Below are 57,671 nucleotides of genomic sequence, written 5' to 3' on the forward strand. Positions count from 1 at the left end.
ATAAAAGTGACCCAGTTAAGGGCTTACAGTACCTTACAGGTTTAAATTCCCCATTTATTACAATTGGTTATGACTAATTGAGGTGCGGGATTATGAGATTGAAATATACAAAAACAAACCTGTGCATGTTGGCTTTGTTAGCCACCAATGCTTCAGCAAGCGAACTCCATGTTGATTTGAATCGACTAAGCAATTTTTCGGAAGTTGGTACGAATAGATTGTCTATTTCCAGTGAATTTATCGGCTATGAGCTTGATGAGGGAAAGTATCGTTACGCAAGAGAGGTGGATCTAAATGGTTTGGATTGGGCCTTTTTGTATGGTGATCATCAAAGAGTTGAGAAAGAAAATATTGATCTGATAAGCGATGTAACCGTGAGTGGTGAATTAAATCAGATCATTAATTCAGATAGTAAAAACGCCTTTGGCAATCGTTACTACTGGCAAGACGGCGACTCTACGGATTATAACCAAGAGCTGGCTTTTTCAGGTTTGCTTGTTGGTTCTAGTGGTTTTTCTTTTGACGTTCAGCCGAGTAAAGAAGGGCGATTTTCTGTAGAGCTTTATACACATAATTGGCTGTCTTCTGCTGATGTGACGGCATGTATTAACAAGCAATGCATCACAATTAAAAATGACATTTCATTTCACATGACCAGTGTCAAAAATACGATTGTTTTCGAATCTCAATCGCCAGATGACATCGTAGAAATCTCATATTCACGCCAATATAGGCAGTTTGATTTTGAATTGAGACAAGGCTATCACGCTATTGAGGCTATCCAGTTGAGAGAGGTTGAGTAACATGAAAAGAATCATTCTAGCATCAGCAATTGTAGCGACTTTTTCTGCTCACTCTGGTCTCGGGAAAATGGATCGTTCGGTCACTCAACACAAAACGTTCGCTCTACAAACTCAGTTCGATTTTGCATGTCATATGAATGCAGGCTCGGCAACGTTGATTGACCCTTACTGGGTGATAACGGCAAATCACGTATCAGGCTCTAAAAGTGAAGGGTATGAAAATGCAGTAACTTGTTCTTCTTATGAAAAAGATGAGAACGGTAAGTACAACGTTATTCATACATCACGTGCGATTACTGACCCTGATGGTGAGTGGGGGGAGTATGAATTTACCGATGGCATTTATGATTTCGCTCTGGTGCGCTTAGACACGCCAATAACCGGTATTAAACCTGCGAAGTTACCAGAGAAAGGGATGTTCGATCATTCAGAGGTTTATGAAGTAAATAGCGTTGGCTTTGGCAACTACAACGGCCGTAATGGCGGAAAGAAATTTGTTAAGTACAATGACACAGATAAGAAATGGTTAGCTGAATATAAATATAACCCGGTGATCATGCCTCAAAGTGATTTGCAGTGGCTGATCATCCATGGCGACTCAGGTTCAGGCATTACGATTGAACGAGACGACGAGTTTTACATTATTGGAGAAATTGGCCTTCAATATTATGGCGAGCTTGGTTGGCAAGATACCTTTGATGATGTTTTGGGGAGATTAGATTCCTTAAACAAGGATATGAGAACGCATGGGTTTAGTTACTCGAAGCCAGTAAATCTTGGTGACGTAAGATGGACGCCAACGACCCAGAACAGTATCGAAGATCTTCATGCCTTTTACAGCTACTGGAAAGCTGGAAGTATGGACTTTAATGGTACTTATTGGACGAAGGATGGCGGCATTTACAACACCGCTTATGCGCAAGAAGGTGAAACGTACACTTTTGAAACTGTCATTCCTGCAAACCCAAAAGCGCCCGCTTTTGATGTGTTTGTAAATGGTCGTCAGGTTGCTCATAACATTAGGGCGGATAAGGAGAGCTTATTCTTTAAAGTGAATGCTTTTGAGCAAAAGGGTGATCAGATGGTGATTGAATTTAAGCCGCTAGAACAGACGGGCGAGAAGATACTTTTAGATCACTTTTTGGTTCGTACTGTCGAGTAGATTGAGCTGTTAAGCTTTTATCAGTAGGCGCTTATGAACATGCCCTTATAAATGAGCGCGTATAAAAAAACCTCCGTATATACGGAGGTTTTTATCTATTTAATTATCTATCTATACTGACTTTTCTGAAAGAAGAAAGCTGAGATTAGAAGTTAGCAGAGCGTGGCGTACGTGGGAATGGAATCACGTCACGAACGTTGCCCATACCTGTTACGTAAGATACTAGACGCTCAAAGCCAAGACCGAAGCCTGCGTGTGGCACGGTGCCGTATTTACGTAGGTCGCGGTACCAGCTCATGTGCTCAGGGTCGATACCCATACCAATCATGCGCTCGTCTAGAATGTCTAGACGTTCTTCACGTTGTGCACCACCGATGATTTCACCGATGCCTGGTGCAAGTACGTCCATTGCTGCAACTGTTTTACCGTCGTCGTTTAAGCGCATGTAGAAAGCTTTGATGTCTTTCGGGTAGTTCTTAACGATAACAGGCGCTTTAAAGTGCTCTTCAGCTAGGTAACGCTCATGCTCTGAAGACATGTCGATGCCCCACTCAACGTCGAATTCAAATTTCTTACCAGAATCTAGTAGGATTTGGATTGCGTCAGTGTAGTCAACTTGTGCGAAATCAGCGTCTACGAATTGCTCTAGACGAGTGATTGCTTCTTTGTCGATGCGAGAAGCGAAGAACTCAAGGTCGTCGCGGCGCTCTTCAAGAACAGCAGCAAAAACGTACTTAAGCATGTCTTCAGCCAGTTTCGCTACATCGTCAAGGTCTGCAAACGCAACTTCAGGCTCAACCATCCAGAACTCAGCTAGGTGGCGGCTTGTGTTTGAGTTTTCAGCACGGAACGTAGGACCGAACGTGTAAACCTTGCTTAGTGCACAAGCGTAAGCTTCAGCATTAAGTTGGCCAGATACTGTTAGGAAAGTCTCTTTACCGAAGAAATCTTCGTTGAAATCAACTTTGCCTTCGTCAGTGCGAGGTAGGTTTTCCATGTCTAGCGTAGATACGCGGAACATTTCACCAGCGCCTTCTGCATCAGATGCAGTGATAAGCGGAGCTGAAGTCCAGAAGAAACCTTGCTCGTGGTAGAAACGGTGAATCGCTTGCGATAAACAGTTACGTACACGTGCTACTGCGCCGATCACGTTAGTACGTGGGCGTAGGTGAGCAACTTCACGAAGGTATTCGATAGAGTGACGTGTCTTAGCCATTGGGTAAGTGTCAGCGTCTTCAACCCAGCCTACAACTTTAACGTCAGTTGCTGCTAGTTCGAAGTCTTGACCTTTCGCAGGAGACTCAACAATCTTACCAGTTACTTCAACAGAGCAGCCAGTTGTTAGCTTTAATACTTCGTCTTCGTAATTATTAAGATTATTAGGAACCACGGCCTGAATCGGGTCGAAACAAGAGCCGTCATAAATGGCAAGGAAAGAGATTCCAGCTTTGGAATCACGACGTGAACGGATCCAGCCGCGAACAGTTACTTCACTGTCTACCGCTAGCTTGCCGCCAAGTACGTCTGTTACAGGCGCGTAAGTCATGTTGATTTCATTCTCCATTGAGGGACAAATTCAACTCAAAGGTACTGGCATTAATACAAACAAATAGACATTTGCATAATAATTAGCCGAAACATTGAGTTGTATAAACTTTTTAAATCGATTGAACATATTACCTGTCATACAGACAGCTTCAACCTTTATTCTTGCTCGACGAAAGAAATATTGTGTCTACAGACAAGAAAAACCACTAAGGGTTGTTTTTTTGTTCGATTTCATGCGGTGCAATTGCCGTTAGACGTTTATAAACGTTATGTCGGAGTTAGGCTGTTAAACTAGGTTAGTAACCGTTTTGGTCAATAGCCGTAACCGTTTTGGTCAATAGCCGTAACCGTTTTAATGAATAGCAGTAACCGTTGACGAGCTGGTATAGGTTTGGAATCTTTGTTTGCAATAATGAATGTGTGATTGCATCAAGACTCACTTTATATTGGCGCGGCTCAAGCTAGCTCAATGCTTACGATCCAATTTAATACTTACGATCTAGTCTAATGCTTACTCGCTAGCTTAATTTGTACTGTTTACCTTAGTACCTATAATCAATCGGCTTGAGCTTACTTATTCAATAGCAAATCAATCACAAACCAGAGGAGTTTAATATTCACGTGTTAATTACGCCGCCTTAGCCCCTGCATTCTCTCTACACCCGCACTTTTCGAGCGCTCGCTCATTCAAGAAAAACAGTCGATCAAATTATGTCTGAACAAGGCAGGACTGGCTGTACAAGTAAAAGAGAATTACATGCTTAATTATTTAAAAAAACACTGGTTATCAAACGTTAAAGGAGATTCATTATCTGGGATTGTGGTTGCACTCGCATTAATCCCTGAAGCTATCGCATTTTCAATTATCGCAGGCGTCGACCCTAAAGTAGGACTTTATGCTTCTTTCTGTATCTGTGTTGTAACCGCTTTGGTTGGCAGTCGTCCGGGGATGATCTCTGGGGCAACGGGCGCAATGGCGCTGTTAATGGTTACTTTAGTTAAAGACCACGGGCTAGAATATCTACTCGCCGCTTCATTTCTTGCTGGCGTGATTCAAATTGCCGCGGGTTATCTCAAGCTGGGTAACTTAATGAACTTTGTTTCAAAATCAGTCATAACGGGTTTTGTTAACGCACTCGCGATTCTTATCTTCATGGCGCAACTCCCCGAACTCATCAATGTGCCATCAAGCGTTTACCTGTTAGTCGCTCTTGGTTTAGCTATTATCTATCTGCTTCCTTATTTCCCTAAATTAGGCAGTGCGATACCGTCTCCATTGATTGCCATCGTAGTACTTACTATCGTCAGTCTGCTCTTTGGTTTGGATGTCAGAACAATTGGCGATATGGGTAAGCTTCCCGATTCACTGCCTGTGTTCTTGATTCCTAATATTCCATTCACGTTTGATACGCTCGCAACCATCCTTCCATATTCTATTGCTCTGTCCCTCGTAGGTTTATTAGAGTCCTTAATGACAGCGACGATCGTCGATGATCTGACTGATACAGAAAGTAATAAAAACAATGAATGCAAAGGGCAGGGCGTAGCGAACATCGTGGCTTCACTATTTGGTGGTATGGCGGGGTGTGCGATGATTGGCCAGTCGATCATTAACATCAAATCTGGCGGCTTAACCCGATTATCCAGTCTGATCGCCGGGGTTGTTTTACTGCTAATGGTGGTGTTTGTTTCTGATTGGTTGAAGCTGATACCGATGGCCGCTTTAGTGTCTGTGATGATCATGGTTTCAATCGGCACGTTTTCATGGCGTTCTGTTGTTGAGCTTAAAGACCACACACTCCCAACCAATGTAACCATGCTAGCAACCGTGGCGGTGGTGGTGTTTACTCACAATCTCGCAATAGGTGTTGCGGTTGGCGTGGTGCTATCGGCTCTGTTTTATGCACATGCTAGCAAGTCGATGGTCTTTATATCCGATGAAGTGGTGACTAACGAAATGCACACTACCCACCGAGTAAAAGGCCATGTCTTCTTTGCTTCTTCAGATGCGTTTGTCGATCTATTTGATTATGACAATGCGACCTCTTTAGTGACCATCGATATTTCGGATGCGTCTTTCCTAGATAACACGTCGGTTGAGGCGCTTGATAAGGTCGTATTTAAGTTCCGTAAAAAGGGCGCTTATGTAGAAGTCGCAGGAATGGATACCGTGAGTGCGAATCTGATATTCAAACACGCGATGTACCACAAGCATAAAGATTTAACTGCGGTTTCCATTACGCACTAATCGTGGTTTAAGGTACTTTGAAAGCCTGAACTAGACATTGTTATGAAGATAAAGCGCTCATCTTTGAGCGCTTTTTTTGTTGATGTCGGTCTGGGAGTTCTAACGACCTATGACTGACCTTTATCGTTGGTGTTTGAGTTCGATAAGGTGAATTGGTTGATAAGAGATTCAAGGTGATCAGACAGCTCTTCTAAATCATTACTGATTCCACGAGTCTCAGCCGCAGACTGCGATGTGTTGTCGGCGTGAGAAGTGATGGTTTCAACTTTTTGTTGAACATCTTCAGTTGCGTGTGTAGTGGATTGCGTCTGTTGTTGAATATTTTTCGCATGAGCCAGCACTTGTTTCATTTCTTCAACGACACCATTCATTTCAACGGACAGAGCGTCGATATCTGTTGAGCTTTGATGTGCTTGTTCGCAAACACGGTCGGCCGAAGTTAACGACTCTTCGCTACCTTGTTGGAACTGATGGATAATCGATTCAATACTGCCTGTCGCTTCAGCCGTTCGTGATGCAAGATTACGAACTTCATCAGCAACCACAGCGAAACCACGGCCTTGTTCGCCTGCGCGAGCAGCTTCAATCGCTGCATTCAAGGCGAGCAGGTTAGTTTGATCGGCAATGCCTCGAATAACGCTCAATATTGAAGAGACCTCTCCGGTTTGCTCATTGAGTGTCAGTATCTTGTGTTTCACTTCTTCTATGCTGCTGACTAGGTTCTTTATCTCACTGCTTGCATCATGTGCTTGGTTAGCACTTTTACAGGCCACATCAGCGGTATGATTGATGAGTTCTGAGGCGGTTAAAGTGGCTTGTTCTACATTGACTTGCTGCGCCTGTATCCCTTCGATATTGTTTTGTACTTCAGCGGTTTCGTTTTGTTGATCGCTGGCGGCTTGCTCGGTAATTTGTGCAACACTGGTCAGTTGGTTGGCTGAAGCATTCAGTTTGTGTGAGGTGTCTTGTACCCTCTCTAAGCTGTTGGAAACAGTGCCCATGAACGAGTTGATGGAGTTAGCAAGCGTACCAATTTCATCTTTGCTTTGCTCTGGAAGCCGAGTGGATAGGTTCTTATCGCTGCTGACTTGGGTCATAAAGCGAGAGGTTTGTTGAAGCGGGCGAACGATTATCTTACGAATCAATCCCATAGTAAGAACGAATCCGGCAAAGGAGATCACCGCCATGATACCGATCGCTGTCATCGTTTGAGTATTGATCAGCGAGTTGACATGGCTAAGGTTATATTCAAGTCGAATTGCACCTAATACTTCCCCTTCTGGCGCCATATGACATGCCACACAATTGGTGCCGCGATAGTTCTCGCTCGACTTCATTGGCAGAGCAATAACCAAGCCTTTTCCCCAATCGGCAGAAAAGGGTTCGATAACGGTTTCACCCGCTAGCGCTCGTTTATCAATATCATCTACAGGTGTTTGGTTGTCATTGCCAGGCCCGTATAACTTACTCACCGCATCAGCACGCAATACACGAACATTTTCAATGCCTTCTTGAGCTAACGCTTTCTGACGAAGGGTCTCTTTTTGTGCCATAGTGCCAGTGAGCATCATCATATTGAGGCTATCGAAATAGTTGCTCGCTTTATCGTGAAGCTGTTCACTTAACACTGAGTTTACAAGTTGCTTTTGCTGCGAATATTGAAAGTAGGTCGATATTGCTAATAGAAAAGTGAACACAATGGCGAGGGCCACTAGGATTTTAAAGGTGATTGTTGAGCGCATAAGGTGTTTGTTTTTATTAATTATAATGACGCGCATACTTTACGTGTAAGAGACTCTACCACCTATGAGGTATAACCGATTGTGTGACCACACTCCGGTTGTGGTTATGTTTCTGTGATGTAGCGAGTTTGTGATGATGTTCTTTGGGCGAATGAAAGGGAGTTTATCGTTAAATTTGAAGAGTATGAAAAGCCTAATAAACGTACATGACTTAAATAAACATGTTCAGCGGGCTGTATTTATACTGGCCAAGCGTCATTATTAAAATCCACCTGCCAAAACAGGTGGATTTTTACTTTTACTTTTACTTTTACGTTTACTTTTGATTGCCGATTGCCGATTGCCAGTTAGCTGACGGTTGAAAGGGGAATGGCGTCAGAGATTGATTTCTCTAATCTGATGGCAATAAATTTAGAGGTAGGGGTAAAGGTTCGCTCACCATAGCTGTCTAGAGGAACCAAAGGGTTGGTTTCAGGATAGTAAGCCGCCGCCTGACCCTGTGGAACGTCATAAGCTACTAGGGTAAACCCTTTCACTTTTCTCGTTACACCATCTTCCCAAAGCGACACCATATCGACCTTGTCACCTGGTTCAAAACCGAGCTTCAATATATCAGCTTCATTGATAAACAAAACTTCGCGCATACCAAAGACACCGCGGTACCGATCATTCAAGCCATATAGCGTGGTGTTGTATTGGTCATGGGAACGCATGGTTTGCAAGATCAAATCGGGTTTATTAGCACCCTGCAACACCGCTTCATTAATCAGATGTTTTGGCAGTTCACTGGAGCCAAACTGCGCTTTGCCGCTGAGGGTGTTCCATTGACGATTTGCGGCGGGATTGACTAAATGAAATCCACCCGGATTTTCCAGTTTCTGATTGAAGTCAGTAAAGCCCGGAATCGTATCTGCAATGAGGTCTCGAATATGCCCATAATCTTGAATGACCCAATTCCAATCTATTGGATGGCTGCCCAATGTGGCATTGGCAATACCCGCGACAATGGCTGGTTCAGAACGTAAATGCTCTGATCGAGGCTCGAGCTGTCCGTAAGAGATGTGAACCATGCTGAAGGTATCTTCGACGGTGATGCCTTGTGGCCCATTAGCTTGTGTATCGATTTCCGTACGTCCCAAACATGGCAGAATCAGAGCATCTTGACCGGTAACAAGATGAGAGCGATTGAGCTTGGTTGAGATATGAACGGTTAGGTCACAATTTTTCATCGCCAGATGCGTGCGAGGAGTATCGGGTGTGGCTTGCGCAAAATTACCACCTAAACCAATAAAGACTTTCGAGCGTTTTTCCTCCATCGCTTTAATCGCTTGTATGGTGTTGTGGCCTACATCTCGCGGGGCATTGAAGTTAAAGCGGCGTTCTATGCTATCAAGAAATTGGTTTGACGGTTTTTCATCGATGCCCATCGTACGATCGCCTTGGACATTACTATGCCCCCTAACTGGTGATAGCCCAGCACCTGACTTACCGACGTTGCCGCGCAACAATTGCACATTGGCTACTTCTTTGATGGTTTGTACTGAATGACGATGTTGTGTTAGCCCCATAGCCCAACACATGATCACCTTTTCTGAACGGCGGTACATGTCTGCGACCATTTCTATTTCGCTTAAAGCTAACCCTGATTGTTCAGCGATATGCTCCCATGTTGTCGCATCAACTTCTGCTAAGTATTCATGAATACCTGTGGTGTGTTCGCTGATGAATTTACGATCAAATATGGCTTTTCCTTCGGTTGCGAGCGCATCACGTTCCCATTGCAGCAAATATTTAGCCATCCCACGAAAGACCGCCATATCGCCACCTAATGCTGGTCTTAAATAAGCGGTATTGGTTGGTTTTGAACCATTGCTTAACATTTCAACTGGAACTTGAGGATTTTGGAAACGTTCAAGTCCACGTTCTTTCAATGGATTGAAACAGATCACTTGAGCGCCGCGTTTTACCGCTTCACGCAAGGGTTCAAGCATGCGAGGGTGATTAGTACCTGGGTTTTGCCCGAGCACAAAGATCGCGTCTGCTTGTTCAAAGTCGTCAAAAATTACGGTTCCTTTGCCCACGCCGACCGTATCTTTCATGCCAATTGCACTGGCTTCGTGGCACATGTTTGAACAGTCAGGGAAGTTGTTTGTTCCAAACGCACGGACGAAGAGTTGGTACAAAAACGCCGCTTCATTACTGGCTCGACCCGAAGTGTAAAATTCGGCTTGATGTGGCGAGCCGAGTTGCTTCAAATGCTTGGCTACGAGCGAAAAGGCTTCATCCCACGCGATAGGAATATAGTGGTCGGATGCAGCGTCGTACTTCATCGGATGGGTTATTCGGCCTTGGTATTCCAGCCAGTAATCTGTTTGTGATGATAAGGATGTTACGCTGTGTTCAGCGAAAAAATTAGGATCCACAAATCGATTTGTGGCTTCCCAATTCACAGCTTTTGCACCGTTCTCACAGAAGTTCACTTTACTGCCGTGTGGGGATTCACCCCATGCGCATCCCGGACAATCAAAACCACCGTTTTGATTCGTTTTAAGCATTGTTCGAATGTTTTTGATGGCGTTTTCGCTGCCCCACCAACTCTTAGTGACGGCTTTTAACGCACCCCAACCACCAGCAGGACCTTTATATTTTTTTATCTGTTCTTTTTGGCTCACAACTGCACTCCTCACACACGGGAACGGCAGTAAACAAGGGAACCGGTAAAAACAGGCGCGTTATAAAAATAAGGCGGGAGTAAAACGGTTTTGATTATTTGGTATCGATACCTGTTTACTGCTTTGAATATTTAGAAATAGACTGGCTAATTGTTTGCCATGATCTAAATCAAAGGTTATGCCGTTAAGGGGCGGTGCGTCCAATTGATATTGCCGACTAAGTGATAAACAGAATCTATCATGGCGAGTAAATATGGAAAGTGTCGCTTTTGTCACAGTGATAAATAGATTTTTCATAGTGATAAATAAAATTTATTAGCCAGTGCGATGTGAGCTCTATTTTACGAGATATTTGTTAATCAGCCTTGATATAGCTGAGTCTCCCATGATAGTTGCTGTCTATCACGCTATAGATAATTTAGATTTGACCTATATTTAAATTAGGCATACTTTGATTTAAATCAAAGATACCGTTGTTATTTTAGCTGTTGCTTTACAGATTGAGCCATTTCCCGTGATAGGTATTTTCAATCACAGAGAACCGTTAATGTACGACGAACGCGAAGAAGACGCTTCATTTCAAGGTTTTACTAATCATTCATGGATATAAAACAACTTAAGTATTTAATCGCTTTAGATCAAACGAAACACTTTGGTCAGGCTGCGACACTTTGTCATATTACTCAGCCTACGTTGTCGATGAGGATAAGGCGTTTAGAAGAAGAGTTAGACCTCGAGTTGATTTCAAGAAGTCAACGTTTTGAAGGGTTTACCGAAGCGGGTGAACGTATATTGGCTTGGGCAAAGACGGTCTTAGCGGCTCATGACGGTTTACAAGCCGAAGCGGCTAACTGCCGTGGCCAACTGGTCGGCTCGCTAAGAGTTGGCATGGTGCCTTTAGCCAGTCAAAACCCGATGCAGTTGATTAAGCCTTTAGCAGAAAAATTCCCTGAACTTCGCTTTCAAATTTTGTCGATGACATCTGAGCAGATCATAGACCAGCTCAATCGTAACCAACTTGATTTAGGCATGTGTTACACCGACCAGATCAATACGGCTTATTTTGACGTTATAGAAATGAACTCGACGGATTTAGGCATTCTGTATGACAGCCGATTTTTTGATTTTGCTGAGTCGGAAGTCTTATGGGAATCACTCAATAGCATTCCTTTGGGGCTTTTGTCTAAAGGTATGCATTATCGTCATTCGATTGATTTGAGCTTCGGTAGTAAAGGCCTAGTTCCGCAGACTTTGATTGAAAGTAACTCTACGTTTCACCTGATCCAAGCCGTTACCAGTGGCCTGTGCTGTGCTGTTATGCCGCTTAACTCTGGATTGGAAGAGCTCAATGAACAACTGCGTATCGTACCTATAGAAAAAGCCGTGGTGCATTCGCCTCTAGGTCTACTTAAGCGTAAACAAGAACCTTATTCGGCACTCACTGATCAGTGTTTTTCTGAAGCAAAACACTTGTTTAATCAGTGATGTTTGTTTAACCAGTGATGTCTATTTAATCAGTAATACTAGTTTAATAAGTAACGTTTTCAGTCTGAATCGATATCGTCAAGCTGACCGTCTTTCCGGGTGATTTTATGAGATGTATAACTCAATCCTATATTGAACTGCCTGATTTTAATCAAGCGCCTCCACAGCCCAATGCCATGAGCTATCGAGAGCTTACGGGCTATAGCATGGTGGTGGATGCCCCTCTGGCAAACGAATCTGCATTGGCGATCAGTTATAACGGGATCAGTCAGGCGGTTATGATGGTGACGCCCGGTCACATGGAAGACTTTGTGCGCGGTTTTAGTTTAAGTACCGGTATTGTAAAAAAATTCAGTGAGATTCGTGATATTGAGATTGGTGGCAATGGTGAATCTCATTTTGCGCAAGTAGAAATCAGCAATCGCGCTTTTTGGGACATGAAAACTCAGCGGCGTAACTTGGCTGGAACCACAGGTTGTGGTTTGTGCGGTGTTGAGGCGCTTGAACAAGCACTTCCGGATTTGGTTCCATTGCCATCGTCATTACCACCCAGTCCACTGGTTTTTCAGGGGTTGAGAGGGCGAATTGCTGAACATCAAAAAGCAGCCAAAATATCCGGTGCTTTACATGCCGCTTTGTTTGCGAATTCGAAAGGTGAAATTTCACTTTGTCGTGAAGACATCGGCCGCCACAACGCACTGGATAAACTAATAGGGGCGATGGCCGTGAACGACATCAACCCTAAGTCGGGGTTCGCCATTATGACGAGTCGTTGCAGTTTAGAGCTTATCCATAAAGCTGTGCGTGCTGAAATTGCAACCTTGGTTTGTTTGTCGGCTCCGACCTCATTGACGGTTGAATGGGCAAGACGTAATCGCTTAAATCTGATTCACTTACCCAACAGCAGTCCACCTCGTTTATATAGCCCTGCGCCTTAATGTAATGTTTTCGTTTGGATAAAAAGAGAGACCATTGTGTCTCTCTTTGGTTTTTATTATAAATGATTATTGTTTTACGCGGTTTGGTGGTTAATTTATATCCAAATGGCTGTTTTGTTCAATTTAATAGCAAAAAATGTGGTTATAGCGTTGTGTTTCAAAGCTCATTCGATAAGATGAAAACACCTCTAATGACAGAGGTAGGGCAGCAATGGATACGCTGCTTCAATTACTATGGAATGTGACTTAATTATTGGACACATACATGAAATTCAAGATTACATCACCGATTATTGAACCTACGGAAGGTTCACCACATCAGTTAACGCAAACTCACGCTTCTCGTTTTACCTCTTTTAAGACAAGCTCCCCTTTGAACACCTTGTTCGACCACGTCTCTGCACGCTTCTTTACCGCTTATCGCTCCTATTGTTATTCGTTTTATAACTCTATTTCTATCTGAACTCCTTTGTCATCCGCTCGATGTACGAAGACTCACATCTATAAAAACTAAACAAATAAGTTAAAAACAATGAATATTAAAATGATGGGTAGCTCCCTAATTATCGCTGGTACCGCTCTCGGTGCTGGTATGCTTGCGATCCCAATGGTATTAGCTCAATTCGGATTGCTTTACGGCACACTGCTGATGGTTCTGATCTGCTTCGGTACGACTTACGCAGCATTATTACTTCTAGAAGCGACCATCAAAGCCGGTGGCGGTCTAGGGTTGAACTCTATTGCTCGAAAAACTCTGGGCAAACAAGGGCAGTTGATTACCAACGGCTTACTTTACGCGTTATTGATTTGCCTATTGATGGCCTACATTCTGGGTGCGGGTGATTTGCTGAGTAAGTTACTGTCTAACTTCGGTGTCGACATTAGCGCAACGACGAGCCAAATCACGTTTACTTTACTTGCGGGTGCTGTTGTCGCAAGTGGCACCGGTGTGATTGATAAACTCAACCGTGCACTGTTCTTCGTGATGCTTGCTAGCTTGTTTGCAACCATGGTGTTCTTAGCGCCGAGCATGACTCAAGAAAACTTGATGCAGGTAACCAGCCATGACCACGTTGATCTAATCAAAACCAGTGCCATCCTGTTTACGAGCTTTGGCTTTATGGTTGTGATTCCAACCTTGGTTTCTTACAACCACGAAGCGACAGACAAACAGCTGCGTAACATGGTGATCGTCGGTTCTCTGATCCCATTAGTGTGCTACTTGTGTTGGTTGTTTGCGGTAGTGGGTAACCTGAGTGAAGAGCAATTCAGAAGCTTTAAAAATGTGTCTGACTTGATGGCGGCGTTTGAAGCTCAGTCTCCTTGGGTGGGTAACGTTCTGTCTACCTTCACTGGCTTAGCGTTGCTGACCTCTTTCTTTGGTGTAGCAATGGCGTTGTTCAACCAGAACAAAGACATGTTTAACCAAAACACAGCGGTTACTTACTGCATTAGTTTCATCTTGCCGCTGGCGGGTTCACTGCTTGCTGCGGATAAGTTCCTACAAGTGTTGAACTATGCAGGCATCATCTTAGTGTTCTTGGCGGTCTTTGTTCCTCTGGTTATGGTTCATAAGCAACGCTTTATGAAAGTAGCGGAAGACAGATACAGCGCTGAAGGTGGCCGGCCAATGATGCTTTTCTCATTGCTCTTTGGTTGCTTCTTGCTTATCTCACAAGTGATTTAGCAAACCAATTTGGTCGGTTGAATAAATCAGTCACCAAGTTTCAGATACAAAAAAAGGAACGCATTGGCGTTCCTTTTTATTATCTGCTTATTAAAAGCAGACTGAGTTAAGTGTTGGCTTGTTAACTGATGCTGGCCAATAAATGAATACGGACTAGCAAGGCAATATTAACTAACAAACGAATGCTAATTAACAAACCACTTTAACTGCCAAACCACCTTGAGATGTCTCACGGTATTTAGCGTTCATGTCTTTACCTGTTTCTAGCATTGTTTCGATAACTTTATCGAGAGAAACAGTAGGAGCAGAAGAGCGACGAAGTGCCATACGAGTTGAGTTGATTGCTTTCACTGCAGCAATACCGTTACGCTCGATACATGGTACTTGTACTTGGCCTGCAACTGGGTCACACGTTAGACCTAGGTTGTGCTCCATGCCGATTTCTGCAGCCATACATACTTGCTCAGGGCTACCACCCATAAGCTCAGCCAGACCAGCAGCAGCCATAGAACATGCTACGCCAACTTCACCCTGACAGCCAACTTCAGCGCCAGAGATAGAAGCGTTACGCTTATACAGACCACCGATCGCGCCAGAAGCTGCGAAGTAACGGATGTAGTCTTTCTCTGTCACTGTTTGAATGAACTTATCGTAGTAAGCCAATACCGCAGGGATAATGCCACACGCGCCGTTTGTCGGTGCTGTTACTACACGACCGCCAGCAGCGTTTTCTTCATTTACTGCGAAAGCAAACATGTTCACCCAATCAACAACCGTCATTGGATCGTTGGTTGTTTTTTCTGAAGTAATCAGAAGTTGGCGAAGTGAAGCTGCACGACGAGGAACACGCAGTGGACCAGGCAAGATACCTTCAGTATTCATACCGCGATCCATACACTCGCGCATCGTTCTCCAGATGTTAGCGAAGTAAGTGCGAGACTCTTCGTCTGAGTGGAAAGCCGCTTGGTTTTTCATAACCAGTGTACTGATAGAAAGACCGCTTTCTTTACACTGATTAACCAGCTCTTCAGCTGTTGTGAATTCGTATGGTGCTTTAATTGGGTTTTCTTCTTCTTTGCCGAAGCTCTCTTCGTCAACGATGAAACCGCCACCAATTGAGTAGTACGTTTTTGAGTAAGCTACTTCGTCATCAACCCAAGCATGAATGCTCATGCCATTCTCGTGTAGAGAAAGGTTCGAAGTATGGAAATTCATTCCGCCATCTTTCGGGAACGAAACAGTATGACAGTGCATACCAACAGGTAGACGTTCAGTTTCTTCTACGCGAGCAATGAAACCTGCGATAGAGTCGATATCCACTTTCTCAGGAGTATTGCCAGCAAGACCCATGATGATTGCGATATCTGTGTGGTGACCTTTCCCTGTCAGTGATAGTGATCCATATACGTCCACGGTGATTTTAGTGATGTCGCGCAATTTTCCCATTGAACGTAGGTCATCAATAAACTCTTTACCCGCTTTCATTGGTCCAACTGTGTGTGAGCTCGATGGACCAACACCGATTTTATAGATATCAAATACACTAATCATAGCGATTACCTCAAAAAGAGAGCCTCCCAAGGGGAGTAGGGAGGCTCATTTATTATCATTATATTTTTTGTCTAATCTCGCGATATAAGATGGATGCCATCTTATAAAAAGGCTTGAGATTAAAGAGCGCCGTAGATTACAGAACTAATAGCCGCTAGACCACATAAAGCTGTAAAGATTTGCACAGGTGCTGAAGTTTTGTACTTAGCCATTGCTGGTACTTTCTGCATCGCGAATACAGGCATCAGGAACAGGATAGCTGCAATCATTGGAGCACCCATTGTTTCAATCATACCTAGGATGCTTGGGTTAACTACCGCAACAATCCAAGTTGTAACAACGATGAACGCTAGAGATGCTTTCTCAATCGTGCTGATTGAAGAACCAGAGCGAGATTTGATTAGACCAACAAGACCTTCATGAGCACCTAGGAAGTGACCGAAGTAGCTAGAAGTAATCGCTGCGAACGCTACTAGAGGACCCATGTAAGAGATAAGTGGAGACTCGTGAACGTTAGCTAGGTAAGAAAGTACAGAGATGTTTTGCGCTTGTGCTGTAGCTAGTTGCTCTGGAGATAGAGAAAGCACTACAGAGAATACGAAGAACATTACAAAACCCATCAGCATCATTGCTGCGCCGCCAGTGATCGCGTCAGTTTTCTTAACTGCGTCTTCACCGTATACACGACGTTGCTCTTTAGAGAACTGTGAAATGATTGGGCTGTGGTTGAAAGAGAACACGATGATTGGAATCGCAAGCCAGATAATAGAAGGCATTGAAGACCATTCTGGGCTTGTTTCCATCATTGAAGTGTTCCATTCAGGAACTAGGTAGAAAGACAGCGCTAGTAGGACGAATACTAGTGGGTAAACCATTGCTGAAGTTGCTTTAAGCATCAGCTCTTTACCGAATACAACACCTGCTGTCATAGCAAGGATCAGTGCACCAGAAAGAAGAGGACGTGGAATAGATTCCATACCCATTTGGTTTACTAGGAAAGAATCAACCGTGTTTGTGATACCAACACCGTAGATAAGAACGATTGGGTAGATAGCGAAAAAGTAAGCAAAAGTAATAATGTTTGCGCCAGTCTTACCGAAGTGCTCTTCAACTGTGTCTGTAATATCAGCTTCAGGGTTTTTAGCAGACAGTACGAAACGAGCTAGAGATTTGTGTGCGAACCAAGTCATTGGTGCCGCGATTAGAGCTAGGATAACTAATGGCCAAAAACCACCCGCACCAGCTTTGATTGGAAGGAATAGTACGCCAGCACCAACTGCTGTACCGAATAGTGATAAACACCAGGTAAAATCTTTATAGTTAAACTTGCTTGAATCTTTAACGGCATTTGCCGAAGAAGTTGTTGTGTTCATGTTAAATTACTCATTTTTTGGGAACAGGAAATAAGTTGGGGCTAATTCTGCAGAATTTTCTTCTGCAAAAAATAGATCTAAATCATGTAATGAAACGGCGTGTCACATGATATGCGAAAAACGGATTTTTGATCACGAAATTGGCGTGCTACAGGTGATTTATGCTCATGCTAGGTATTAGTTTTTATTATGCGAATGGCGGGGGTGGTTAGATTTATACCAAGAAAACGTTTGCGTAAAATTGCATTAATAAATCTGTTCTATAGAAAGGCTGGATTTTGTTAACAGAGATTAAACAAAACGTAGTTGCTATGTAATTTGTTGCACTACATGTCGCTGCAGGGATTGGATGATTTGAGCTGTAACGCCCCAAATTAGGTGCTCTTCGAAGGGCATCGCAAAAACACGATGCTTGATTTGTTTAACGTTAACAGTGTGGCTGTGTAACTTAGCTTGGTCTAAAACATAGGTGGCAGGCACCTCAAAAATCGAGGCCACTTCGTTCTCATCGATGATGGCTTCATAGTCAGGATCGACCATTGCAACAATCGGTGTCACAGAAAATTTACTAATAGTACTCAATGCAGGTAATTGGCCAACAATTTTAACTTGATCCGATCGAATTCCCACCTCTTCGTGGAGTTCTCTAAGTGCAGTGAATTGCATAGAAGGGTCGGAAAGTTCGTGTTTACCCCCAGGAAAGCTGACTTGGCCTGGATGATGCTTTAAATGAGCGGCTCTTTTAGTAAAAATGACATGTAAACCATCTTCTCGTTCCACTAAACCGACCACCACTGCCGCTTTGCGCAATTGATCGCCACTGATATGCGAAACACGCTCTACAGATTCGGGATGATAGCCAACTGTAGGATTAAGCTGGAATTGTTGAAGGAAGTTTTCTTTATTCATATCAAGCCAATATATTGATTATTATGATTTTAAGTATAGACATAACCGTGGGCTGATTGCCAATTTTGAGTGTGTCTTCATTTACTTACCCTTAGTTCAGTCATTTACTAAGCATAATAAAGGAGAGGGGGAGTCACCCATCTCCTCAAAACGAGGGGTTTTGCTATATTCAATATTTGCACATTTCCGAGTAAGCGTTACCCATGTCATAAAATTAGGTGATGAAACGTAGTTTTTTTGTTTAAGAATTTGATAACAATAACTTAGTAGACCATTCTAAAAAGAAATAGAAGAAAAGGTATGAGATGAAAGGAATCATATTCACCGAATTTTTAGAGCTTGTTGAAGACAAGTTTGGGCTAGAGCTTTTGGAAGAAGTTTTAGAGATGTCAGAAGACGAAGGGATCTACACGTCGGTCGGAAGCTATGACCACAAAGACCTTGTCAGGTTGATTATCAACTTGAGTAAGAAAACCGATATTGATGCAGCCAGTTTACAGCGTGTTTTTGGGCAGTCAGTCTTTAAGAACTTATTGGCCTCATTGCCTAATAAAGCGAGCCTTGCTCATAGCACGACCACCTTTCAATTTATCCAACACGTAGAGCGCTATATTCACGTTGAAGTGAAGAAGCTCTATCCGGATGCGGAGCCGCCTGAATTCAGCTTTATCACCACGACTGAAGCACAGCTTGTTTTTGACTATAAAAGCGCAAGGTGCATGTCTCACGTTTGTTTGGGGCTTATTGAAGGGTGTGCTGAATACCACGGTGAATCTATCGCGGTTGAAATGACGCCGCAAAATGATGACCAAAGCGTGGTTAGGTTTAATCTCAAAGTAGAAAAGTGATATGGATCCGGCATCTGCCATAGAGAAGAAACTTAAGCGTCAAATCGCGGCCAGGAAAGCGGCTGAAGTGTTGTTGGAACAAAAGAGCCTCGAACTGTTTGAGGCTAACCAACAGCTTGAACTTGCTCTGCGTCAGCTAGAAAAGCGCTCCAATGCGAATATACGTCGTATTGAATTCCAAGAACAAATCGACAACTTGTTGATTGATTTCGGGCGCGCGTTCCTTAGAAACGATCTCGATGACATCATGTTGTCACAATTGACGATGAATGTGGCTAACAGTTACTTGATCGAAGCCAGTCGTTTGATTTTGCCTCCCAAGCTGATTCCTCAGTTACACACCTACGACTATGGTGACGAAGCCGTCGAGGTGATAGAGCAATACATTCAAGAACCTCATTGGCAAGGCAACTTGCTAACGGTGCCATTAGAGGTCGAAAAGGTCATAGTCGGTGCGTTAATCGTGAAGGTCAGATTGTTAGACCAGGACTACGAATTCATTCAAAGCCAACTGTTGTTAGTGACCGATCTTATCTGCAGTGCACTAACTCATCAGCTTGCTATCAATCGAAATGTTGAGTCACGTAAACGAGCGGAAGAGTCCGAGAGGGCAACGCGCGACTTTGTGGCCATGATTAACCATGAATTAAGAACTCCGCTTAATGGTTTGCTAGGTAGTGCAGAATTGATCAGCGATACCGAACTCAGCAGTTCTCAGCGTGAAATAGTGAATAACCTGAGCCAATCTGGAGAGTTTCTCAGAACCATCATTAATGATTTGCTTGATTTCAGCAAAATCAATGCAGGGATGTTGGATCTTATTCCCAAGAAATTTGCGTTGCATGATTTGAGAAATACGATTGAAAGTATCTTCGTCAATCGCGCGATTGAGAAGCAGATCGAATTTAATATCAGTGTCGCTTCTAACGTACCTTCTCATTTCCAAGGCGATTTAGAACGTATCACGCAACTGTTTGTAAACTTAATCGGTAATGCGATCAAATTTACAGAAGAGGGGCACGTCAATGTCGATATTGAGTGGGACAAAAACCAGTTTGTTTTCTCAGTGGAAGATACTGGGGTAGGCATTGCCGAATCTGCACATAAGACGCTGTTTGAACCTTTTACTCAGGCTGATAACTCAAGTAGCCGAAACTATGAGGGTACCGGGCTTGGGTTAGCGATTTGTCGTAAGCTGGTGGCTTTAATGAATGGCGATATTGGGGTGACCAGTATTGTTGGCTCAGGTACTACGTTTACCATTTCGATTCCTCTTCAGGTTGTCGACGTACCAGCAGAGAGCGATAGTGTCGCCAAAGGCTTTGAATCTGAAGTCGAATTGTCACTGCTTGAAGTGCTCGTAGTTGATGATATTAAGATGAACCAGATCATCATCCAACAAATGTTACGTAAACATGAGATTGAACCTGTTATTGCAAGTAACGGTGTAGAAGGACTCGAGCTAGCCTCAAATAATGACTACGACATTGTGTTCATGGATTGCAGAATGCCAGTTATGGACGGCTTTGAAGCGACAGAGAAGCTAAGAAATAAAGGGTATTCGAAGTCTATAGTTGCACTGACTGCCGGAACGACGCTTGAAGAGCGGGAACGCTGTATTCAATGTGGAATGGATGACATTCTTAGTAAGCCTTATACGGCCAACGACCTTAAAGAGATGCTCAAGAAGTGGGGTGTTACGCCTGCGAAAGTAACTTAGAGCTTGTTAGCTAAAGTAACTTAGAGTTTGTTAGCTAAAGTAACTTAGAGTTTGTTAGCTAAAGTAACTTAGAGTTTGTTAACTAAAGTAGCTTAGAGCTTTTTAACTAAGGTAACCTAAAGATTGTTAATTAAGCATCGCTAGTCAGAAGTGGTCATTCACACGCTCTGGCTCAGAGACTAAAAAAACCGAAGTGATCTTACGATCCTTCGGTTTCTTTTTATTTCGGTTTCTTCTTATATAGAGCTTTTACTGGCCGTTAAGCAGCGAAACTGTCAGTTAATGACGTTATGCTTAGCATTCTTCAAGCACAGGCAGAATGCGACTCAGCTTATCGAGCGTCTCTTGGTATTCAGAGGCACAGTCACTATCGAACACCACACCGCCGCCAGCCCACGCATATAGCGTGTTGTTTTCAGCAACTAACGTACGAATGGTAATGCTGGTATCCATTCTGCCATTTCGGCTGATGTAGCCGATGCTGCCGCAATAAGCGGAGCGTCGATGGGGTTCTAACTCTTCAATGATCTGCATTGCTCGCACTTTTGGTGCTCCGGTAATCGACCCTCCAGGGAAACAGGCTCTCAGAAGGTCAGTTGCAGAGTATTGGTTATCAAGCTCTGCTCGTATCGTGCTCACTAAGTGGTGCACGGCAGGGAAGCTTTCAATATCGAAGAGCTTTGGTACATGAACCGATCCCGGCTTTGCGACTCGGCCAATATCATTACGAAGCAGGTCGACGATCATCAAGTTTTCTGCCTGATCTTTATCGGCGTTGACCAGGTCTTGTGCGTTGGCATCATCAATCATAGGGTTTTCAGAACGAGGGCGTGTGCCTTTGATCGGTTTTGTTTCAATGGTGCCACTATTGAGTTCTAAGAATCGTTCAGGCGAAACACTGATGATTGCGCAGTCGGCCAAACGGATGAAGCCAGAAAAGGGTGCCGAGTTGTACTGCTCTAATTTGTCATAGGCTAGCCATTCACTGCCTTGGTATTGGGCATTGAAACGCTGAGCCAAGTTAATCTGATAGCAATCGCCGGATAACAGGTACTCTTGAACACTATCGAACTTGTTCGCATAGCTATCTTGACTCATGTTGGATTGCCATGGTGTCGTTAATCCAAAGGCAGGTTGGATTACTGCATTGTGCTTTGACTGCGAGGTTAACCAATCGAGATGTGAATCAATATTTTGGCCGACAATACATGCCGTCTTCAGTTTGTGATCAACGACAATGGCCCATTCATATAAGCCAACCGCCATGTCAGGAGCTTCAATATCACGCTGCGCTAGAGAAGGTAATGTCTCAACACGTCGACCTAAATCGTAGCTGAAATAACCCAACGCACCACCGACGAATGGTAATTCGCTGTGTTCCGTTGTCGTTGGTAATAATTGCTGTTGATATTGGTCGAGTAGTTCGAAAGGATCCGACGTTGAAACCTCGCACTCTTCATTAACATTAACGGTCGTTTCTGCGCCGATAGTTTCGAAGGTGGCGATGGGTTGAGCAACTAAAATGTCGTATCGACTATCAACGTGGCTTTCTGAAGCAGAGCGTAATAGCATTGCCCACGGCATACTTTCAATATGAGAAAACAGCTGTTTAGCTAAAGTTGATTGATATTCAAGCGGCTTGATTTGGATAGAGCGAAATTCGTTGTTATTCATTTGTTTAATTTGTGACAAAGAGTTCGATCACTGCATGGCGTGTGAGAGGAAGCAAGAGTATCATAAATTGAAAATAAAATGGGTTCTTGATTAGAACGGTGCAAACCAAATGGTTTAGTTTAAAGCTATGCAAGCGATTGCTAAAGCAACTAAATACAGCTCAACATAATAAAAAGCTAAACCAACTAACCCGGTTAGACAAAAACAGTCACACCAAGAACCCACATGGAACCAGAACAATAAAGAGGCATGCAATGACGGTTATTCGTAAGCAAGATGTGATCAGCAGTGTCGCTGACGCACTTCAGTACATTTCTTATTATCACCCTTTAGACTTTGTCCAAGCCCTAGAAAAAGCGTACGAGAAAGAAGAGAGCCAAGCAGCAAAAGATGCGATTGCTCAAATTCTTATCAACTCGCGTATGTCTGCGGAAGGTCATCGTCCAATTTGTCAGGATACGGGTATTGTTACTTGTTTCGTGAACATCGGTATGGATGTTAGGTGGGAAACGGATCAGACAGTACAACAGATGGTTGATGAAGGCGTTCGTCAAGCTTACAACAATCCAGATAACCCATTGCGTGCATCTGTCCTGATGGACCCTGCAGGTAAGCGTATTAATACCAAAGACAACACACCAGCGGTTGTCCACATTAATATGGTTCCAGGCAACAAAGTTGAAATTCAAATCGCGGCAAAAGGCGGCGGTTCTGAGAATAAAACCAAGATGGTAATGCTTAACCCTTCTGATGATATTGCAGAGTGGGTAGAGAAGACGCTACCAACAATGGGCGCGGGCTGGTGTCCACCGGGCATGCTAGGTATAGGTATTGGCGGTACGGCTGAAAAAGCAGCGGTACTAGCGAAAGAATCTCTGATGGAACACATCGATATCCAAGATCTTATCGACAAAGGTCCAGAGAACGCTGAAGAAGAGCTTCGTCTTGATATCTTCAACCGTGTAAACAAGCTTGGTATTGGTGCACAAGGTCTTGGCGGTCTAACCACTGTCGTGGACGTAAAAATCAAAACAGCACCAACGCATGCAGCTTCAAAGCCTGTTTGCTTGATCCCGAACTGTGCAGCAACGCGTCACGTTCACTTCACGCTAGACGGCAGCGGCCCTGCAGAGCTAACACCACCTAAGTTAGAAGAGTGGCCAGACATTACTTGGGAAGCTGGCGCGAATACACGCCGTGTTAACCTTGATGAAATTACCAAAGAAGACGTTCAAGAGTGGAAGACTGGCGAAACGGTTCTTCTATCAGGCAAGATATTAACCGGTCGTGATGCTGCTCATAAGCGTATTCAAGGCATGCTTGAAAGTGGTGAAGGTTTACCAGAAGGCGTCGACCTGAAAGGTAAGTTCATTTATTACGTAGGCCCTGTTGATGCGGTACGCGATGAAGCGGTTGGTCCTGCTGGCCCGACAACGTCTACTCGTATGGATAAGTTCACTGACATGATGCTAGAAGAAACAGGCATTATGGGCATGATTGGTAAAGCAGAACGTGGCCCTGCAACGGTAGAGTCAATCAAACAACATAAATCGGTTTACCTGATGGCGGTTGGCGGTGCAGCTTATTTAGTCGCGAAAGCAATTAAAAAAGCACGCGTGGTTGCGTTTGAAGATCTCGGTATGGAAGCGATTTACGAATTTGAAGTTGAAGACATGCCTGTAACGGTAGCGGTTGACTCAAACGGCGTGAATGCGCACCAGATCGGCCCTGATACGTGGAAAGTGAAAATTGCTGAAGCTGAAAAAGCATAATTTACCGAAGTCAAAAGTCGTAACAGGCGCTAGCTTCAGCGTTTGAATTGCAATTCTTGACAGAAAGTTGAAGACAAAAGTGCAGCATTATTTGCACTTTTGTCTTATTATCAATGATATAGTGATAAACACATAGTTTGATATAAGAATATAGGAGAGAGGAATGCCTCGTTTTATTCAGATCCTACAGATTATCTTGGCAGTGGTGATTGGTGCTTTTGTTGGTTACGACCTGATCTTGAAAGGGATCAGCATCTTTGATAATAAATACGTGACGATTACTTGTGCGCTTTGGCTAATTGCAGAGATTGCACTGTTTGTTATCTACAAGTTGATTGAAGACGATTAAACGTCGGATACCGCAGAAAAATTCTAAAGCCCCTGATTATGAATGTAGTCAGGGGCTTTTATTCATCTAGCATTAAGAATGTGTATTGCATACTCACTACTATTAGAAAAAGAAAAAGCATACATACTATCCCAACAGGGAAAGAACATAGGCTGCCTCTCTATTATCATAATCAGCTAGCCTAACTATCACGGAGTCGTTCAAATGAAACACCTAACTCAAGAAATGAGTGACTTTATAAGCAGAGGAACGGATTCTCACATTCGAGTCGCGGTCACGGGGCTTTCTCGTGCGGGTAAGACTGCATTCATTACTTCGCTGGTTAATCAGCTTCTTCATACGTCTACCCACAAAAATCTGCCTCTACTTGCATCAGCGAGAGACGGAAGAATTATTGGCGCTAAGCGCATTCCTCAAAACAATATGATGATCCCACGTTTCTCTTATGATGAAGCTATGGAATCGTTGAATGCTCAGCCACCAGAATGGCCAGTGCCGACGCGTGATGTCAGTGAGATTCGTCTTGCCATCAAATATAAACCTGCGAAGGGCGCGAAAAAGCTACTGAGTAAAAACAGTACGCTCTTCCTCGATATTGTCGATTACCCGGGAGAGTGGCTACTTGATTTACCCTTGTTGGATATGGACTTTGATACGTGGAGTCAATCTCAATTCGCAGCGTTGAAAGGCGACAGGGAAACCTATTCACAAGACTGGAACGCAATCCGCGGTGACATTGATTTATTAGCAGATGCTGACGAAAAGAAACTGGTCGCGATTGCTGATAGCTACACTCGATATCTTCATACTTGTAAGAATAACGGACTGCATTGGGTACAACCCGGTAGGTTCGTGTTACCTGGAGAACTTGAAGGTGCGCCTGTACTGCAATTTTTCCCGTGCATAGCACCAGAAGATAAGTTTTCAAAAACCAGTAACTACGCAGTATTGAAAGCGCGTTATGAAGAGTATCAACAAAAGGTCGTAAAAGCGTTTTACAAGAATCACTTCGCGACGTTCGACAGACAAATCGTGCTGGTGGATTGCTTACAGCCGCTCAATGCGGGCTATGACTCTTTCATGGATATGCGTGGCGCATTAGAGCAGCTATTAAAGAGCTTTAAGTACGGGCGAAGCAATATCTTAAGACGCTTATTCGCGCCGAAGATCGACAAGATCTTGTTCGCAGCCACCAAGGCTGACCACGTGACACCGGATCAACATCCGAACTTAGTATCGCTGTTACAGCAGATGGTGCATCCTGCTTGGCAACAGGCGGCGTTTGAACACATCGACATGAGCTGCATGAGTATCGCGTCTATTCAAGCGACGAGTGCGGGTTATATCTCGTCAGGTTCAGACAATGTCCCCGCATTGCAAGGTGTGACTTTAGATAACGTACCTCAGACCATGTATCCGGGAGAGGTACCGCGTAAACTGCCAAACAAACAGTATTGGGAAACCAACCAGTTTGATTTCACAAGCTTTAGGCCGATTGAACAGCACTCTGACGAGCCTTGTCAGCATCTGAGAGTCGACAAGGTTTTAGAGTATCTCATTGGCGACAAGTTGAAGTAATTGAGGCAATCAAAATGAGTGAATTAAAAACAAAACAGGTCTTTGATGAACCTTTGAAGACCTCATTCGATGAGCCGGATAAGAATGAAGTTAACCCAGACTTGGGTGCTCAAAAACTGTTTACCGAACAAGAAAAGTTTGTGCCCGTTGCACCACAAGTAGAAACCGATCTTGATGGTGATGCTGAGCAACAATTGGAACAAGTGATTCGACCGAGCAAAAAGAAGAAGTGGTTTGGAACTGGCTTGTTAGTCGCTTTCTCCGGTTTAGTCGGTTGGCAAGCAATTGACTCTGTCATTACCGCGATTCAAACAGCAGACTGGCTCGCGTTAGGTTGGGCTGGCTTTATTGCTGCCATTGCTTCATTAGGCTTGGGTGCAATAGGCAAAGAGCTATGGAAGTTACGCTCATTGAAAGATCATTTCAGCGTTCAAGAGCAGAGTGAAGAGCTACTTCAGAGCCAAAGTGTCGGCAAGGGCAAAGCGTTCTGTGAACACATTGCGAAGCAGGGCGGTATTGTCGCTGAATCACCCGCTTATGATAAATGGCGAAACAGCATTAACCCTGCGCACAGCGATGCTGAAGTCTTGGATATGTATGATGCACTCGTTGTTGCCCAACAAGATAAAGTGGCGACTCAAATTGTCACTAAGTTCTCGACCGAATCGGCCGCTTTGGTTGCTGTGAGCCCATTGGCGGCTGCCGATATGTTGCTGGTGGCGTGGCGCAATTTCACCATGATAGACAAGCTTGCTGATGTGTATGGCATTGAGCTTGGTTACTGGTCGCGTATTAAGTTGTTCAAGTTGGTGTTGATCAACATGGCAGCGGCAGGTGCCAGTGAACTCGCGATAGACGCGAGTATGGACCTCGTCTCGATGGATCTTGCAGGCAAGGTTTCAGCTCGAGCAGGACAGGGGCTCGGTGTCGGTATTCTCACCGCGAGACTGGGTTTAAAAGCCATGACATTGCTGCGTCCTATGCCTTGGCATAATGAGCGAAAAGTAAAAATATCAGATCTTCGTAAAGCCGTCCTTTCTGAAATAAAGCGCATTACGCTTAAATAGAGTGAGTTGCTTATCAATAAAGCGAGCTACTGACCAACAAAGTGTATGACATTGAGTCGTTTGCGAGTGAAGAGTAAACATATGTTTACTCTTCTTCTTGACTGAACTCAGAGCTTAATCCACACTACTGTCAACTTATCCTGACACCTATAATAGGACTATTTGTGCGTCTTGAAGTATTGTGTGAAGACAGACTCGGCTTAACGCGTGAGTTGCTCGATATCTTGGCCTCAAAAAGCATTGATTTAAGAGGAATCGAAATTGATGTTAAAGGCATTATTTACTTAAACTGTCCTGATATCAATTTTGATGCTTTTAGTGAACTTATGGCTGAAATTCGCCGAATTTCAGGTGTGAAGGATGTACGTAAAATCCAATTTATGCCAAGCGAAAGGCATAACACAGAGTTGATTGCTCTGCTGGCAAACCTACCTGACCCTGTGATAGCGATTGACCTTAAAGGCTCAATCGATATGGCAAACCACGCTGCATTGAACCTTTTTAACAAGCAAGAAGACGAAGTGATCGGTGAGCCGCTAGCGACGTTCGTTCCTAGTTTTAACTTCGCTCGTTGGATTGAAGGCGATGTAACACGTCATCGTGAAGTTGTGGTGTTAGATGGTTTAGATTTCTCTATTGAGATCCTGCCGATTTACCTCGGTGGTGATGTGAACGAAGCGGTACTGGCTAGCGCGGTAATGACAATTCGTTCTTGCAACCAAGAGATGAACACGCCAGACGCAATCCCTGAACAGAATAACCTAGGTTTTGAACACTTTGTTGGTGTCTCTAATCGCCATAAAGCCTTGATCAGCCAAGCTAAGAAACTGGCTATGCTGGATCAACCTCTGCTTATTGAAGGGGACACTGGTACGGGCAAAGAGATGCTGGCTAAAGCGTGTCATAACCGTTCGAACCGAGCGTCATTCCCATTCTTGATTCTAAGCTGTGCATCGATGCCTGATGACGTAGCGGAAACGGAATTGTTTGGTCATGCTCCGGGTTCATTCAATCATGAACAAGGTCATAAAGGCATTTTCGAACAAGCGAATGGCGGTACTGTATTTTTAGATGAAATTGGCGAGATGAGCCCACATCTACAAATCAAACTGCTGCGTTTCTTACAAGATGGTTCATTCCGACGTGTAGGCGAAGAAGAAGAGATGCACGCCGATGTGCGTATTATCGCGTCAACACGTCATCGTCTTTCTGAATTAGCTGACTCAGGTTCATTCCGTGAAGATTTGTTCTACCGTTTAAACGTTTTGACTCTGTCTATTCCGGCACTGCGTGAACGCTCAAACGACGTAGCACCGCTGTTGGAACTGTTTGTTGCTAAATACGCGCAGCAGTTAGGCATGTTAAAACCAAAACTGACTCAAGAGTTAATCGATCAGCTTGGTAACTACCAATGGCCGGGCAACATTCGTCAGTTAGATAATATGGTTTTACGTGCACTAACAGAGTTGGATTCAGATACTTTAACGGTTGAGCAATTCCACCTGCCACAGCTTGAAACCATGACTGCTGGAATGGCGAACTTGAGCTTAGACGGCTCGCTTGACGAGATCATGAAAGACTATGAATCTCAGATTCTGGAGAAGCTGTATCAGTCGTTCCCATCGAGCCGTAAGTTAGCAAAACGTCTGAATGTTTCTCACACCTCAATTGCGAACAAACTTCGCGATTACGGTATCAGAAAGAACTGATCGAATAAGAACATGATTATGGAAGATTTGAGCACACCAGAACGCATTTATAAGCGCGATGGAAACCTGATTCTACGCACCGCAGAGATAGACGATGCGAATATGATCAGTGATTACTTTCAAACTAACCGAGAGTACCTTAAGCCTTGGGAACCAATTCGTGAAGATGTGTTTTTTGATAGAACGGGTTGGGCGCAGCGCCTGATTAAGCTAAATGAGCTTCATAAAATGGGGCTAGGTTATTACTGTTTGCTTGTTAATGATGACACTAACGAAATGTTGGGCACCATTTCATTCAGCAATCTGTCTCGATTCCCTTTCTATGCGTGTAACGTGGGCTATTCGCTTGCTGAAAGTGCACAAGGCCACGGTTACATGCGCAGAGGCTTAAGCATGGCAAAGGACTATATGTTTGATGTTCAGAACATGCATCGTTTGATGGCGGGTTATATGCCTCATAATGAGCGTAGCGCTGGTGTATTGGAGCATTTAGGTTTTGTTCGTGAAGGCTTTGCCAAAGATTATTTGCAGATCAACGGTAAATGGGAAGACCATATACTGACTGCGCTAGTTAACCCGAACTGGGAAGATAGACGCGCTGTTTAGATACCAATAGTCATTAGGCGTAAGTATCAATTAAACGTAAATACAGATTTAGAGGCAGTGACGAGCATAGATAAAATGAAACCGTCACTGTATCAAAAAGAGCATATAGGCATGGTAATCCATAAGCCTAAGAAGAAATTTGAGGAATTTTGATGTCATATACAACTTTGGACGAATACCAAAGAAAATGGATTTTTACTCACCAGTCGATGCCATTACCGGCAGAGGACTTGGAAAAGATTAAACCAATGACACAGGCAAGGGCGTCTCAGTTTTGGAAAGAGAACGTAAGCCCTCAAAGCCCGGACGCAGAAAGACTAAGTTCGCAAGACTGGCCAAGCAAAGCATCGAACTGGAATGAAGAGATCAGCTGGATGGCGAATTGGGAAGCCGACGAACCAGAAATGCCAGAAGAAATCCTAAACTTCATTGATTGGCAAGATGACGTAACTGTTTATTTTTGTTACGAAAAATACAACGTCCTTGAAACTAAATGGTCAGTATTTAAGAAACATTGGAAGAACTTTTTGTTCTACGATGATGGCCCAATTTTACTAGGTCGTCGCCGTTCAGAAGCACTTTGGTTTGCAACAAATGGTACCGTTAAAATTGGCAACCGAGCTTAAGTAAGACACTACTTAATCAAGCGAATGTTGAACAAAAGATTGATAAAAAGCGAGCTCTGAGCTCGCTTTTTTTGTGGCTAAAGATCGTCGAGGATCATCGTTAAATACACGCCATTTGAAGCCGATTTCTGATGAGGGTTTCCATTAGCTTAGATCTAGTAATTTTCGAAATTGAGATCGCTATCTCATTGGCTTGGTTGAAGTTTTGTGGGTTTGGGTTATCTTTATAGTACTGCCTTAGTGGAGGTGAAGTATTATGATTTGGGATACTCTCGAACGTGTAAATAAACTTCGCAAGGAAGCAATGGAAGATCCAGAGTTTTTGGATTCAGCAAAAATGCATGAGCAATGGCTTTTAAGCGAAACTCATAATCAATCCAACAAAGGAGCTAAAGAGAAGAAACCGAAAAAGTTATCTGATATTTATGAAAATACGGATTTTCCTATCAACCCAACAGGAACGAAACATTAACAATGATGAACTGCAATACGGCTAAGGCTCTTAACCAAGATGCGATAAGTCGACTAAACATACCAGCCTTAAGCCACCAATAAAAAAGCCACTTTCAACGAATCGAAAGTGGCTTTTTCTTTACTAGTTAGCGCTCCAATCTATTGAGCCCTGAAACTAGTTATTAATCAGGCTTAACCCGCTTGGTAATGCATCACCAAATACGCGCTTAGACTCGCTCTCAGAAAGTTCAGTCACTTCACTCACTAGCGTTAGCCATGAATCAGGTACCTTGCTTTGCTTTAGCTTCTCAATCACTTGATTACGATAGTCGTCAGAGATATCAAATTGACGGTCACCGGTTTTACGGCAAATCATCACAGCAGCGAAGGCGATCATCTGCTCTTTCTGCCAGTTCTGTTCAAGCAGTTTTGGTAACCACTGTTCAGCTTGCTCTCTAGGAATTACGCTGTGTTGGCTGCCATACAAAGGCGTTCTTGATGCTAATCGACCTAGCGCCCACCAGTGAGCTTGTTCAAATTGGTTATGATTAATCGCTTTGCTCAAGAACCAGCTTGCCAGCAGCACTTTGTCTTCCACTTCCAGTTGCTCAAGTGACGCCGCTAAGCGAACCATGGCTTCATAACCATTGTCTTGCGCATCTTTGGCTGTCTTAGGGTTTTTCATTGCCCCCGGGTGAAGGTACTTAGCGATGTCAGCCAAGATACTCTCTTGCTGCTCTTGATTCAGGCCACCCGCAACACGACGCCAGAATACCCACCAATCTGTCCAGCCTTGATGGTTCTGGAATTGGATGTTTTGCTGGTAAAGGCCCCAAATTTGTTCGATACGCCATGAGTCAGTCGGATCGCCAAAACCGGGACGCAGCGAGTAACCCGCCAAACGCAGCCAGTTCTTCTCGTGTGCTTCAGAGCGACGGCGGCGTTTACGACCTAATGAGAAGGTATCGAACAGGTGACGAAGGGTCGTGAAGTCCCATTCATCGCGTTTACCCAATCGCTTCTCAAGATCTTTCGATAGTGTTTTGATCTCTTTCGATTCAGCACTCTTTTTGTTGCCGCTGTACAGGCGAGAAATCAATTCCTTACATTCATCCAGTCTTGGGTGAAGTTTAGCGGTATCAGACTCATCACCTTGCTTGTTTCTTACTTCAAACTCGAGCAACCAACGTTTAGAGTCATCTTCTGTACTCACACACTCCATTTTCAGAGTGCCGACTTCTGTTAATTGACACGCGAGCAATACTTCGACGCGTTCTTTTTGGTTGGCTTGAAGCTCTGCAGTACCAGACCCTTCCAGCGTAGAAATATAAGGTGGAAGAGGGGAGAACAAGTCGGCATCCACATTGACCATCACACCATTTTGAATAGCGGTGTCATGAGCAATTTGATCGTGTGTTGAAGTCAGAAGATTAAATCGTACCGGCTCACCTAAAGTCAGCGAGAAACGACGGCTGTTCAAGCGTATCTCTTGGCCTTCTTCGGTTCCTTTGGCAAGCAGACAAAGCGCTTTACCCATCTTGTTTTTCTCTTGCAGATGCAAGAAGTAAGAACGGGCAGCACCGCCACCGATTTTTAGTTGTGCACCACGGCGTGCTTTACCAAAGGCTACTGCCCCAAGTGCAACAGACCAATCTGGATGAGGGTTATCAAGCACTGTGATTGGAGAACCGTTCCAGTTGCCCAGTAGCTGAGTAATTCGCTCTGTTACCAGCTCACTGTTGAACACACCACCATTGAGTAGCACACCAACAGGAATTGCAGGTTTGGTATCATCAAACTGGACAGAGTCTGACTTTTCCAATGCGGCTTTAGATACTTGCTGATGTGTCGCTAGGAATTCGGCAACGTGCTTACTTACCGCAGGATCTGCAGCGTAGGGTAGGCCGAACTCAACCACCGCGCTACGTCGTTTGTCGGGTACTTCCGTAAACTCAGAAAGTGGGAAGAAACCTTCCAGTGCAATCTGATGAACTTCTTGTTTCGTTAAACCAATACTTTTGGTGCCGCCAAGTAGTTTTGAACCGCTGCCCAGCATGGTGATCTTCACATCGTCTGGCGCGTTAGCAGAAAGCAGGCTCTCTTTTGCGGCGCGAGTCTGTTGAATCAGTTTGGTTAAGCTTGAGGCATTCAGCTTTTTGTTTTGATTGAAGCGTTGCTCTGCAAGGTGGGCAAGGGCTAAATCTAGGTTATCACCACCGAGCATTAAGTGTTCACCAACGCCGATACGGTCGAGTTCGAGTTCTTGGTCATCGCCATTGTTTGAGTTGAAGCTTGCTTCGATCAAACTTAAATCGGTGGTACCACCGCCGACATCACACACTAGAATCAGAGGGATTTGCTGAAGTTCATCGGCAGCGGTTTGTTGATGACGTGCATACCAGTCATAACAAACGGCTTGCGGCTCTTCGAGTAACAGAATCTTACCTAAGCCCGCCAGTTCTGCCGCTTCGAGTGTCAGCTTGCGTGCTGTCTCATCGAATGAAGCGGGAACGGTGACTACAACATCTTGGTCTTCAAGCTTGTTGCTTGGGTTACGGTAGTTCCATGCTTGGCGAATGTGGTTGAGGTAGCTGGCGCTTGCCACAACAGGAGACACCTTATCGACGTCAGTTGCGCCTGCCCACGGCAGAATGTCGGAGTTACGATCAACCGCTTGGTGAGATAACCAGCTTTTAGCACTCGATACTTGGCGACCTTCAACTTTAGCACCTAATTCTCGTGCCCATTCGCCTACAATGACATTTTGAATATCGCCTTCAACTAAGCTCGGTTCCCAAGGCATGGTGAGATCGGAAGGGGAGATCTGACCTTGTGCGGGATGATAACGAAATGATGGAAGTAGCGGCTTGCGAACCACTTCACCGGGGCCGATGAGTTGGTCAATATCGAAAAGAGAAACGGGAGCATGTTGTAGGTCGTCGTTGATTTCACAGTAAGCGACAACAGTATTCGTTGTGCCTAAGTCAATGCCGACTAAAAAACGAGGAGATGCCATACAAAACCTTATTCTGCCAAAGTGATGACCAGTTAATGGATAGTCTTGGTCTTATTATTGTCTTTGGAATGCTTTTAATACAGGGCTAGGGAATCGCATTGATAAAATAACGGCACCCGTTAAGGTGCCGTTGATTCATTATGCTTGTTCGTTTGAGTCGTTATTCGAGTCTTCACGAACATCGAACTCAACGTGCCATTTCTGACCATTGTCAGTGGCAATCGCTTCTAGGTATAACGTGCCTAGTTCAGTAACACGAGATGCCAAAGTCACCGGAACCACTTCGCCTTCGCGACGACCTTCAGAAACAGGCAGTGTCACTTGGATTTCAGGAAGCTCATCAAGATCTTCTGGAGCCCAGTGATCAAGGTGCGTACCAGCTTCATCTTCACGACGTGTTGTTGAACCGAAGAATTGGAAGTGAACAGGCTGACCAATCACGAGGCCGAACTCTTGGCTAGGAACTTGAACGCTTGAGCCTTCTTCCATACCAAATGGTGCAACACACAGTGCTTCCATTGGAGGAGCCATACCTGGGATAGCTGGCATCGCACTTTCAATTCCTACGTAGTAAGAAGAAGCGATACCACCGCGGATACGAACGCCTTGACCACGACGTACTGCGCCGTAGTAAGAAGCGCCACTTGCAACTGCTAGATCTAGATCTAGGCCTGAAAGCTGTTTAGCGAATTCTGCGTCTGCGTTAATCAACCATTCATTGATCGTGTCTGATAGACGGTCAGCAAGTAGGTTCGATTTTAGAACGCCACCATTGAACAGTACCGCTGTTGGTTTGATGAAGTCTGCTGCTGGCGCTTCTGACCCTTGCGCTTCTGTACCGGGCATACCGGGCATGTTTGCAAACGGGTTGAAATCTTGCTGAGCGGTTTCACTATTTCCAGAAAGCGCGTTCGCTTGCTTAGAAAGGAATGCAGCAATGTGACGAGTAATACCTGCGTCTTGAGCGTAAGGCAGACCCATTTGAGTCAGTGCGCCACGCGTCTTTTGTACTGGGTGATCAGTCACCGCTACTTTCGGGAAGAAGCCATCAACCAATGTTTGTTGTACTTCTTGCTGAGTCAGATCTGTTTTCAGTGTTGCGCCCAGTAGTTTAGAACCGCGGCTAGGCACAACGATTGGCACTGATTGCAACTCAGCATCATTAAGCAATGCTTCTTTCGCATCACGACACGCGTGAGTCATCGCTTGAACCTGCCAAGGAGCCAGTTCTTTACCTTCTTGAGCAAGTTTCATTTTCAGACGGTAAGCGAGAGCCAAGTCCATGTTGTCGCCGCCCAGTAGGATATGTTCACCTACAGCGATACGGTTCAGGCTTAGGTTGCCTTCATCTTGTGTTACTTCAACCAACGAAAGGTCAGTCGTACCACCACCGATATCGACAACAAGAACGATGTCACCAACGTTCACTTCATCACGCCATGTGTCGTTGCTGTTATCAATCCAGCTGTAAAGAGCCGCTTGTGGCTCTTCTAGAAGCGTTAGGTGAGTGAAACCCACATTACGCGCAGCTTCAGCCGTTAGGTCACGAGCCGCAGGATCAAACGAAGCTGGAACGGTGATCGTTACATCTTGGTCTGCCAGTTTGTGTTCTGGGTTAGCGTGGTTCCAAGCATCTTTAAGGTGCTCAAGGTACAGTTCAGTGGTCTTAAGCGGAGATACTTTTTCAACTTCTTCAGGGCTACCTGCAGGAAGGAATGCATCACGACGATTCACACCACCGTGGCATAGCCAAGATTTTGCACTTGCTATCAAACGGATAGGGGTTTTAGAACCAAGGTTACGCGCAATAGCACCAACCAGAGCTTTAGGCTCAGAAGACCAAGGCAGAACGCGAGAACCCGCATTCATTTCATGTTCGTGCGGCTGGTATAGGAACGAGCCAAGTTGGCTGCGAGTTTCTACTGTACCAGGTGCCGTTAGCTGAGGGATTTGCATCACCTCTACACGAGCATCTTCATTGGTTGTGTCGATGAAAGACAAAACGCAGTGTGTGGTACCTAAATCGATACCAATACTGAACTTAGGCGCTTGATGTTGCTCTTGAGAAGATAGCTCTTGAGCTGAATGACTTTGGTGTTCCATTATAGCTCCACCTCTGCCGGTGCAATCACAGATGCATCGTAGTTCTCAGCAAGCTTAGGCAGGTTCATGTCAGTTGCTTTCCAACCTTTGTGAACCAATGTGCCATTGAACGGTGCGTTACCCGTTACGTTGCCTGTGAGGCGAATTTCTTGAGGGTTGAAACCTTCAGCAATAGTGATACGTGTTTCTTCATCTTCAGTGCGGATGTGAGAAAGCGTTACGTAATCAGCTAATACTTTTTGACCGCCAGTGTGAATAACACGAGCAGCTGCGCCAACTTCTTCATCAGAGAATGATGTTAGGTCTTCTTTTAGGAAGTCAATTAAACGAGCTTCTTGCTGCATGATAGACAGTAGCTGCATTGCAGAATCTGTTGGTGCTGTTGCCAGCTTAGATTCAACTTCTACTACTTTTTCGATCACACGTTCAACTTCAACAACTTTCTCTACTTCGACAATTTTCTCAACTGGCTTTTCAACTTCAACGATCTTTTCTACTGGTTTTTCTACGACTTTCTCAACCACTTTGGTTTTACGAGAAACGGCAATTAGCAGTAGTAAAACGCTTGATGCCGTTAGGCCTGCGTGAAGCATATCAAACGTTTGTGGGATTAGGTTCAAATCAACGATCATAGTGATTTCTCTTTAAAATTGATTTAACGGTATATTCGTCGGTTTAAAGGAATATACAGGTTGGAAAGAAACTCAGTGGCATAAGGCCGAAATGGTCACTTTCAAGCTATAAATATGGGTGGATACTAGCATATTCAAGGCTTAAGGGCTTTATTTAATGTTTTCAATAAACTGGCTTTTTGGTGACTTAGCTTGAAAGTTAATCGAGATTTGTTGGTTTATTAGCCGCAAATGTCCATGGGTTGTAAATAGTGTTAGTTTTATCCCATTGTGAGAGTCAAAGATAAATAGAGCCTAGCATTCCGGCAGTGTATACTTTCGACTCAAAATAACATCATATGGGAAGCTGTATGCCCCACACTACCGACCCTATAACAGGGTTGAAGAAACGAACTTTGCCGTTAGTTGTCTTTTTTGCCACATTTTTGATGACGGTGTTGTGTTTTGTTTTAGTTGCGTTGAATCAAAATAGGTCTTTGAATGAGAATCTGGATAGCTTTGCACAGCATCAAACGCTCAGTTTAAAAGCGTTTATTGATAACGATGTCGCTTATATCGGTTCCGGTGCAAATTTTTTCTATTCTAATGATGTCGATAGTCGGGATCGATTTGATCGTTTTGCTCAGCAAACGATTAACGGTTCGAAAAGCCTGATCGGATTGCAGTGGATGCAAAAAGTAGCGGTAGAAGATCTTGCCGAGCACACCGCCAAAATGAAAGCTCAATACCCATCCTATAGAATGTTTACTATCCCTAAACATGGGCCAAAAACTTATGGTTATATCTTGGATGGTGAGCCCGTATTTATCGCGACAGATATATATCCGAATGATCCAGTGAACAACGGTGTTTTGGGTTTTTATTCTTCTCGTGAGCGGTTTAATCTGATCATTGATAACATTAAAAAAACACGTGAAGCGAATATTTCAGACAAAGTTCGTCTATTGCAAGATGGTTTAGACAGCAATACACCTAAGAGCGGAATGTTGGTTTACCACCCTGTGTTTGATGGTCAAACTGACAATTTGTTAGGGGTTGTGATTGGTGTTGTTCGTACCACATACTATTTTGAGAAACTTCTGGCATCTACTGTCGGCGATATGGACGTTTATGTGCGTGTTACCGATAGCGGTTTTGAAGCTGAAGATGCCCCGATAATGTTCGAAACCAATGGTTATGAAGCGGTAACTGGGCAGCACATTACAAAGACGATTACATTAACTAATCGTGAATGGATCATCGACTTCAAGATAGATGCATGTATTTCATTTAATGGTTACTTAGTGTTGGCGGGAATCGGCATAGTTGGTACTACTATCTCGTTACTGCTTGCTTATATTGTGAACCTGCAAATTCGAGAGAAAGAGCGCTTGTATCGAATGATTGATGAAAGAACAGAAGAACTTCGCTTTCTTGCCAATCATGACAGTTTAACGGAAATTTATAATCGCCGAGCTTTTAATAAGATGCTTGGTCAATCGATACAAAGCGATAAGCCGTTTAGCTTAATAGTGTTTGATGTTGATAAGTTTAAAGAGATCAATGATAAGTTTGGGCACCCAGCCGGTGATGCGTTACTTATCCATGTGATTAAGGTTATCTCAGTGAGCTTGAAGTCTGGAGATAACCTATTCCGGATGGGAGGGGATGAGTTCGGTATCATTTCGAGCATCACTGAACATGACTCATTGTCTCGCTATTTAGAATGTATTTTGGAGACGGTGAGTGAGTCTCATTGCGAGCATTCTGGCCAGCTATTGAGTTGTACTCTAAGCATCGGGGCGACCATCCGCACTAATGAAGACATTGAAGCGCTCCTTCAAAAAACTGACAGCATGTTATACCTAAGTAAGTCAAATGGCCGAAATCGAGTCACAATTGCAGGCTAAATGAGCACTTGATGCAACTGGGGTCGAGTTCTTTATTAGGCTCATGTACAATTTCACGAAATTTTTGACGAGAGAATTAGGCGACGTATGAATCACAATCGAGTGGTGTGTTTCGATTTGGAAATGTGCTGTTGGAGCGAAGACGGTGTAGGAACAACAGGGGAGATCATTGAAATTGGTCTTGCTGAGATCGATCTTGTATCTGGAACCATCGTGAAGCGCGCGCAATATTACGTTAAGCCCGAAAAAGACGAAGTCTCTCTATTCTGCGCCGAGTTAACGGGTATTACACCTCGTAAAATCGAAAAACAGGGTCGCCCATTAGAGTCTGTTATCAAGTCGATGATTAAGAACTTCGGTGGCCCAAAGAAAATCTATGCAGCGTGGGGACGTGACGACCTTATCTTACACAAAGAGTGTATTGAGAAAGGCATCGAACCGCCATTTAGCGAGTTCTTGAACATCGCCACACTTTATCGAGTTCAGAATCGATTGAAAGAGAAACGTATTGGTCACCGTGCTGCTCAAGAAGCGAAAAACATTGAGTGGGAAGGTCGTCAGCACTCTGGTTATGTTGACGCTTATAACTTGGCAAAGCTTGCGCTGACGATGTTGTGATCGTTTGTATTTCAGAGAGGCGCTTGGTTAAATACTGAAAGGTTAAACACTTAAAGTTAGCCTGAATCTTGTGAGTTATTAAAATGAAGAGCCACCTACTTATTAGGTGGTTTTTTTGTGCCTGTTATTTGAGGGTAATGACGATCCTCAAAAACCTAATTTCAACAAGTGGTTTATCAATAGTGAATGGCTACATCGCTTATTTTACGAGTGAATAATATTCGTTTGAAATTTAGCTTTTTAATTAATATTAAATCTCAGGTTTCGACCTTGATTGGGTAGGGCTAGGTGGTAGCGTTAGCTCACCCAAAACAAGGAGAATAGGATGAAGAACATTATTAAGTATGGATTGGCACTGGGGGCGCTAAGCGTAAGTGCGTTGGTTTCGGCACAACCCGTTGTATTGATAAACACTTTTTCAGTCGAGCCAGCCCATGAAGCCGCTACGTTAACGTATTGGGAAGATGCGCGAGACGTATTGGTGAAGCAACCAGGATATATCTCTACCAAATTGCACCGCTCGTTAAGCTCGGATGCGACATACCGTTTTATTAATGTTGCAGAGTGGGAAAGTAAAAAGCATTTCCATGATGCGATACAGGCGATGAGAAAAGAATTACCACCTTTAAAAATTGAAGGGGTTTCTGCTGACCCTAACTTGTATGAAATTATTCGCGACTAATTAGGAAGCCACCACAATGAAAACAACTCTAGGAACCTTTTTAGCTATTTTTAGCTTTCTATTTTCAGCCATTCTTTTTTCAACCCATGCCCACGCAGCGGCATACGGCGTGTCAGTGGCTTGGAAAACCGATGACGCCCAAGCCGTATTTGAAGCAATGCCTCATCAGAAAAAAGCATTTGCCAACCTGATTGATGCGGGCTTGGTCCACGATATGTTCGTATCACAAAGCTTTATTGGGGATAAAAAGTTTCCGATGATTAAGTTTGTGATTGAAGCGGACAGTGAGCAGCACGTTAGAGACTTGATTGGTAACTTACCATTCCAATTTAAAGAGCTTGTAGAGGTGACTGAAATCCGAGACATCGGTAATAAGTGGTTGAACACGGACGTAGCTTTCACAAACTACGCAGTAGAACTCGCTTGGAAAGAGCCTGAGAATCAATTCATTGTCGATGAGGTTATTAGCAAAGATTTACAAATGGTTGTCGATTGGAGTGCTCAAGGTGTGATTACGTCTGCTTATTTAAAACATCAAGAAATAGCAGAAGAGAAGCCAAACCAAAAAGCGATGATCAGGCCAGTCTATTCAATGGCAATATTGGCTAAAAACGAAGAGCAAGCGCGCGAAGTTGCCAATCAGTTGAATGCAGTAAAGTTAGGCTTCGCTGAAGTTATGGTAAGTGAACTTGGATTCAAACTGGAACTCTAATTTCGCTAGAACAGAATTGTGACCTCGTTTTTAGATTGCGTAACGACGAGGTTTTAATATAGGACATGACCAGTTTAGAGTTAAACCTTGGCTATGTTCAAAGGTGAGTTAGTTTACGTGACTGACTCACTTTGTTGTTATTTTATATTGTTACTCGCTGAGCTTATATTTGGCTTAATTATTGGCTAAACTTGTCACTACTCTTTTCTATGTATGGTTTGCTATTAGTTCGACCAAACAAACACTTTTTTGATGACCTTTTTATTTATGAACACCTCGCCGAAATGAACGCCAATAGCCATGAAAAAATCACCTTAGACGCTTCGGGCATCGAGTTGATTAATAACACACTCATTGATTCGGAATCTGGTAAGCGGGTCACCTTATCCCCCTCGGAAGGTCTGATCCTTGAGCATCTAGTGAAGAACAGCCCAAAAGCCGTTGGTCGAGACTTTTTACTTGAGCATTGCTGGCCGGGCAGGGTTGTGACGGGCAGTTCACTTAATGTCGCGGTTAAGAACATTCGCACTGCATTAAATTCGTTTGAGTGTGATTGCAAAATCTTAACGGTTCAAAAGGAAGGGTACAGCTTCAATGGTTTGAAACAGGTAGGTAGTTATTTATCGATGCCAACATCTACCGCTGAAGCGCATGTTGAAGCTGCGTTTTCAGAGAAAGCCGCCATCGTTTCAGAGAAAACCACCATCGTCGATGAGTTAACATCAGCGACACCGTTTAAGCCTTCTGGCATGAACCAACAAGCTGGGCAATCAAAGCAACAGGGTTCACTATCACGTCAGTTTAAGGCGAAGCACTTTATCGCTCGTCACCAATCTCGTATTGCCGGAATTGTAGTCAGCGCGCTTCTTCTCATGCTGTTTTATCAGTTTGCATTTTTTATAGATAAGAGTGCCTACCGAGGTATGGATGTTTATCACGACAGTTTGAATTTTGATGAAGCCGTCATAAAAGAGTTGGATACCGTGTCAGAGCTCGGTGTTGATTCGCTCTATCTGCATCGCATTGGCGTTGGGTGTCAAAATATCCAAGCCGTCGCCTTGATAAATGGACATTGGAAAGAGATAAGCCATCAGTTTAAAACTGTCTCTTGCGAAGGCGACAATAACAATGAGCGAGGGCAATAAGTATGAATCGTAAGTTTTGGATGCCTATCTTATTGACGCTTTTTGTGATTCTAAATGTAGGCTTAATCTCTGGGCTCGCAACCAAAAGTACCTATCGATTTTCTGCGGAATACCCGATGGTTGGTTGGGAGAGAATCTCGCTCCGATTGGAAAATGGTCGAGTCAAAATGCAGTACATTGGCTATGACATGGATGGGAATGTCGCTCAAACTAAGCAGATGTTTGGTGTGTTCTTGCGCTGGGGGAATCATTACTACCTTTATCAATTAGACCAGGATCAGGCTCAAGATAAGCAGACATTCAATATCAAGCACTTATACATTCAACAAACGCAAGGCAAGCGCAGTGTGTTGGTATCAAATCAGCGTGGCCTTTATGTCACTAAGAAGGGCACGCCGTTAGAGCTCAAAGGCATCATGCATGGCGATCGCTTACGCTAATACAGAGGCTTAATACTAGTAGAGAGCCTTTGGTTAGCTTTTACCGAGTACGTTCAGCTTAGTCTTGATAAAGTCACTGTGGTCAACGTAGAGCAGTTCCGCTGTTTTGCGGATCACAGAATCTTCGATAGGGTCAATTTCTCCATCGGCATGCGCCACTTCCCACATCGCTTTGATTAAGTCGATTCGCACTGGCTGAGATAGGTCTCTGAGTTGCGATGTAAAGTCATACAGCGATACTGATTGCTCTACTTTCGGTTCTGCTTGCGCTAGCAGAACCTTTGCTTGATCTTCATCTAAATCCAGCAAACGTTGCAGAAGCTGTAGCTTAGCGACTCTTTCTGATTCATTGATCTGATGGTCGGCTCCCGCGACTTCACACAATAAACTCGCAATGGCGACATTAGGTGATGCGCCTTGGTTTTTGCTTAGGTCCTGGCCTTCAATCAATTGTTTAAACATTGATGTGAGAGAATTGAACATAACGAGCTCCAGTTATAATTTGTATCGGGTTCCGTAACGCTGATAGTTATCAACTATAACTACAACTATTGGGTCTACAGAGTGTGATCGCAAGCGTCTTTACTAAAAACTGACATTACGGATAGGCGAGCGATAAGGAGCACATCCTAGTCCGGTTCTGGAAAACGCGTAATTTTACCGTCACCACTGAGGGTGGTGATCGACTGAGGTTTACCATCCCCATCTAGCCTTAATTCCCCAATCGCACTGCGGTTTGAAAGGCGATAGAAGGTCTGATTATCAGGGCTTCGCTTCTCGATTTTTAAGCGCTTACGCTTAGTGAAATAGTTCAAAACTGAGCGAGGGCTGTATAACAGGCGGTCCCACACATCGCAGAATTTAAGCAGCGGAGCAGGGAACTGATTTTTAATGCCACTACAGGTGATTTGATAGATGTTCGGGCTGTTGCGACGATACCTAAGCTTGATGTCATAAGCGAAGGAGTAGTGAACGTCACCAGAAAGTACCACGAAGTTGGTCGGTGTTTTGGTATGGGTGAAGATACTGATCAGCGTATTGGCACTGCCCGGATGTGCCATCCAGTTTTCAGCGTCAATCACTAATGGCTTGCCGATTGTGGTCGCCATCTTTTGCAGTGTTTCAATAAACTTCACGCCAAACATAGGTGCAGCAGAAACGATCACTACTTTATCTTGATGTAATAACTGGTGCTGAAACTCAATCAAGGCTTCCCAGTCCATTAAACCTGAAGGTTTATTCATGCGCGACTCGGAACGCCAACGACGTGTTCGAGTATCCAACACAATGACTTTGGGTGAGGTATCTATTGTGTAATGCCACTCTTCAAAGCGACTTAACATCTCAATGAAGGCTTGATGCTTGTCTGGCTCGATATTGCTAACAGAGTGAGTAGTATTGCTATCATCGGCTTCATTATGCGCTTGTTTAGTAATGCGCGGTTGATCGACAAAAAGCTGTTTTGCTTGCTCGATAAACGTTTCGTCGAAGCTTTCCGGTTTGTTACCCCAACCCTGACACATCCAGTAGGCGGTCAGGCCATTACCAATGACTTGAGTCGCGAACTGGTTTTGGTCGACGGCGTATTCCCAACCCACGGTAAGGTTCCAATCATCAGTAATATCGTGATCGTCGAAGATCATGTACGTTGGGATATGTGCGAACAGACGCTGCACTTGCGGTAAACCAGCAATGAAATCATCAATGATGACGCTTTCATCACGCCACTGTTGCTGCTCAGTCGGTGTTAATTGGGGCCCACCTTGAGTAAAGTTACTCTCAATCAAACGCTCTCGATTGACACATTGCCACAGTGTCGGAGACCAAACCAACAAGTACATTGCGATAAACTCAGACAGCGTGACCAAGTGGTTTTCACAATCGGTCGAGCTAAAGATAGGAATCCCGCGTTTAGGGAATAGCTTATCGATCAGCGAATCCGAAGTGTTGTGGTGTGGCAGTAGGTGATGGCGCTGATAGAGGTGATACTCACTGTTATACAGCGCGTCACTGCTGTTGATTTCTTTAATTTGTGAGTCGGTCGGTAAGCTCTCACCAGCAAGACCAAGCAGTTGAATCACTTGTTGAATAGCATCAAGTGTTGGGCCTGCCACATGGTCGGCGTAAATCTGGTCGCCGCTCATCATCAGCATGTCAGGTCTTTCAGTGACGGTTTGCTCGGCGATCTTGTTATCGGCTGCGACTAGGCTGTCTTTGCTTGGATGATGCGGATTACGGCAAGAGCCATGCAGAATATAATCAGCCGAGGTTGATATCTTAAACTCAACGCGAGATTTACCGTTGTAAACAAGGTGAGGGGCGAGCTCTTTTAGTGAACCTGACTCTGTGTGAATGTCATATTCAAGAAGCGTATTAGTCGGAAACTCACCTTGTAAGCGAATTAGCGTTATCCACGCATGTGTACCGACTTGAATCGAATCATGCTCTTCAAGCGATGAGGTGTAAAACGGTTGGTCTTGTTTTGGTTCTGAATGCTCTTTTTCGTTCGAAAAGCCTGTTTCTCGACTATGTTCAGTTTCACTAATATAAAGATCAGCCCGGCCAACAAGGGGCGAGCTGGTGGCTAACCAAAGTACCACTTCAGTTGCGGTGGTTTTTCTTAAAATGGGTCCGGCGAGTAACAGGGGAAGAGATGATGTCGTAGAGGGTTTCAATACGGTACCTAAAATCATTGGTGGTCAGTCGTCGTGGAGTTCTTTTGTTTCGAGCTTGTTCGTGTCTGGTTTTGTGGTCTCAAGCTTTGATGCTTCAAGTTCTACTGAGTCAGATTCTGTTGTTTTATGCTCTGCAATCTCAGACTCGAACGGTTCAAATTCTGTCATTTCAGACTCAGTAGCCTCAAGCTCCGTCATTTCAGATTCTGTTGATTCAAGCTCTGTTGATTCAAGAACTTCGATAACTTCCGAGCTAGAAAGTTCATGACCCATTAGAAATATTGCCAATAGGGCATCGGCTTTGGTCTTGGTATCGGAAGGCTCGTCTAACAACAGTTCGAGCTTTTCTCGAATCATAGCAATCTCGTGCTCAACAAAGCCACGGCCTTCTTCATCCCCTTGATTGTCTTCAGGGGCATTATCGAATTCAAGAAATAGCATGTCGCCGTCTAGGTTGGTATCCACCAAACGCTCGGGCAGCCATGCCTCACCCACAACAATATCTGGATCGGAATCTTTGGGTAACTGATCTATAATGTTTTGTAATTCGGAGACTTTCACAATACTTTCATTTAACCGAGAATATTCTACATTGTAACGGTCAATGCCGATCAAACCTAAAAATAGTTAGCCATCATGGTTAATAAATGTCTATTCAGTTACACAATATTTATTACAAAGAGTAATTACATAAGAATGAAGCTCAAATATTTACCGACTCTCACTTCAACTGGAGTGGCTTTACTAAGTAGCGCTTTCCTAAGTGCTAATGCGTGGGCTGCTGAAGAACAAGAGTGGGGCATCGCTGCAATGTTCCGTACTGCAAGCATCCCTTATGACACGTCTGGTGGTGACCAATCGGTTAACTCATTCGTACCGATGCTGTTTTTCAAGAACGACTATGTGTTCATTGATGGTACCGAGATGGGTGCTTATCTTTATCAAACAGATGACGAGAAATGGTCTTTTAATGCTATTTCTCGCATGCGTTTTATTGATATCCCAGCTTCTGAGCAGAACGCAATTGAAGGCGATACTGCGGACTTCGGTGCTCAACTGACCTACCAACTTGATGGTCCTTGGTCTGTCGAGACGGAATTAATGAGCGACAGTGAGTACAACTTCCACGGTAACTTTCGTGCTAAAGCCAAGTATGAAACTGGAGATTGGGAGTTTTACCCGAGCGCGACGCTGCGTTATAAAAGTGCTGACTTCAACAGTGAATATTACTCTGCAGATAGTGAAACCATTGGTGCAGGTGTAGATCTGAATGTCGGTGTTGAAGCGCGTTACCATGTGGTTTCGAATTTATACTTATTGGGGTCAACCAGTGTGACTCGATTAGACGATAATGCCTACGATTCGTCGATAGTCGAAGACCGCTATCAAGGTGAGTTGTACCTTGGCTTTGGTTTCTTTAACGACAAAGAGAAAGCTCCGAAACCTAAGCTGAGTAATGCGCCGTATTTACGTGTCGCACACGGTTGGGCTACGCCATCCAATATTGGCGACATCATGAAGTTCAATAGAGAGAAAGACGAATACAACAACCAGTTGACCTCGTTCTTCTATGGCCACCCGTTAACCGATGAGATCTTCGGCTTCCCATTGGACATCTACCTAACGCCAGGTATCGCGCACCACTGGAGTTCAGAGGTTCAATCGAGTAGCACCGAGTATATTATTGCGATCAAAGCGTATTACACCTTTGATTGGCCAACCCAGTGGCGTGTAGGTGTGGCAGAAGGTATGTCTTACATCGATTCGATTACCTATATCGAAGGCTCTGAGATGGACCGTAAAGGTTACACAGCAAGCCATCTGTTGAATTACTTAGACTTCTCATTCGATGTAAACGTCGGCGACTTGATTGGTAAGAATGACTTGAACAACTTGTGGTTCGGTTACTCATTGCATCACCGTTCTGCAATCTTTGAAAACGCATCCCAGTTCGGACGAATCAAAGGCGGCAGTAACTACAACACGGTTTATTTCCAATACGAGTTCTAAGCGTAGTTTTTAGCTGTTCTTTTTAATCGTGGTTTTTGACTGTCATTTTCGTAGAGACAGTTTTAACGTTAGCTTTAAGCCAGAGTTTACTAAGTACGACTTGCATTTGACCTCGCTTCTATAGCTTCTGCGAGTGTTAGCGAGATTAATCAGCCTGATAGCAAAAGGTTTTCCCTTTGTTGTCAGGCTTTTTTGTTTGAGACTTGTGATATAATCGCGCGAGTTTAATAAGTACAAGAATAGGACACGCTTTGACTTCGTCTCCGGAAAAAGCAGACAACAACAAGAATGCAGCACAGCCAAGTTCTCCACAGAACGAAGCGAAATCGAATCAGCCTGCATCGAACCGACCTGCTAAGCATTTAAAAGCTAAACAACCAAAAACAAATCAACCAAAAGCTAAACCTGCCGATCATTCAGCAGCAGCCAATACAAAAGCATCTCAAAATAGCCCAGCTTCTCTTCGTAAAGCGCTCAACGAATGTATGATGCGCGATCGCTTCCGTCTGAGTAAGCGAATTGCTGGTGCGAGTAGAATTAAAAACGAACAATCTAAGAACGTTGTCTTCGATGAGATAGCGTTAGACATTGCCAAGTCAATGATGACGGCAAATCAGCGTGCCTCGCACAAACCAACCATCGAATACCCAGAGATTCTCCCTGTTAGCCAAAAACGCGATGATATTGCGAAAGCCATTTCTGAAAACCAAGTGGTTATCGTGGCGGGTGAAACGGGTTCGGGTAAAACCACTCAGTTACCAAAGATTTGTTCTGAGCTTGGCCGTGGCCGCATGGGCTTAATTGGCCACACTCAGCCTCGTCGTCTTGCGGCACGTTCAGTTGCCAACCGCATTGCGGAAGAGATGGAAACACAGTTGGGTGATTTTGTTGGTTATAAGGTTCGTTTTAACGACCAAATATCTGATAACACGCAAATCAAATTGATGACCGACGGTATCTTACTGGCGGAAATTCAGCACGACCGTTTCTTAAGCCAATACGACACCATCATTATCGATGAAGCCCACGAACGTAGCCTGAACATTGACTTCATCATGGGTTACCTAAGAGAGCTTCTGCCAAAGCGTCCTGATCTTAAAGTTATCATTACATCAGCGACCATCGATCCTGAGCGTTTCTCGAAGCACTTTAACAATGCGCCGATTATTGAAGTATCAGGTCGTACTTACCCAGTTGATACGCGTTACCGCCCATTAGGTGGTGATGAAAGTGATTCAGACCGTGACCAAATCGAAGGTATCTTTGAAGCGGTAGATGAGCTGTGTGATGAAGGGCAAGGCGATATCTTGATCTTCATGAACGGTGAGCGTGAGATTCGTGATACTGCCGACTCTTTAAGTAAACGTAACTTGCGTGATACCGAAATTGTTCCGCTGTACGCACGTCTATCGGCGGGTGAACAGAACCGTATCTTCCAGTCTCATACTGGTCGACGCATCGTTCTGGCGACCAACGTGGCAGAAACCTCGTTAACCGTTCCGGGCATCAAGTATGTCATCGACCCGGGTACGGCGCGTATCAGCCGATACAGCTATCGTACCAAGGTACAACGCCTACCGATTGAACCAGTATCTCAAGCGAGTGCTAACCAGCGTAAAGGTCGTTGTGGTCGTGTTGCTGAAGGTATCTGTATTCGTCTGTATTCTGAGGAAGATTTCGAATCACGCCCAGAGTTTACTGACCCAGAGATCCTTCGTACTAACCTAGCATCGGTTATCCTTCAGATGACTGCGCTAGGCTTGGGCGACATTCAAGCATTCCCATTTGTTGAAGCGCCAGATAAACGTAATATTCAAGATGGTGTAAGGCTGCTTGAAGAGTTGGGTGCGATCGCGACAGTCGAACCGTCTGCGAACAAAAACAAGAATCATGGCGACGACAAGAAGAAGCTAACCGCGATTGGTCGCAAGCTCGCTAAGCTGCCGATTGATCCACGTTTAGCTCGTATGGTGATTGAAGCGCCAAGTAATAGATGCCTGCACGAAGTGATGGTAATTGCTTCTGCGTTGTCTATTCAGGATCCGCGTGAGCGCCCATCAGACAAACAACAATCGTCTGACGATAAGCACAAACGCTTCTTCGATAAAGAGTCAGATTTCATCACGTTTGTGAACCTTTGGGATTACGTTAAGCAGCAACAAAAAGAGCTGTCGAGTAACCAGTTCCGCAAACAGTGTAAGCAAGATTACCTGAACTATTTACGTATCCGTGAATGGCAAGATGTGTACTTCCAAATTCACCAAGCAATGCGTGAATTGGATACCAAGCTGAATACAGAGCCGGGCAGCTACGATGGCATTCACATGTCACTGCTATCAGGCTTGCTTTCGCACATCGGTATGAAAGACCAAGAGAAGAATGAATATCAAGGTGCTCGTAACGCACGCTTCCATATCTTCCCTGCGTCTGGCTTATTTAAGAAACAACCAAAGTGGATCATGTCTGCTGAGCTGGTGGAAACCTCAAAACTTTGGGGTCGTGTTATCGCTAAGATTCAGCCTGAATGGATTGAACCACTAGCAAAACACCTGATTAAGCGCAGCTACAGCGAACCACATTGGTCGAAGAAGCAAGCGGCAGTAATGGCACACGAAAAAGTGATGCTTTACGGAATCCCAATTATCCCGAAACGTTTAGTGAACTACGGTGCGATTGATGCCACTGTCAGCCGTGAATTGTTCGTGCGCAGCGCTTTGGTTGAAGGTGAGTGGGAAACCAAACATGCCTTCTTCAAGCAGAACCGTAAGCTACTGCAAGAAGTAGAAGAGCTAGAACATAAATCGCGTCGTCGTGACATCTTGATCGACGATGATGAACTGTTCGACTTTTATGACCAACGTGTTGGCGAAGAGGCTGTTTCAGGCCGTCACTTCGATACATGGTGGAAGAAGACCAGCCAGAAAACACCAGAGCTGCTTAACTTCGAAAAGTCGATGCTGTTCCGCGGTGATGCAAGCCACGTTACTGATTTGGATTACCCTAACTTCTGGCACCAAAATGGTATCAAGCTGAAGCTGAGCTATCAATTTGAGCCGGGCGACGACAACGATGGTGTAACGGTCCATATCCCGCTGCCTATCTTGAACCAGATTGACCAAAACGGTTTTGATTGGCAGATCCCAGGCCTACGTCAGGAACTGGTAATTAGCCTAATCAAGTCGTTACCTAAAACGCTACGCCGTAACTTTGTGCCTGCGCCAAACTACGCTGATGCGTTCTTGGCTCGTGTGACACCACTTGAAGCACCGTTGTTGGATTCTCTTGAAAAAGAGCTGCGCCGCATGACAGGTGTGGAAGTAGTACGTGATGACTGGAAGTTAGACCAGATTCCAGAGCACTTGAAGGTAACATTCCGCGCTGTAGATCATCGCAAGCGTAAGCTTAAAGAACAGAAAGACTTGCATGAATTGAAAGAGAGCCTAAAAGACAAGGTTCAAGAAACGCTTTCTAAAGTGGCAGACGATGACATCGAACAGCAAAACCTGCATACGTGGAGCTTTGGTGAGTTACCAAAAGTCTACCAACAGAAGCGTGGCGGCTACGATGTTAAAGCCTTCCCAGCGCTGGTGGATTCTAAAGACAGCGTAGAGATCAAATTGTTCGAAACCGAGCAAGAGCAGATCTCGGCAATGAAATCGGGTCAGCGTCGTTTAATCCTGTTGAACGTGCCATCGCCGATCAAATATTTGCACTCTAACTTGCCGAACAAATCTAAGCTTGGCTTGTATTTCAACCCATACGGACAGGTGCTCGATCTTATCGATGACTGTATCGCTTGTGGTATTGATAAGCTGATTGAAGAGAAGGGCGGTTTGGTTTGGGAACCAGAGCAGTTTGAAGCACTGAAAGAACACGTACGTGCAGAGCTGGGCGACAGCGTGGTTGAGATTGCTCAACAGGTTGAAACCATCCTAACGACCGCATTCAGCATCAGTAAGAAGCTGAAAGGACGTGTCGATCTTTCAATGGCATTCGCACTTTCTGACATAAAAGCTCAGGTAGAAGGTTTGATTTTTAAGGGGTTTGCCACAGAATGCGGGTGGAAACGCCTGCCGGATATTCTACGCTATATGAGAGCGATTGAACGCCGCATGGAAAAACTGCCGATTGACCCGAACAAAGATCGCTTGCATATGATCAAAGTTGAGTCAGTAATGAATGATTACAAAGAGCTGCTGAATAAAATCCCAAAAGGGATCGCGGTTCCAGAAAATGTAAAAGAGGTGCGTTGGATGGTAGAAGAGCTTCGTGTAAGCTTCTTCGCACAGCAGCTCGGAACGCCTTACCCAGTATCAGATAAGCGTGTTAAAAACGCGATTGATGCTTGCTAAGGAATAAAGCTAGACGCAATAGCAAGGTTTAGGTATAAATCTTGCTTATTGCATTACTAATTGAATAGTTATTACATACAGGGCGACTTGGTGGCAATTTATTACCACTCAAGGCCTGCCACTAGGACGAAAAAGGTCGAATATGAAAAAAACGTTATTAGCACTAGTATTGCTAGGTGCATCTTCAACAGCAATGGCTGATTCATGGTTATACGGTGGTGTTATGGGTGGTCAAAACTCATTTGCTGGTGAAGATGAAACGGCGATGGGCATCCACGTAGGTACAGGTATCCTTCCACTAATCGGTGTTGAAGCGGGTTACTGGGATCTTGGTTCTTTCGACAACGTTAGCTACGGTAACCGTGCTAAACAAGGTGTTGACGTAAGTACTGCTTACCTAGCAATCAAACCAAGTATCGACTTCGGTCCTCTTCACGTATATGCGAAGGGTGGTCTTCACTCTTACGAAGTGAAAGGCGATAGCTTCAAACAAGACGACGTTGATATCATGTACGGTGTAGGCGCAGAATACTTCATCTTTGGTCCACTATCTGTCGGCGCTAGCTACCAAAACTTCAAAATGAAAGATGACGACTCTGGCGTATTTACGCTAAACGCAACTATCCACCTACTGTAATTAATCAGTAAGGCGATCGTAAATAACGGTCGGATAGTCGTTAAAGAGTTCGTAAGAATTCATAAAAAATGCCAGCTTGATAGCTGGCATTTTTGTATCTGTAGAATAGTAATGTCGCTGACTTAAGCGGTATAAGTTAAGCGAGGAGCGCTATTTCTTACTGTTTAGAATCTTCTGAATTCTTGGGTTCATCGCTTTGCCGTGTTGGCTTTCATACTCTTCGCGTTTCAAGTCGTTCAAGTTCTTCACTGAGTTAGCGGCAAGCAGGAACTGCGGCAATTCTGTTTCCAGCATGCCTTTCTCATCTAAACGCTTTGCTTCCAAGTAGTATTTCTTAAACAGGCCATCGAGCTTGTTTTCAGCCGTACGCTTTAAGTCGTACAGTTTGTTTTGGATTAACCACTTCTCAATCTTGTTCACAGCAGTGCGCGACAATACACGAATACGGCTATCAAGCAGCTCTTCTTCAGTCAAAGAATCTTTAAGGATCCAAAGCTCACCCATTTGCGGTGGCCAACTGTTTCCAAGTTGAATACGCTCATGGCAGTGCATTAGTACGCGGTTAAGGCCGTCTGAGTCAACAGAGTGGGCAAACTCAAGAAACTTACCGCTCGGTTCACTACCGTATTGGTATTCCCACTGAGTTTCGTACACGCTCAAGAAAGAACCGAACACATGGATACACCAATCGGTTAGCTCAAGCTCTGCTGGATCTTGATCAACAACAGGAACTTGTTGAGACGCACCAGAGCCCGCAGCGTTTGGTGTCGCTACTTTTACTTCTGTATTTTGTGCTTCAATCACTTCAGGTACGGTAGCGTCAGGTACAACAGGTGAAGCTGGCTCAGAAGGTTGGCTTTTTGCCTTTTTGAATGAGCTGCTGCCTGAAGCGTTCAGATGGGCTAAGCTTTTGTCTATACCCATTTCCTTGAGCTTGTCCTGCATTTCCTGAATATTGAGAGGTCTTCTGCTGTTGTTGTCTTTCATTTTGCTTCTCGTTAACTAGCCAGTACTGCAGCTTGGATTCAATCCTAGATAATGGCATTAATTCATTGGCTTTGGCTTTATACCAGAGGACAAATTTCTTCCATACTAAACTATGGTCACCGGTCAAACCGGAGAATTTAAACGCACGTTCTGCCCATGATGGTATCTCTTCTTCGTTGAGATCATGAGTAGAGACGGTGTTGCTGTTCATTGAGCCTCGACCTTGTGGGCGAGGGGCCTGCTGCATGTGTTGCATTGGTGCCGGAGCAGGCTGAAACTTGGGTGCAGGTGCAGGTGCAGGTGCAGGTGCAGGTGCAGGTGCAGGTGCAGGTGCAGGTGCAGGTGCAGTAGAGTAGACCGGAATACTATTGGTCGGTTGAACCTCAACGTGCGCCGTAGCTTGCTCTTGCTCAATGAGCATTTTGAAAACGTGAATCTCTTTCTTATCTCGATAGTCTACTTTCACCTTATCGAGGAAACCTTGGTCGACTAAACACTTAAGGCAGTCGGCTAAACCAAACGTAGAGAGAGCACAAAGCTGACCTGCCGTTTGTAGGCACACATTGGTGTAACCGAATTCATCAGCACCATCTGCAAGCATCAATAAAACCAGCTTTTCTGCTGGGCTAGAAGTATTCACTTGCCAAGCTAAATAAGAATATTTGGCGCTCAATATCGTGTTCTCAAAAAAGGTAAGTCGTTGTCACTATTGTAAGTCACCCCTTACCGAATTTATAGCAACTTAACAGAAAACGACATTAGTAAGCCAAATATTGACCATAAGGAGAGGTCTGCCCCAAAAAGTAAGCCTACACTCATTCATTCTAGGTCAGAAGATGGCTAAAGATGGGGTTTACGGCCGTCTTTTTCGGGTCTGATTCTGCACCAAGGCTTAAAATAACGTGGTCTATTAACGTTAAGCATGAGCTTCTAATCTTTTGTGTTGTCTTCATGAAAGCGCCTATCTTCTCTCTCTAGTGACTGTTGATGATTTCTTTATCTACTTATTGACCTATTTATCCATCCATTCATAAGTTGTATTTAATTTATAAAACACCTTGATATGATCAATATTTGCGCTATTATGACGATAAGTCAGAAATGACGAAGCGTCATAAAATGGTTAACCACATGAATTTACTATTCGTGTTAATATATTGGACAGGAGCGTTTTAAATGCTGATTAAGCTTAGGTAATAGCTAAGCTCAAATACGGACTGAAAAATTATGTTTGGCTTTGGTTGTAAAGGCGATAAACAAAGTATCTTTGGTTGCAAGGCGGTGCTGTCTAAGAAGCAGCAATCCATAGCCGACCGAGAAGTAGAATTGATGTTGTTAGCAAAAGATCTGGTTCGAGAACAAGGGTTCGGAAATCTAACGATGGATAGGCTAACGGCGGCAAGCTCTTATTCTAAAGGTACGATATACAATCACTTTTGCAGCAAAGAAGACGTGGTTTTAGCGTTATGTATTCATTCTCTTAAGTCTGAGGCACTGTTGTTTGCTCGTTCTGGAGAGTTTGAAGGCAACTCACGCGAAAAGATTGTGGCATTGCATGTTGCGTACCGAGTTTATGCTCGTATGGAACCGGTATTATCAACTTGCGCGATTATGGCGAAAAGCCCATGGGTACTAGAGAAAGCCTCCAGTGCACGCGTGGCCGAGATGAATCAATTAGAAGAAATCGTTATCGAACAAGCGGATCTGCTCGTCAATCAAGCAGTAGAAGCCGGTGACCTAAAGTTCTCTTCTGGCGTGGGTTCAGATGCCATCGTATTCGCCAACTGGTCAATCGCATTTGGTTCAAATGCTTTGTCTCAGAATGCTTCAAACAGTCATTGTATCAAGCGGTTACAAGATCCGTATTCAGTATTACATAACGCGAACATGATTTTAGACGGCCTCAACTGGCAGCCCCTTTCGAGTGATTGGGATTACCGTAAAACCTGGCGCCGTGTAGAACAAGAACTGTTCAGTGAAGAAGTCGCTTACTTAGAGTCAGTAGGTCGATAAGCTTCAACTAAACCCACCTATGTGGGTTTATTAATAACCATTAGTGACGATTCGTCATAAACTTAAGTTTGCCTAGTGTTGTTTTGGTTTTCTTGAGTGTATGACTAAGAATTGTGTCTTTTGTCAGCTTCGGCTGGCTTTTTAAGACACAACTATGACGAATCGTCACAAATGGAGACTGTGATGGAACATGACAGCCAGAAGCCCGCTCTCGATCACCAAAACCGATATAACCGTAATGTCGATAGCGTAAACGGGGATCTAAATAACAGTTGGCACTCAATACCGACCAAGCGTTCGTTTATCGTTCTGCTGGTGGTTTTTTCAATCATCATGCTCTCTGCATTAGGGGCGAAGAACCTCTACTTTAGAGGGGATTACAACATCTTCTTCGAAGGCACCAACAAACAGTTGATGGCGTTCGATGAAATTCAAACTACCTTTGCGAAAACCGACAACCTTGCGATTGTTGTCGCACCTGAAGGCGGCAATGTCTTTACCCCTGAAACCCTCACCTTAATTCAAAACCTCACGGTCGATGCCTGGCAGATCCCGTACTCAAGCCGTGTCGATTCGCTGGCCAATTATCAGCATACCGAAGCCGTTGAAGACGACTTGTTAGTGGAAGATTTGCTGTACGAAGAATACGAGCACACGCCAGAGCGGATCGCCAAAGTAAAACAGATCGCGCTCAACGAACCACTGCTTAAGAATGCATTGGTATCGGCCTCCGGCGATGTGACCATTGTTAACGTCACGGTGCAATTGCCCGAAGTGGACAAAACGGCGGAAGTGCAAGAAGTCATTGCGGCCATCAACGCCATGATTGACCGCTACGAGGCACAATATCCTAATGTCGAATTCCACAAGGCGGGCATCATTGCCATGAATAACGCCTTTATGACCTCGGCTCAAGAAGACAGCTCAACACTGGTGCCGTTAATGCTGTTAGTGGTGTTGGTGTTCCTAACCTTTATGCTGCGCTCGTTCTTTAGCGTGCTTGCTACCTTAGTTGTGATTATCTCTTCGATTGTCGCGACCATGGGTTTGTCTGGCTGGGCAGGGATGTTCCTAAGTACTGCAACGGTCAACGTTCCTACATTGGTATTAACCCTTGCCGTTGCCGATTGTGTTCACGTAATCGTGACCATGAGACAAGCCATGCAACGCGGTATGGAGAAAGCACAAGCCATTCAATACAGCATCAAGCTTAATGCGATGCCGATCTTAATTACTTCTGTCACCACCGCGATTGGTTTCTTGATGATGAACATGTCGGATTCTCCCGTATTACGAGACTTCGGTAACTTGTCGGCATTGGGCGTGATCATCGCGTGTTTCTTATCCGTGACTATGCTGCCTGCGCTGTTAAAACTATTGCCAGTAAAGACTTTACCAGCCAATGAAGCAGCGGAAAGCAAAGTCACTTTCATGGATAAACTGGGCGACTTTGTGGTGACCAACCGCAAAGCACTGCTGCCTATTTCTACCTTAGTGATTGTTGGCGCAGCCGCGTTAATTCCATTGAACAGAGTGAATGATGAATCGGTGAAGTATTTCGATACCTCAAGCGAGTTCAGACAAGCGGCAGACTTCATGGAACAGACCGTAAGCGGCATGACGACCATCAGCATCGCGGTCAAAACTAACGAGTCTCAAGCAATTGCCGATCCTGTGTTCTTGCAAGCGATTGGTGACTTTACCGATTGGCTACGCGTACAACCAGAAACCGATCATGTGGCCACGCTTTCCGATGTTTACATGCGTTTGAATAAGAACATGCATGGCGATGACGACAGCTACTACCAACTGCCACTTAACCGTGAACTTGCTGCGCAATACTTACTGCTTTATGAGATGTCTCTTCCTTATGGCTTGGACTTGAATAACCAAATCAATGTCGATAAATCTTCGATCAAAATGGTACTCACGGTCGACAACCTAGGCAGTGTGGAATTGGTTGAACTCGAAGAACGTATCTACTCATGGTTTGCAGCCAATGCGCCTCAATATGAAGTGGTGGCATCTAGCCCGTCGCTGATGTTTGCCCATATCGGGGAAACCAACATGGCGAGCATGCTATCAACTCTGCCTATCACCTTAGTGCTTATCTCTGGCTTGATGATCTTTGCATTGCGCTCGGTTCGCTTGGGCATTATCAGCCTAGTGCCAAACATTGCCCCAGCGATTATCGGCTTTGGTTTATGGGCGCTTATTTCCGGTGAAATCAACTTGGGTTTGTCGGTCGTAGTCACGCTTACTCTGGGTATCGTGGTCGATGATGCAGTGCACTTTTTGAGTAAATACCAACGTGCACGATTAGAAGGTAAATCAGCGGAAGAAGCGGTTCGGTACGCCTTCCACACTGTTGGCCGTGCATTGTGGATTACCACGGTTGTGTTAGTGGCGGGTTTCTCTGTATTGGCGATGTCGAGCTTCAGACTTAATTCCGATATGGGCTTACTCAGTGCGATTGTGATTTTCATTGCGCTAGTAGTCGATTTCATCTTGCTACCTAGCTTGCTGATGATCTTCGACAAGCAGACGCACTACTCAGATAAACCTCAACACGAATCAAAGCTATCCAAAGAAGAGCAATCTAGCCCGTCTAAACCAGTTGGCGAACTGACTACTTCGACTAAATAAGGAATCGTCAGCCTGCTGCGGTGGGCTGACTCAAGGAGATCATTATGAAAAGCTTTAAACACTCTATTACAAAGAAAACACTAATAACGTCATTGATGACTATTGGCGCATTCGTGGCTTTCCCTGCGTTAGCCGACCCAGCGAAAGGCCTAGAGATCGCTGAGCAACGCAAAGCCGTCGATATGGGGTGGGGCGATTCTGTTGCGACCATGGAAATGCTACTTCGCAACAAACAAGGCGAAAGTAGCTCGCGCCTAATGCGATTGAAGTCGTTAGAGGTTGATGACGACGGCGATAAAGGGCTGACCATTTTTGATGAGCCTCGCGACGTAAAAGGCACGGCTTTCTTGAACCATTCACACATCACTAAATCGGATGACCAATGGTTGTATCTGCCTGCATTGAAACGAGTAAAACGCATCTCTTCACGTAACAAATCGGGCCCGTTTATGGGCAGTGAATTTGCTTACGAAGACTTGAGCTCGTTCGAGTTAGGAAAGTACACCTTCAACTACATTGAAGACGCCAAAATTGAAGGCGTGGATACCTTTGTATTGGAGCAAGTTCCGACCGATAAAAACTCTGGCTATACCA

The 57,671-nt window shown here is 44.4% G+C and carries 44 protein-coding genes (1 of these 44 running past the window's edge); 29 read left to right on the top strand and 15 right to left on the bottom strand.

Annotated elements, in window-relative coordinates:
- The first annotated feature begins 125 nt into the window (after nt 1-125).
- Nucleotides 126-803 carry a hypothetical protein gene (locus tag DUN60_RS04620; RefSeq protein ID WP_114633293.1) on the top strand — a complete coding sequence of 226 codons (678 nt, stop codon included), beginning with the start codon at nt 126-128 and terminating at the stop codon, nt 801-803.
- 1 nt (nt 804) lies between these two features.
- The gene (locus DUN60_RS04625) at nt 805-1,965 is read left to right on the top strand and encodes a trypsin-like serine peptidase (RefSeq protein WP_114633294.1); all 1,161 of its coding nucleotides are present in this window, start codon (nt 805-807) and stop codon (nt 1,963-1,965) included.
- 145 nt (nt 1,966-2,110) lie between these two features.
- On the opposite strand, the gene asnS is transcribed toward DUN60_RS04625, so the two are convergent.
- Entirely contained in the window at nt 2,111-3,511 is a 1,401-nt protein-coding gene (asnS, locus tag DUN60_RS04630) for an asparagine--tRNA ligase (protein ID WP_004734710.1), read from the bottom strand.
- Nucleotides 3,512-4,270: 759 nt separating this feature from the next.
- Here asnS and DUN60_RS04635 point away from each other — a divergent pair.
- Nucleotides 4,271-5,761 carry a SulP family inorganic anion transporter gene (locus tag DUN60_RS04635; RefSeq protein ID WP_054546562.1) on the top strand — a complete coding sequence of 497 codons (1,491 nt, stop codon included), beginning with the start codon at nt 4,271-4,273 and terminating at the stop codon, nt 5,759-5,761.
- Nucleotides 5,762-5,868: 107 nt separating this feature from the next.
- On the opposite strand, the gene DUN60_RS04640 is transcribed toward DUN60_RS04635, so the two are convergent.
- Together DUN60_RS04640 and DUN60_RS04645 are read right to left on the bottom strand one after the other, a co-directional pair.
- Nucleotides 5,869-7,503: a methyl-accepting chemotaxis protein gene (locus DUN60_RS04640; protein ID WP_114634298.1), complete on the bottom strand. Its 1,635-nt coding sequence runs from the start codon at nt 7,501-7,503 to the stop codon at nt 5,869-5,871.
- 347 nt (nt 7,504-7,850) lie between these two features.
- Nucleotides 7,851-10,175, bottom strand: a complete 2,325-nt coding sequence (locus DUN60_RS04645; RefSeq protein ID WP_114633295.1) for an FdhF/YdeP family oxidoreductase — start codon at nt 10,173-10,175, stop codon at nt 7,851-7,853.
- A 600-nt stretch (nt 10,176-10,775) separates the two neighbouring features.
- Between DUN60_RS04645 and DUN60_RS04650 the strand changes: the two genes are divergently transcribed.
- From DUN60_RS04650 to DUN60_RS04660, 4 genes are all read left to right on the top strand, one after another.
- Nucleotides 10,776-11,660: a LysR family global transcriptional regulator AcsS gene (locus DUN60_RS04650; RefSeq protein WP_114633296.1), complete on the top strand. Its 885-nt coding sequence runs from the start codon at nt 10,776-10,778 to the stop codon at nt 11,658-11,660.
- A gap of 107 nt (nt 11,661-11,767) precedes the next feature.
- Nucleotides 11,768-12,598 carry a formate dehydrogenase accessory sulfurtransferase FdhD gene (fdhD, locus tag DUN60_RS04655; protein ID WP_114633297.1) on the top strand — a complete coding sequence of 277 codons (831 nt, stop codon included), beginning with the start codon at nt 11,768-11,770 and terminating at the stop codon, nt 12,596-12,598.
- A 265-nt stretch (nt 12,599-12,863) separates the two neighbouring features.
- On the top strand, nt 12,864-13,061 hold the full coding sequence (locus DUN60_RS24415) for a hypothetical protein (protein ID WP_131825228.1): 198 nt from the start codon (nt 12,864-12,866) through the stop codon (nt 13,059-13,061).
- An 81-nt stretch (nt 13,062-13,142) separates the two neighbouring features.
- Nucleotides 13,143-14,285, top strand: a complete 1,143-nt coding sequence (locus DUN60_RS04660; protein WP_114633298.1) for an amino acid permease — start codon at nt 13,143-13,145, stop codon at nt 14,283-14,285.
- Between the two features lie 189 nt (nt 14,286-14,474).
- On the opposite strand, the gene DUN60_RS04665 is transcribed toward DUN60_RS04660, so the two are convergent.
- The 3 genes from DUN60_RS04665 to DUN60_RS04675 all read right to left on the bottom strand — a co-directional run bounded on the left by DUN60_RS04665 (nt 14,475) and on the right by DUN60_RS04675 (nt 18,118).
- Nucleotides 14,475-15,836, bottom strand: coding sequence for an L-serine ammonia-lyase (locus DUN60_RS04665; RefSeq protein ID WP_054546558.1), 1,362 nt, complete (start codon nt 15,834-15,836; stop codon nt 14,475-14,477).
- A 119-nt stretch (nt 15,837-15,955) separates the two neighbouring features.
- Complete coding sequence (locus tag DUN60_RS04670) at nt 15,956-17,209, bottom strand: aromatic amino acid transport family protein (protein ID WP_004734718.1); 1,254 nt, start codon at nt 17,207-17,209, stop codon at nt 15,956-15,958.
- Between the two features lie 309 nt (nt 17,210-17,518).
- Nucleotides 17,519-18,118: a CoA pyrophosphatase gene (locus tag DUN60_RS04675; protein ID WP_017080578.1), complete on the bottom strand. Its 600-nt coding sequence runs from the start codon at nt 18,116-18,118 to the stop codon at nt 17,519-17,521.
- A 305-nt stretch (nt 18,119-18,423) separates the two neighbouring features.
- Between DUN60_RS04675 and DUN60_RS04680 the strand changes: the two genes are divergently transcribed.
- A complete protein-coding gene (locus DUN60_RS04680; protein ID WP_017080579.1) occupies nt 18,424-18,966 on the top strand; it encodes a heme NO-binding domain-containing protein in 543 nt (180 codons plus the stop codon).
- 1 nt (nt 18,967) lies between these two features.
- Nucleotides 18,968-20,686, top strand: a complete 1,719-nt coding sequence (locus DUN60_RS04685) for an ATP-binding protein (RefSeq protein ID WP_114633299.1) — start codon at nt 18,968-18,970, stop codon at nt 20,684-20,686.
- A gap of 294 nt (nt 20,687-20,980) precedes the next feature.
- Here DUN60_RS04685 and pabB read toward each other — a convergent pair whose 3' ends face one another.
- Nucleotides 20,981-22,360 (bottom strand): aminodeoxychorismate synthase component I, encoded by a 1,380-nt coding sequence (gene pabB / locus DUN60_RS04690; RefSeq protein ID WP_114633300.1) that lies wholly within the window; start codon nt 22,358-22,360, stop codon nt 20,981-20,983.
- A 254-nt stretch (nt 22,361-22,614) separates the two neighbouring features.
- Here pabB and DUN60_RS04695 point away from each other — a divergent pair, with 254 nt between their 5' ends.
- The 8 genes from DUN60_RS04695 to DUN60_RS04730 all read left to right on the top strand — a co-directional run bounded on the left by DUN60_RS04695 (nt 22,615) and on the right by DUN60_RS04730 (nt 30,539).
- Nucleotides 22,615-24,132 (top strand): fumarate hydratase, encoded by a 1,518-nt coding sequence (locus DUN60_RS04695; RefSeq protein ID WP_004734730.1) that lies wholly within the window; start codon nt 22,615-22,617, stop codon nt 24,130-24,132.
- A gap of 163 nt (nt 24,133-24,295) precedes the next feature.
- Nucleotides 24,296-24,481 carry a hypothetical protein gene (locus tag DUN60_RS04700; RefSeq protein WP_004734731.1) on the top strand — a complete coding sequence of 62 codons (186 nt, stop codon included), beginning with the start codon at nt 24,296-24,298 and terminating at the stop codon, nt 24,479-24,481.
- A 204-nt stretch (nt 24,482-24,685) separates the two neighbouring features.
- Nucleotides 24,686-26,059 carry a YcjX family GTP-binding protein gene (locus DUN60_RS04705; protein WP_114633301.1) on the top strand — a complete coding sequence of 458 codons (1,374 nt, stop codon included), beginning with the start codon at nt 24,686-24,688 and terminating at the stop codon, nt 26,057-26,059.
- A gap of 14 nt (nt 26,060-26,073) precedes the next feature.
- The gene (locus DUN60_RS04710; RefSeq protein WP_114633302.1) at nt 26,074-27,126 is read left to right on the top strand and encodes a YcjF family protein; all 1,053 of its coding nucleotides are present in this window, start codon (nt 26,074-26,076) and stop codon (nt 27,124-27,126) included.
- Between the two features lie 164 nt (nt 27,127-27,290).
- Nucleotides 27,291-28,835 carry a transcriptional regulator TyrR gene (gene tyrR / locus DUN60_RS04715; protein WP_017077872.1) on the top strand — a complete coding sequence of 515 codons (1,545 nt, stop codon included), beginning with the start codon at nt 27,291-27,293 and terminating at the stop codon, nt 28,833-28,835.
- An 18-nt stretch (nt 28,836-28,853) separates the two neighbouring features.
- The gene (gene rimJ, locus DUN60_RS04720) at nt 28,854-29,441 is read left to right on the top strand and encodes a ribosomal protein S5-alanine N-acetyltransferase (RefSeq protein ID WP_017109695.1); all 588 of its coding nucleotides are present in this window, start codon (nt 28,854-28,856) and stop codon (nt 29,439-29,441) included.
- Between the two features lie 152 nt (nt 29,442-29,593).
- A complete protein-coding gene (locus tag DUN60_RS04725) occupies nt 29,594-30,067 on the top strand; it encodes a DUF2947 domain-containing protein (RefSeq protein ID WP_004734736.1) in 474 nt (157 codons plus the stop codon).
- A gap of 256 nt (nt 30,068-30,323) precedes the next feature.
- Nucleotides 30,324-30,539: a hypothetical protein gene (locus DUN60_RS04730; RefSeq protein WP_054546551.1), complete on the top strand. Its 216-nt coding sequence runs from the start codon at nt 30,324-30,326 to the stop codon at nt 30,537-30,539.
- Nucleotides 30,540-30,695: 156 nt separating this feature from the next.
- Here the strand turns inward: DUN60_RS04730 and DUN60_RS04735 are convergent, their stop codons facing one another.
- From DUN60_RS04735 to DUN60_RS04745, 3 genes are all read right to left on the bottom strand, one after another.
- Nucleotides 30,696-33,536 (bottom strand): Hsp70 family protein, encoded by a 2,841-nt coding sequence (locus DUN60_RS04735; protein ID WP_114633303.1) that lies wholly within the window; start codon nt 33,534-33,536, stop codon nt 30,696-30,698.
- A gap of 138 nt (nt 33,537-33,674) precedes the next feature.
- Complete coding sequence (locus tag DUN60_RS04740) at nt 33,675-35,639, bottom strand: Hsp70 family protein (protein ID WP_114633304.1); 1,965 nt, start codon at nt 35,637-35,639, stop codon at nt 33,675-33,677.
- On the bottom strand, nt 35,639-36,271 hold the full coding sequence (locus DUN60_RS04745; protein WP_017091262.1) for a DUF2760 domain-containing protein: 633 nt from the start codon (nt 36,269-36,271) through the stop codon (nt 35,639-35,641). Before DUN60_RS04745 ends, DUN60_RS04740 begins: the two co-directional genes overlap by 1 nt.
- Nucleotides 36,272-36,621: 350 nt before the next feature.
- Here DUN60_RS04745 and DUN60_RS04750 point away from each other — a divergent pair, with 350 nt between their 5' ends.
- The 6 genes from DUN60_RS04750 to DUN60_RS04775 all read left to right on the top strand — a co-directional run bounded on the left by DUN60_RS04750 (nt 36,622) and on the right by DUN60_RS04775 (nt 41,757).
- Nucleotides 36,622-38,160 (top strand): sensor domain-containing diguanylate cyclase, encoded by a 1,539-nt coding sequence (locus DUN60_RS04750; protein ID WP_114633305.1) that lies wholly within the window; start codon nt 36,622-36,624, stop codon nt 38,158-38,160.
- A gap of 87 nt (nt 38,161-38,247) precedes the next feature.
- Nucleotides 38,248-38,778, top strand: a complete 531-nt coding sequence (locus tag DUN60_RS04755) for a 3'-5' exonuclease (RefSeq protein WP_004734743.1) — start codon at nt 38,248-38,250, stop codon at nt 38,776-38,778.
- A 325-nt stretch (nt 38,779-39,103) separates the two neighbouring features.
- A complete protein-coding gene (locus DUN60_RS04760) occupies nt 39,104-39,460 on the top strand; it encodes an antibiotic biosynthesis monooxygenase family protein (protein ID WP_004734744.1) in 357 nt (118 codons plus the stop codon).
- A gap of 16 nt (nt 39,461-39,476) precedes the next feature.
- Nucleotides 39,477-40,172, top strand: coding sequence for a hypothetical protein (locus DUN60_RS04765; protein ID WP_004734745.1), 696 nt, complete (start codon nt 39,477-39,479; stop codon nt 40,170-40,172).
- A gap of 419 nt (nt 40,173-40,591) precedes the next feature.
- Complete coding sequence (locus tag DUN60_RS04770; protein WP_422641390.1) at nt 40,592-41,317, top strand: winged helix-turn-helix domain-containing protein; 726 nt, start codon at nt 40,592-40,594, stop codon at nt 41,315-41,317.
- A gap of 2 nt (nt 41,318-41,319) precedes the next feature.
- Entirely contained in the window at nt 41,320-41,757 is a 438-nt protein-coding gene (locus DUN60_RS04775; protein WP_017077881.1) for a hypothetical protein, read from the top strand.
- Nucleotides 41,758-41,790: 33 nt separating this feature from the next.
- Here the strand turns inward: DUN60_RS04775 and DUN60_RS04780 are convergent, their stop codons facing one another.
- From DUN60_RS04780 to DUN60_RS04790, 3 genes are all read right to left on the bottom strand, one after another.
- A complete protein-coding gene (locus DUN60_RS04780; protein WP_114633307.1) occupies nt 41,791-42,240 on the bottom strand; it encodes a tellurite resistance TerB family protein in 450 nt (149 codons plus the stop codon).
- Nucleotides 42,241-42,386: 146 nt separating this feature from the next.
- Complete coding sequence (locus DUN60_RS04785; protein ID WP_114633308.1) at nt 42,387-44,450, bottom strand: metallophosphoesterase family protein; 2,064 nt, start codon at nt 44,448-44,450, stop codon at nt 42,387-42,389.
- 6 nt (nt 44,451-44,456) lie between these two features.
- Nucleotides 44,457-45,047 carry a VC1380 family protein gene (locus tag DUN60_RS04790; RefSeq protein WP_114633309.1) on the bottom strand — a complete coding sequence of 197 codons (591 nt, stop codon included), beginning with the start codon at nt 45,045-45,047 and terminating at the stop codon, nt 44,457-44,459.
- Nucleotides 45,048-45,128: 81 nt separating this feature from the next.
- Here DUN60_RS04790 and DUN60_RS04795 point away from each other — a divergent pair, with 81 nt between their 5' ends.
- The 3 genes from DUN60_RS04795 to DUN60_RS04805 all read left to right on the top strand — a co-directional run bounded on the left by DUN60_RS04795 (nt 45,129) and on the right by DUN60_RS04805 (nt 51,431).
- Nucleotides 45,129-46,442, top strand: coding sequence for a MipA/OmpV family protein (locus tag DUN60_RS04795; protein WP_114633310.1), 1,314 nt, complete (start codon nt 45,129-45,131; stop codon nt 46,440-46,442).
- Between the two features lie 251 nt (nt 46,443-46,693).
- The gene (gene hrpA, locus DUN60_RS04800) at nt 46,694-50,794 is read left to right on the top strand and encodes an ATP-dependent RNA helicase HrpA (protein WP_114633311.1); all 4,101 of its coding nucleotides are present in this window, start codon (nt 46,694-46,696) and stop codon (nt 50,792-50,794) included.
- A gap of 142 nt (nt 50,795-50,936) precedes the next feature.
- Nucleotides 50,937-51,431 carry an outer membrane beta-barrel protein gene (locus DUN60_RS04805; protein ID WP_114633312.1) on the top strand — a complete coding sequence of 165 codons (495 nt, stop codon included), beginning with the start codon at nt 50,937-50,939 and terminating at the stop codon, nt 51,429-51,431.
- 150 nt (nt 51,432-51,581) lie between these two features.
- On the opposite strand, the gene DUN60_RS04810 is transcribed toward DUN60_RS04805, so the two are convergent.
- Together DUN60_RS04810 and DUN60_RS04815 are read right to left on the bottom strand one after the other, a co-directional pair.
- Nucleotides 51,582-52,355, bottom strand: coding sequence for a hypothetical protein (locus DUN60_RS04810; protein WP_114633313.1), 774 nt, complete (start codon nt 52,353-52,355; stop codon nt 51,582-51,584).
- Nucleotides 52,276-53,091, bottom strand: coding sequence for a hypothetical protein (locus DUN60_RS04815; RefSeq protein ID WP_114633314.1), 816 nt, complete (start codon nt 53,089-53,091; stop codon nt 52,276-52,278). Before DUN60_RS04815 ends, DUN60_RS04810 begins: the two co-directional genes overlap by 80 nt.
- Nucleotides 53,092-53,645: 554 nt before the next feature.
- On the opposite strand from DUN60_RS04815, the gene DUN60_RS04820 reads away from it, so the two are divergent.
- The 3 genes from DUN60_RS04820 to DUN60_RS04830 all read left to right on the top strand — a co-directional run.
- Complete coding sequence (locus DUN60_RS04820; protein ID WP_017074568.1) at nt 53,646-54,431, top strand: TetR/AcrR family transcriptional regulator; 786 nt, start codon at nt 53,646-53,648, stop codon at nt 54,429-54,431.
- A 120-nt stretch (nt 54,432-54,551) separates the two neighbouring features.
- Complete coding sequence (locus DUN60_RS04825) at nt 54,552-57,077, top strand: efflux RND transporter permease subunit (RefSeq protein ID WP_114633315.1); 2,526 nt, start codon at nt 54,552-54,554, stop codon at nt 57,075-57,077.
- Nucleotides 57,078-57,172: 95 nt separating this feature from the next.
- Nucleotides 57,173-57,671, top strand: the 5' portion of a protein-coding gene (locus DUN60_RS04830; protein WP_244212215.1) for an outer membrane lipoprotein-sorting protein. It continues 257 nt past the right edge of the window; the window shows 499 of its 756 coding nt (coding positions 1-499); the start codon lies at nt 57,173-57,175; its stop codon lies beyond the right edge, outside the window.

The organism is Vibrio splendidus, assembly GCF_003345295.1.
GTDB lineage: Bacteria > Pseudomonadota > Gammaproteobacteria > Enterobacterales > Vibrionaceae > Vibrio > Vibrio splendidus_K.

Excerpts from the sequence above, each read along its gene's own strand:
- DUN60_RS04755 (WP_004734743.1), top strand. The coding sequence starts at position 38,248 with ATGAATCACAATCGAGTGGTGTGTTTCGATTTGGAAATGTGCTGTTGG.
- DUN60_RS04805 (WP_114633312.1), top strand. The coding sequence starts at position 50,937 with ATGAAAAAAACGTTATTAGCACTAGTATTGCTAGGTGCATCTTCAACA.
- DUN60_RS04730 (WP_054546551.1), top strand. The coding sequence starts at position 30,324 with ATGATTTGGGATACTCTCGAACGTGTAAATAAACTTCGCAAGGAAGCA.
- DUN60_RS04780 (WP_114633307.1), bottom strand. The coding sequence starts at position 42,240 with ATGTTCAATTCTCTCACATCAATGTTTAAACAATTGATTGAAGGCCAG.
- DUN60_RS04635 (WP_054546562.1), top strand. The coding sequence starts at position 4,271 with ATGCTTAATTATTTAAAAAAACACTGGTTATCAAACGTTAAAGGAGAT.
- DUN60_RS04710 (WP_114633302.1), top strand. The coding sequence starts at position 26,074 with ATGAGTGAATTAAAAACAAAACAGGTCTTTGATGAACCTTTGAAGACC.
- DUN60_RS04665 (WP_054546558.1), bottom strand. The coding sequence starts at position 15,836 with ATGATTAGTGTATTTGATATCTATAAAATCGGTGTTGGTCCATCGAGC.
- DUN60_RS04735 (WP_114633303.1), bottom strand. The coding sequence starts at position 33,536 with ATGGCATCTCCTCGTTTTTTAGTCGGCATTGACTTAGGCACAACGAAT.
- DUN60_RS04700 (WP_004734731.1), top strand. The coding sequence starts at position 24,296 with ATGCCTCGTTTTATTCAGATCCTACAGATTATCTTGGCAGTGGTGATT.
- DUN60_RS04670 (WP_004734718.1), bottom strand. The coding sequence starts at position 17,209 with ATGAACACAACAACTTCTTCGGCAAATGCCGTTAAAGATTCAAGCAAG.
- DUN60_RS04745 (WP_017091262.1), bottom strand. The coding sequence starts at position 36,271 with ATGATCGTTGATTTGAACCTAATCCCACAAACGTTTGATATGCTTCAC.
- DUN60_RS04765 (WP_004734745.1), top strand. The coding sequence starts at position 39,477 with ATGAAAACAACTCTAGGAACCTTTTTAGCTATTTTTAGCTTTCTATTT.
- DUN60_RS04705 (WP_114633301.1), top strand. The coding sequence starts at position 24,686 with ATGAAACACCTAACTCAAGAAATGAGTGACTTTATAAGCAGAGGAACG.
- DUN60_RS04685 (WP_114633299.1), top strand. The coding sequence starts at position 18,968 with ATGGATCCGGCATCTGCCATAGAGAAGAAACTTAAGCGTCAAATCGCG.
- DUN60_RS04650 (WP_114633296.1), top strand. The coding sequence starts at position 10,776 with ATGGATATAAAACAACTTAAGTATTTAATCGCTTTAGATCAAACGAAA.
- DUN60_RS04810 (WP_114633313.1), bottom strand. The coding sequence starts at position 52,355 with ATGGGTATAGACAAAAGCTTAGCCCATCTGAACGCTTCAGGCAGCAGC.
- DUN60_RS04680 (WP_017080579.1), top strand. The coding sequence starts at position 18,424 with ATGAAAGGAATCATATTCACCGAATTTTTAGAGCTTGTTGAAGACAAG.
- DUN60_RS04725 (WP_004734736.1), top strand. The coding sequence starts at position 29,594 with ATGTCATATACAACTTTGGACGAATACCAAAGAAAATGGATTTTTACT.
- DUN60_RS04820 (WP_017074568.1), top strand. The coding sequence starts at position 53,646 with ATGTTTGGCTTTGGTTGTAAAGGCGATAAACAAAGTATCTTTGGTTGC.
- DUN60_RS04795 (WP_114633310.1), top strand. The coding sequence starts at position 45,129 with ATGAAGCTCAAATATTTACCGACTCTCACTTCAACTGGAGTGGCTTTA.
- DUN60_RS04660 (WP_114633298.1), top strand. The coding sequence starts at position 13,143 with ATGATGGGTAGCTCCCTAATTATCGCTGGTACCGCTCTCGGTGCTGGT.
- DUN60_RS04750 (WP_114633305.1), top strand. The coding sequence starts at position 36,622 with ATGCCCCACACTACCGACCCTATAACAGGGTTGAAGAAACGAACTTTG.
- rimJ (WP_017109695.1), top strand. The coding sequence starts at position 28,854 with ATGGAAGATTTGAGCACACCAGAACGCATTTATAAGCGCGATGGAAAC.
- DUN60_RS04625 (WP_114633294.1), top strand. The coding sequence starts at position 805 with ATGAAAAGAATCATTCTAGCATCAGCAATTGTAGCGACTTTTTCTGCT.
- asnS (WP_004734710.1), bottom strand. The coding sequence starts at position 3,511 with ATGACTTACGCGCCTGTAACAGACGTACTTGGCGGCAAGCTAGCGGTA.
- DUN60_RS24415 (WP_131825228.1), top strand. The coding sequence starts at position 12,864 with ATGAAATTCAAGATTACATCACCGATTATTGAACCTACGGAAGGTTCA.
- DUN60_RS04640 (WP_114634298.1), bottom strand. The coding sequence starts at position 7,503 with ATGCGCTCAACAATCACCTTTAAAATCCTAGTGGCCCTCGCCATTGTG.
- DUN60_RS04740 (WP_114633304.1), bottom strand. The coding sequence starts at position 35,639 with ATGGAACACCAAAGTCATTCAGCTCAAGAGCTATCTTCTCAAGAGCAA.
- DUN60_RS04775 (WP_017077881.1), top strand. The coding sequence starts at position 41,320 with ATGAATCGTAAGTTTTGGATGCCTATCTTATTGACGCTTTTTGTGATT.
- DUN60_RS04695 (WP_004734730.1), top strand. The coding sequence starts at position 22,615 with ATGACGGTTATTCGTAAGCAAGATGTGATCAGCAGTGTCGCTGACGCA.
- DUN60_RS04760 (WP_004734744.1), top strand. The coding sequence starts at position 39,104 with ATGAAGAACATTATTAAGTATGGATTGGCACTGGGGGCGCTAAGCGTA.
- DUN60_RS04785 (WP_114633308.1), bottom strand. The coding sequence starts at position 44,450 with ATGATTTTAGGTACCGTATTGAAACCCTCTACGACATCATCTCTTCCC.
- DUN60_RS04675 (WP_017080578.1), bottom strand. The coding sequence starts at position 18,118 with ATGAATAAAGAAAACTTCCTTCAACAATTCCAGCTTAATCCTACAGTT.
- pabB (WP_114633300.1), bottom strand. The coding sequence starts at position 22,360 with ATGAATAACAACGAATTTCGCTCTATCCAAATCAAGCCGCTTGAATAT.
- DUN60_RS04620 (WP_114633293.1), top strand. The coding sequence starts at position 126 with ATGTTGGCTTTGTTAGCCACCAATGCTTCAGCAAGCGAACTCCATGTT.
- fdhD (WP_114633297.1), top strand. The coding sequence starts at position 11,768 with ATGAGATGTATAACTCAATCCTATATTGAACTGCCTGATTTTAATCAA.